This window comes from Kurthia sp. 11kri321, assembly GCF_001534765.1.
GTDB classification, from domain to species: Bacteria; Bacillota; Bacilli; order Bacillales_A; family Planococcaceae; genus Kurthia; species Kurthia gibsonii.
The window spans coordinates 2,770,001-2,825,000 of sequence record NZ_CP013217.1 but is presented as its reverse complement, the minus strand read 5'-3'; the positions used below and the strand labels follow the sequence as shown (position 1 = coordinate 2,825,000).

50 protein-coding genes, 2 tRNA genes, 2 rRNA genes and 1 pseudogene (2 of these 55 cut by a window edge) are annotated in these 55,000 nt (G+C 37.1%); 46 read left to right on the top strand and 9 right to left on the bottom strand.

The genetic code is table 11. From position 1 onward, the window contains the following. The 8 genes from ASO14_RS14130 to rsmI form a co-directional block, all read left to right on the top strand. Nucleotides 1–233, top strand: the 3' portion of a protein-coding gene (locus ASO14_RS14130) for a cyclic di-AMP receptor DarA (RefSeq protein ID WP_068456806.1). It extends 97 nt beyond the left edge of the window; only the last 233 of its 330 coding nucleotides appear in the window; the start codon falls outside the window, past its left edge; it ends in the stop codon at nucleotides 231–233. A 17-nt stretch (nucleotides 234–250) separates the two neighbouring features. Then, entirely contained in the window at nucleotides 251–688 is a 438-nt protein-coding gene (locus ASO14_RS14125) for a YaaR family protein (RefSeq protein ID WP_068456804.1), read from the top strand. 55 nt (nucleotides 689–743) lie between these two features. Next, a complete protein-coding gene (locus tag ASO14_RS14120) occupies nucleotides 744–1,748 on the top strand; it encodes a DNA polymerase III subunit delta' C-terminal domain-containing protein (RefSeq protein ID WP_068456801.1) in 1,005 nt (334 codons plus the stop codon). Further along, nucleotides 1,741–2,559, top strand: a complete 819-nt coding sequence (locus ASO14_RS14115) for a PSP1 domain-containing protein (RefSeq protein WP_068456798.1) — start codon at nucleotides 1,741–1,743, stop codon at nucleotides 2,557–2,559. The genes ASO14_RS14120 and ASO14_RS14115 overlap by 8 nt, the downstream gene beginning before the upstream one ends. Nucleotides 2,560–2,580: 21 nt before the next feature. Continuing rightward, nucleotides 2,581–2,958: a DNA replication initiation control protein YabA gene (yabA, locus tag ASO14_RS14110; RefSeq protein WP_068456793.1), complete on the top strand. Its 378-nt coding sequence runs from the start codon at nucleotides 2,581–2,583 to the stop codon at nucleotides 2,956–2,958. Between the two features lie 61 nt (nucleotides 2,959–3,019). Continuing rightward, nucleotides 3,020–3,769, top strand: a complete 750-nt coding sequence (locus ASO14_RS14105; protein ID WP_068456790.1) for a tRNA1(Val) (adenine(37)-N6)-methyltransferase — start codon at nucleotides 3,020–3,022, stop codon at nucleotides 3,767–3,769. Beyond that, nucleotides 3,753–4,040, top strand: a complete 288-nt coding sequence (locus tag ASO14_RS14100) for a GIY-YIG nuclease family protein (protein ID WP_068456787.1) — start codon at nucleotides 3,753–3,755, stop codon at nucleotides 4,038–4,040. Before ASO14_RS14105 ends, ASO14_RS14100 begins: the two co-directional genes overlap by 17 nt. Further along, entirely contained in the window at nucleotides 4,021–4,893 is an 873-nt protein-coding gene (gene rsmI / locus ASO14_RS14095; protein ID WP_068457602.1) for a 16S rRNA (cytidine(1402)-2'-O)-methyltransferase, read from the top strand. The genes ASO14_RS14100 and rsmI overlap by 20 nt, the downstream gene beginning before the upstream one ends. Before the next feature lie 122 nt (nucleotides 4,894–5,015). On the opposite strand, the gene ASO14_RS14090 is transcribed toward rsmI, so the two are convergent. Next, the gene (locus ASO14_RS14090; RefSeq protein ID WP_068456783.1) at nucleotides 5,016–5,294 is read right to left on the bottom strand and encodes a transition state genes transcriptional regulator AbrB; all 279 of its coding nucleotides are present in this window, start codon (nucleotides 5,292–5,294) and stop codon (nucleotides 5,016–5,018) included. A gap of 446 nt (nucleotides 5,295–5,740) precedes the next feature. Here ASO14_RS14090 and metG point away from each other — a divergent pair, with 446 nt between their 5' ends. The 10 genes from metG to spoVG all read left to right on the top strand — a co-directional run bounded on the left by metG (nucleotide 5,741) and on the right by spoVG (nucleotide 14,387). Then, nucleotides 5,741–7,717: a methionine--tRNA ligase gene (gene metG / locus ASO14_RS14085; RefSeq protein ID WP_068456781.1), complete on the top strand. Its 1,977-nt coding sequence runs from the start codon at nucleotides 5,741–5,743 to the stop codon at nucleotides 7,715–7,717. Nucleotides 7,718–8,000: 283 nt separating this feature from the next. Further along, nucleotides 8,001–8,774: a TatD family hydrolase gene (locus ASO14_RS14080; RefSeq protein WP_068456777.1), complete on the top strand. Its 774-nt coding sequence runs from the start codon at nucleotides 8,001–8,003 to the stop codon at nucleotides 8,772–8,774. 130 nt (nucleotides 8,775–8,904) lie between these two features. Then, nucleotides 8,905–9,627 carry a 3D domain-containing protein gene (locus tag ASO14_RS15330; RefSeq protein WP_068456774.1) on the top strand — a complete coding sequence of 241 codons (723 nt, stop codon included), beginning with the start codon at nucleotides 8,905–8,907 and terminating at the stop codon, nucleotides 9,625–9,627. Between the two features lie 133 nt (nucleotides 9,628–9,760). After that, on the top strand, nucleotides 9,761–10,324 hold the full coding sequence (rnmV, locus tag ASO14_RS14070) for a ribonuclease M5 (protein ID WP_068456771.1): 564 nt from the start codon (nucleotides 9,761–9,763) through the stop codon (nucleotides 10,322–10,324). Beyond that, nucleotides 10,317–11,198, top strand: a complete 882-nt coding sequence (rsmA, locus tag ASO14_RS14065) for a 16S rRNA (adenine(1518)-N(6)/adenine(1519)-N(6))-dimethyltransferase RsmA (protein ID WP_068456768.1) — start codon at nucleotides 10,317–10,319, stop codon at nucleotides 11,196–11,198. Before rnmV ends, rsmA begins: the two co-directional genes overlap by 8 nt. 126 nt (nucleotides 11,199–11,324) lie before the next feature. Next, complete coding sequence (gene veg / locus ASO14_RS14060; protein ID WP_068456765.1) at nucleotides 11,325–11,585, top strand: biofilm formation stimulator Veg; 261 nt, start codon at nucleotides 11,325–11,327, stop codon at nucleotides 11,583–11,585. Between the two features lie 166 nt (nucleotides 11,586–11,751). Beyond that, entirely contained in the window at nucleotides 11,752–12,618 is an 867-nt protein-coding gene (gene ispE / locus ASO14_RS14055; RefSeq protein WP_068456762.1) for a 4-(cytidine 5'-diphospho)-2-C-methyl-D-erythritol kinase, read from the top strand. 56 nt (nucleotides 12,619–12,674) lie between these two features. Next, nucleotides 12,675–13,502 (top strand): pur operon repressor, encoded by an 828-nt coding sequence (purR, locus tag ASO14_RS14050; protein WP_068456758.1) that lies wholly within the window; start codon nucleotides 12,675–12,677, stop codon nucleotides 13,500–13,502. 1 nt (nucleotide 13,503) lies between these two features. Beyond that, on the top strand, nucleotides 13,504–13,875 hold the full coding sequence (locus ASO14_RS14045) for a RidA family protein (RefSeq protein ID WP_068456755.1): 372 nt from the start codon (nucleotides 13,504–13,506) through the stop codon (nucleotides 13,873–13,875). Nucleotides 13,876–14,090: 215 nt separating this feature from the next. Next, the gene (spoVG, locus tag ASO14_RS14040; protein ID WP_068456752.1) at nucleotides 14,091–14,387 is read left to right on the top strand and encodes a septation regulator SpoVG; all 297 of its coding nucleotides are present in this window, start codon (nucleotides 14,091–14,093) and stop codon (nucleotides 14,385–14,387) included. A gap of 103 nt (nucleotides 14,388–14,490) precedes the next feature. Here spoVG and nadA read toward each other — a convergent pair whose 3' ends face one another. Genes nadA through nadB form a run of 3 tightly spaced genes read right to left on the bottom strand, consistent with a single transcriptional unit; the run spans nucleotide 14,491 to nucleotide 17,958 of the window. Next, complete coding sequence (nadA, locus tag ASO14_RS14035; RefSeq protein ID WP_156422386.1) at nucleotides 14,491–15,585, bottom strand: quinolinate synthase NadA; 1,095 nt, start codon at nucleotides 15,583–15,585, stop codon at nucleotides 14,491–14,493. 2 nt (nucleotides 15,586–15,587) lie between these two features. Then, a complete protein-coding gene (gene nadC / locus ASO14_RS14030) occupies nucleotides 15,588–16,433 on the bottom strand; it encodes a carboxylating nicotinate-nucleotide diphosphorylase (RefSeq protein ID WP_068456745.1) in 846 nt (281 codons plus the stop codon). Next, a complete protein-coding gene (nadB, locus tag ASO14_RS14025; protein ID WP_068456741.1) occupies nucleotides 16,387–17,958 on the bottom strand; it encodes an L-aspartate oxidase in 1,572 nt (523 codons plus the stop codon). Before nadB ends, nadC begins: the two co-directional genes overlap by 47 nt. A 91-nt stretch (nucleotides 17,959–18,049) precedes the next feature. On the opposite strand from nadB, the gene ASO14_RS14020 reads away from it, so the two are divergent. The 11 genes from ASO14_RS14020 (at nucleotide 18,050) to ASO14_RS13970 (ending at nucleotide 31,556) form a co-directional block, all read left to right on the top strand. Continuing rightward, on the top strand, nucleotides 18,050–19,177 hold the full coding sequence (locus ASO14_RS14020; protein ID WP_068456739.1) for an IscS subfamily cysteine desulfurase: 1,128 nt from the start codon (nucleotides 18,050–18,052) through the stop codon (nucleotides 19,175–19,177). A 184-nt stretch (nucleotides 19,178–19,361) separates the two neighbouring features. Continuing rightward, complete coding sequence (gene glmU / locus ASO14_RS14015) at nucleotides 19,362–20,735, top strand: bifunctional UDP-N-acetylglucosamine diphosphorylase/glucosamine-1-phosphate N-acetyltransferase GlmU (protein ID WP_068456736.1); 1,374 nt, start codon at nucleotides 19,362–19,364, stop codon at nucleotides 20,733–20,735. 23 nt (nucleotides 20,736–20,758) lie between these two features. Beyond that, nucleotides 20,759–21,718: a ribose-phosphate diphosphokinase gene (locus tag ASO14_RS14010; RefSeq protein ID WP_068456734.1), complete on the top strand. Its 960-nt coding sequence runs from the start codon at nucleotides 20,759–20,761 to the stop codon at nucleotides 21,716–21,718. A gap of 181 nt (nucleotides 21,719–21,899) precedes the next feature. Continuing rightward, nucleotides 21,900–22,538, top strand: a complete 639-nt coding sequence (locus ASO14_RS14005) for a 50S ribosomal protein L25/general stress protein Ctc (protein ID WP_068456731.1) — start codon at nucleotides 21,900–21,902, stop codon at nucleotides 22,536–22,538. A gap of 153 nt (nucleotides 22,539–22,691) precedes the next feature. Then, nucleotides 22,692–23,255, top strand: a complete 564-nt coding sequence (gene pth, locus ASO14_RS14000) for an aminoacyl-tRNA hydrolase (protein ID WP_068456728.1) — start codon at nucleotides 22,692–22,694, stop codon at nucleotides 23,253–23,255. 73 nt (nucleotides 23,256–23,328) lie between these two features. Beyond that, nucleotides 23,329–26,850: a transcription-repair coupling factor gene (gene mfd / locus ASO14_RS13995; RefSeq protein WP_068456725.1), complete on the top strand. Its 3,522-nt coding sequence runs from the start codon at nucleotides 23,329–23,331 to the stop codon at nucleotides 26,848–26,850. Nucleotides 26,851–26,935: 85 nt separating this feature from the next. Further along, nucleotides 26,936–28,525, top strand: a complete 1,590-nt coding sequence (locus ASO14_RS13990) for a putative polysaccharide biosynthesis protein (protein WP_068456722.1) — start codon at nucleotides 26,936–26,938, stop codon at nucleotides 28,523–28,525. An 11-nt stretch (nucleotides 28,526–28,536) separates the two neighbouring features. After that, nucleotides 28,537–29,997, top strand: coding sequence for a bifunctional methyltransferase/pyrophosphohydrolase YabN (gene mazG / locus ASO14_RS13985; RefSeq protein ID WP_068456719.1), 1,461 nt, complete (start codon nucleotides 28,537–28,539; stop codon nucleotides 29,995–29,997). Beyond that, complete coding sequence (locus ASO14_RS13980) at nucleotides 29,994–30,284, top strand: RNA-binding S4 domain-containing protein (RefSeq protein WP_068456716.1); 291 nt, start codon at nucleotides 29,994–29,996, stop codon at nucleotides 30,282–30,284. The genes mazG and ASO14_RS13980 overlap by 4 nt, the downstream gene beginning before the upstream one ends. A 118-nt stretch (nucleotides 30,285–30,402) precedes the next feature. After that, nucleotides 30,403–30,819, top strand: a complete 417-nt coding sequence (locus tag ASO14_RS13975) for an FtsB family cell division protein (protein WP_068456713.1) — start codon at nucleotides 30,403–30,405, stop codon at nucleotides 30,817–30,819. 293 nt (nucleotides 30,820–31,112) lie between these two features. Continuing rightward, entirely contained in the window at nucleotides 31,113–31,556 is a 444-nt protein-coding gene (locus ASO14_RS13970; RefSeq protein ID WP_068456711.1) for a S1 domain-containing RNA-binding protein, read from the top strand. 230 nt (nucleotides 31,557–31,786) lie between these two features. Here the strand turns inward: ASO14_RS13970 and ASO14_RS13965 are convergent. Beyond that, nucleotides 31,787–31,858 (bottom strand) — tRNA-Glu (locus ASO14_RS13965). A 5-nt stretch (nucleotides 31,859–31,863) separates the two neighbouring features. Then, a tRNA-Met gene (locus ASO14_RS13960) sits at nucleotides 31,864–31,937 on the bottom strand. 283 nt (nucleotides 31,938–32,220) lie between these two features. On the opposite strand from ASO14_RS13960, the gene tilS reads away from it, so the two are divergent. The 4 genes from tilS (at nucleotide 32,221) to hslO (ending at nucleotide 37,305) form a co-directional block, all read left to right on the top strand. Further along, the gene (gene tilS / locus ASO14_RS13955) at nucleotides 32,221–33,627 is read left to right on the top strand and encodes a tRNA lysidine(34) synthetase TilS (protein ID WP_068456708.1); all 1,407 of its coding nucleotides are present in this window, start codon (nucleotides 32,221–32,223) and stop codon (nucleotides 33,625–33,627) included. Nucleotides 33,628–33,655: 28 nt separating this feature from the next. Further along, on the top strand, nucleotides 33,656–34,198 hold the full coding sequence (gene hpt, locus ASO14_RS13950) for a hypoxanthine phosphoribosyltransferase (RefSeq protein ID WP_068456705.1): 543 nt from the start codon (nucleotides 33,656–33,658) through the stop codon (nucleotides 34,196–34,198). Nucleotides 34,199–34,318: 120 nt separating this feature from the next. After that, entirely contained in the window at nucleotides 34,319–36,307 is a 1,989-nt protein-coding gene (gene ftsH, locus ASO14_RS13945) for an ATP-dependent zinc metalloprotease FtsH (RefSeq protein WP_068456702.1), read from the top strand. Nucleotides 36,308–36,417: 110 nt separating this feature from the next. Then, complete coding sequence (gene hslO / locus ASO14_RS13940; protein ID WP_068456699.1) at nucleotides 36,418–37,305, top strand: Hsp33 family molecular chaperone HslO; 888 nt, start codon at nucleotides 36,418–36,420, stop codon at nucleotides 37,303–37,305. Between the two features lie 55 nt (nucleotides 37,306–37,360). Here hslO and gabR read toward each other — a convergent pair whose 3' ends face one another. Beyond that, entirely contained in the window at nucleotides 37,361–38,755 is a 1,395-nt protein-coding gene (gene gabR / locus ASO14_RS13935) for a MocR-like transcriptional regulator GabR (RefSeq protein ID WP_068456696.1), read from the bottom strand. Nucleotides 38,756–39,071: 316 nt separating this feature from the next. On the opposite strand from gabR, the gene nhaC reads away from it, so the two are divergent. The 4 genes from nhaC to cysK all read left to right on the top strand — a co-directional run bounded on the left by nhaC (nucleotide 39,072) and on the right by cysK (nucleotide 44,555). Further along, nucleotides 39,072–40,538, top strand: coding sequence for a Na+/H+ antiporter NhaC (gene nhaC, locus ASO14_RS13930; protein ID WP_197409926.1), 1,467 nt, complete (start codon nucleotides 39,072–39,074; stop codon nucleotides 40,536–40,538). Between the two features lie 17 nt (nucleotides 40,539–40,555). Beyond that, nucleotides 40,556–41,920: a putrescine aminotransferase gene (locus ASO14_RS13925; protein WP_068456690.1), complete on the top strand. Its 1,365-nt coding sequence runs from the start codon at nucleotides 40,556–40,558 to the stop codon at nucleotides 41,918–41,920. A 28-nt stretch (nucleotides 41,921–41,948) separates the two neighbouring features. After that, complete coding sequence (locus tag ASO14_RS13920; RefSeq protein WP_068456687.1) at nucleotides 41,949–43,442, top strand: aldehyde dehydrogenase family protein; 1,494 nt, start codon at nucleotides 41,949–41,951, stop codon at nucleotides 43,440–43,442. A gap of 174 nt (nucleotides 43,443–43,616) precedes the next feature. Further along, nucleotides 43,617–44,555 carry a cysteine synthase A gene (gene cysK / locus ASO14_RS13915; protein ID WP_068456684.1) on the top strand — a complete coding sequence of 313 codons (939 nt, stop codon included), beginning with the start codon at nucleotides 43,617–43,619 and terminating at the stop codon, nucleotides 44,553–44,555. A 160-nt stretch (nucleotides 44,556–44,715) separates the two neighbouring features. Here cysK and ASO14_RS13910 read toward each other — a convergent pair whose 3' ends face one another. Beyond that, nucleotides 44,716–45,216 (bottom strand): amino acid oxidase, encoded by a 501-nt coding sequence (locus ASO14_RS13910; protein ID WP_231726962.1) that lies wholly within the window; start codon nucleotides 45,214–45,216, stop codon nucleotides 44,716–44,718. A gap of 105 nt (nucleotides 45,217–45,321) precedes the next feature. Then, a pseudogene (locus ASO14_RS15220) lies at nucleotides 45,322–46,277 on the bottom strand (IS1595 family transposase); the annotation flags it as partial. A 236-nt stretch (nucleotides 46,278–46,513) separates the two neighbouring features. Between ASO14_RS15220 and ASO14_RS13900 the strand changes: the two are divergent. The 9 genes from ASO14_RS13900 to ASO14_RS13860 form a co-directional block, all read left to right on the top strand. Then, on the top strand, nucleotides 46,514–47,872 hold the full coding sequence (locus ASO14_RS13900; protein WP_068457600.1) for an anthranilate synthase component I family protein: 1,359 nt from the start codon (nucleotides 46,514–46,516) through the stop codon (nucleotides 47,870–47,872). Next, a complete protein-coding gene (gene pabA / locus ASO14_RS13895) occupies nucleotides 47,869–48,438 on the top strand; it encodes an aminodeoxychorismate/anthranilate synthase component II (RefSeq protein WP_068456678.1) in 570 nt (189 codons plus the stop codon). The genes ASO14_RS13900 and pabA overlap by 4 nt, the downstream gene beginning before the upstream one ends. An 11-nt stretch (nucleotides 48,439–48,449) precedes the next feature. Then, nucleotides 48,450–49,289, top strand: coding sequence for an aminodeoxychorismate lyase (pabC, locus tag ASO14_RS13890; protein ID WP_068456675.1), 840 nt, complete (start codon nucleotides 48,450–48,452; stop codon nucleotides 49,287–49,289). Beyond that, nucleotides 49,286–50,113: a dihydropteroate synthase gene (gene folP, locus ASO14_RS13885; protein ID WP_411815015.1), complete on the top strand. Its 828-nt coding sequence runs from the start codon at nucleotides 49,286–49,288 to the stop codon at nucleotides 50,111–50,113. The genes pabC and folP overlap by 4 nt, the downstream gene beginning before the upstream one ends. Before the next feature lie 11 nt (nucleotides 50,114–50,124). Then, a complete protein-coding gene (gene folB / locus ASO14_RS13880; RefSeq protein ID WP_068456671.1) occupies nucleotides 50,125–50,493 on the top strand; it encodes a dihydroneopterin aldolase in 369 nt (122 codons plus the stop codon). Then, nucleotides 50,490–50,981 carry a 2-amino-4-hydroxy-6-hydroxymethyldihydropteridine diphosphokinase gene (folK, locus tag ASO14_RS13875; protein WP_068456669.1) on the top strand — a complete coding sequence of 164 codons (492 nt, stop codon included), beginning with the start codon at nucleotides 50,490–50,492 and terminating at the stop codon, nucleotides 50,979–50,981. The genes folB and folK overlap by 4 nt, the downstream gene beginning before the upstream one ends. A 104-nt stretch (nucleotides 50,982–51,085) precedes the next feature. Continuing rightward, entirely contained in the window at nucleotides 51,086–52,582 is a 1,497-nt protein-coding gene (gene lysS / locus ASO14_RS13870) for a lysine--tRNA ligase (RefSeq protein WP_197409925.1), read from the top strand. Nucleotides 52,583–53,098: 516 nt separating this feature from the next. Next, nucleotides 53,099–54,646 (top strand): 16S ribosomal RNA (locus tag ASO14_RS13865). Between the two features lie 203 nt (nucleotides 54,647–54,849). Continuing rightward, nucleotides 54,850–55,000: ribosomal RNA gene (locus ASO14_RS13860) — 23S ribosomal RNA — on the top strand (it continues 2,779 nt past the right edge of the window). Together the 16S and 23S rRNA genes form the textbook arrangement of a ribosomal RNA operon.

Below are 55,000 nucleotides of genomic sequence, written 5' to 3'. Positions count from 1 at the left end.
CAGGTGGATTTCTTCGTTCTGGAAATACAACATTTTTAATAGGTACAGAAGATTCATTAGTTCCAAAAGTTTTAGATGTCATTCGAGAAAATTGTCGTGCAAGAGATCAAATGGTTGCACCAATTTCTCCAATGGGTGGTAATGCAGATTCATACATTCCTTACCCCGTAGAAGTAGAAGTTGGTGGAGCAACAGTATTCGTTCTACCAATTGAACAGTTCCATCATTTCTAGAGTGGAGGCGTTCGTCTTTGAAGATTAATCAAGATCTTCGAATCGGTAATAACCAAGCAAGAAAACCTTTGCCTATGCAGCAACCTAATACCCGTTTTGGTGATATGGTTGTTTCACAAGGTCAAAAAATGCAAACTGAGCAAATTACAAGGTTATTAGGCGATATTTCAACAGCAGGAGATCGTATAGCAAAGTCGCGTAATTTAAGAGATTTAGCAAAATTTAAAATGCTTGTAAAACGTTTTTTGAAAGAAGCTGTATCCTATGGTATGGAATTAAAACAATCTCATACATGGAATCGCTTCGGAGAAGGAAGACGTTTGAAAATTGTTGATACAATTGATGAAAAATTAGTTGAGTTAACAGAAGATATGTTAGATGAAGAAAAAAGTTCAGTTGATTTATTAGCTAAGATTGGTGAAATTAAAGGTTTATTAATTAACTTATACACGTAGCTCCCGTGTTTTTCGGTAGGACCGGAACACGGGTTTTTTTAAAAGAGGTGAAATGATGCAAGTCGATTTAACAATGTTGGAACAGACTCAACCATATGTTTTAAAACAACTTCAAACAATTTTTGACCATCAAAAAGTAGGGCATGCCTATATTTTTGAAGGAACTAGAGGTTCTTTAGTAGAGGAAATGATGTTCTATTTTACGGAATTGTTACTTTGTGAACATCCAAATGGTCATGTTCCATGTGAAACATGCAGAAGTTGTGTGCGACTGCAATCAGGAAACCATCTGAATTTTCATGAAGTTTTTCCAGAAGGGCAGTTTATTAAAGTAGATGCAATTGAACGTTTACTAGATGAATTAAGTAAAAAAGGTGTCGAAGAAGGCAGAAAAATTTATGTAATTCATGATGCAGAACGTTTGAACGTAAAATCAGCTAATAAACTTTTAAAATATTTAGAAGAGCCGGATGGTACAGTCACAGCAATTTTTTTAACGAATAATATAAATGCGATTATTCCTACAATTCGTTCGCGCTGTCAGCAGATTAAATTCCAGCCAGCCTCTAAAAAACTTCTAGTAAAACAACTACAAGAACACGAAGTTACATATTCAAGTGCATCGACGTTAAGTATGATTACAGCTAATTTAGATGAGGCACTTCGTTTATCAAATGATGATGCGTTTGCACATGCAAGAAAAACAGTGTTAAAATTGGTAGAGGCAGTTTCAAAAAATGTACATGAGTCATTGTTAGTTGTACATGAAGAATGGTTGCCTGCCTTTAAAGAAAAAGAGCAGATGGAATTGGCATTAGACCTACTATTATTTGCAATTCGTGATATAGTAGCAATAAAGGCAAACCCAGAGGCAGAGCTAACTTACCCAGATCAAAAACAGTTGTGGAGTACGCTAGCTTTACGTTCATCGTATCAGCATTTATCTGTACAGTTGGAAGCCGTCCTACGTGCACGTCAACAGCTACAGAGTAATATGAATCGAACGTTGCTGATGGAGCAGTTAATGCTGAACCTTCAGGAGGGGAAATCCTTTGTATAAAGTTGTCGGTGTCCGCTTTAAGAAAGCGGGTAAAATATATTATTTTGACCCTGGTGCTTATCAAATCGAAAAAAATGATTATGTAATTGTAGAAACAGCAAGAGGCGTTGAGTATGGTAAGATTGTTGTGCCAATTCGCGAGGTAGGGGAAGATGATGTCGTACTTCCTTTAAAACAAGTGGTTCGACCAGCTGATGAACAAGATCGTTTTCAAGTAGAGGAGAACACAAGGGATTCAAGAAAAGCATTTGATTTAGCCACTGAAAAAATTGTGGAGCATCAATTAGATATGAAGCTTGTTGACGTTGAATATACGTTTGACCGCAATAAAATTATCTTTTATTTTACAGCGGAAGGTCGTGTTGATTTCCGTGAACTTGTAAAAGATTTAGCAGCTGTTTTCCGTACACGAATTGAATTAAGACAAATTGGTGTGCGTGATGAAGCAAAAATGTTGGGTGGTATCGGTCCATGTGGTCGTATGTTATGTTGTTCAACATTCTTAGGCGATTTTGAGCCTGTTTCAATTAAGATGGCAAAAGATCAAAATTTATCATTAAATCCAACAAAAATTTCAGGCTTATGTGGTCGTTTGATGTGTTGTTTAAAATATGAAAACGATGAATACGAAGAAGTTCGTGAAAAAATGCCTGATATCGGTTATACAGTAAATACACCCGATGGAAAAGGGAAAGTAGTTGGCTTAAATATTCTTGAGAGAATGTTACAAATTGAATTATTTGAGCATAAACGTGTTTTAGATTACACATTGGACGAAATTTTACAAAGTATGGGTAAGAGCGTTCAATAGATCAATAATGAGGTGGCTTGAGTGAAGGACCGTAATTTTTTAGATACTGTTATGGAGTTCGAACAGCAGCTTGAGTTGATGCAAAAGCAATTTGAGGTCTTGAAAAATTCAGTAGCATCGATGATGGAGGAGCATCAAGCGCTCCAAATGGATAATCATCACCTACGTACAAGATTAGAAAAGGTTCTAGCGAGTAACGAATCCATTGAGATTCAAGAGAAGCCAGATCGTACAAAGAAAGAACTTTTTGATATTGGAGAGGGTTATGATAACTTAGCTCGTCTGTATCAAGAGGGTTATCATGTTTGTTCGTTAAATTTTGGAAGCTCAAGAAAAGGCGAAGAATGTTTATTCTGTCTTACGTTTTTTGATAAAAAAGGTGAGAAGCAAAACGGCTAAAAGACTGATTCCACATGTATGTGTGGCTCAGTCTTTTGCTATGTTGGAGGGATATTAAAGTATGGAAGAATGGTTAAAAGATGATGAGAGGTTAGATTATTTATTAGCAGAGGAATTGCGTATTATTCAGAGTCCGTCTGTTTTTTCATTCTCTTTAGATGCAGTTTTACTATCACAATTTGTGAATGTTCCACATCATAAAGGAAGTATAATTGATTTATGTGCTGGAAATGGAGCGATTCCTTTATTTTTAAGTAAACGAACAAAAGCGCATATCACAGCAGTAGAATTACAAGAAAAACTAGTAGATATGGCGACGCGTAGTGTTCAATATAACAAACTAGAAAATCAAATTAAAATCATGCAAGGTGATGTTAAAACAATCAGTAGTGTATTAGGAATCGAAAAACACGATATTGTGACATGCAATCCACCATATTTTTTAGCGCATGAAGCAAGTGATAAAAATTTAAAAGAGCATGTCGCAATCGCACGTCATGAAATTCATTTGAAATTAGATGAGATGATTTATACAACAGGCAAGTTATTAAAGCAAGGTGGTAAGGCAGCATTTGTACATCGGCCAGGACGTTTATTAGATATTGTGACAGCTATGCGTGCAAATCGAATTGAGCCAAAACGCATTCAGTTCGTCTATCCAAAACAAGGGAAAGAAGCCAATACACTTTTAATAGAAGGAATCAAAGATGGAAAACCAGATTTAAAAATTCTACCTCCTCTTTATGTATATGATGAGAACGGTGAATATACAAAAGAAGTACATGAGATGCTATATGGAAAAGAGTCTTAACCATTGTATGTATGTACTTCGTTGTGCAGATGGTACGTATTATACAGGTTATACAAATCGTTTAGAGCAGAGAATTAAAACACACAATGCAGGAAAAGGGGCGAAGTATACGCGATGTCGCTTGCCTGTGGAATGTATGTATTATGAAGTTTTTGAAACAAAGTCAGAAGCGATGTCTGCTGAGTATTATTTTAAAAAGAAAAGCAGATTAGAAAAAATAAAATATATGCGAGAAAGAGGTGTCGAATTTGATTCAGACACAGATGAGTAGCCAATACGAAAAAGGTCCATGTCTTTATTTAGTAGCTACACCGATTGGAAATTTAGAAGATATCACAATGCGCGCAATTCGTATTTTAAAAGAAGCAGATTACATTGCAGCAGAAGATACACGTAATACGAAAAAGTTATGTAATTACTTTGAAATCGACACACCACTTATTAGTTATCACGACCATAATCAAGAAGTTGGTGGTGAAAAGTTATTACAATTACTACGTGATGGAAAGACGATTGCACTTGTAAGTGATGCTGGTTTACCTGCAATTTCAGATCCAGGAGCAGATATTGCAATGAAAGCAATTCAAGAAGATTTTGCAGTTGTGCCACTTCCAGGTGCAAATGCAGCAATTACAGCGCTTATTGCTTCGGGATTACCAACACAACCTTTTTATTTTCATGGATTTTTAAGTCGTTATAAAAAAGAACGTCGTGAGGGGCTAGAGACTTTACGTAATAAGCAAGAGACTATTTTGTTTTATGAAGCACCACATCGTTTAAAAGAGATGTTAAAAGATGTTCAACTTGTTTTAGGGAATCGTCAAATTGTATTAGCTCGTGAACTGACAAAGAAATTTGAAGAATTTATTCGTGGAACAGTAGAAGAAGCACTTGAATGGGCAAATACGAATGAAGTACGCGGCGAGTTTGTAGTTATAATAGAAGGAACTCAAGAAGAAATTGTAGAAGAAGCTGCAACTTGGGAAGCTTTATCGATTAAAGAGCATGTACAACAATTAATAGATGAACAAGCAATGAGCTCAAAAGAGGCGATTAAAGAAGTATCAAAATTACGCAAGTTATCAAAGCGTGAAGTGTACCAAGAGTATCATATAGAAGCATAAAGAAGAAAAGCCCTATGAAACGGCGAAATTTCATAAGGGCTTTTCTATATATTATAGATCACATATTAAAACAAGGTTAGGTTTATGGTTTAATAAATCGTTACTCTACACTACTGAAATGATTATTTTGAAATTTTAGATTGAATTTCTTTTACTAAAATTTGTGCGCCTTCTGGGCTAAGAATTAAGTTACCGCCAGCAAGACGGAAGTTATCATCTGATACTTCACCTGTTACCATGCAAGTCATGTTAGGCATATATTTTTTTAAGATGATTTTATCATCATCAACATAAATTTCTAAAGCGTCCTTCTCTGCAATACCTAATGTGCGGCGAAGTTCGATCGGAATAACCACGCGGCCTAGTTCATCAACTTTACGTACAATACCTGTAGATTTCATTAATAATCTACCTCCTAATTTAAATTTTATATATTATATATTTCGTCAAAATTCGACATTAATTCTTCATCTGTGACTTATCATACCAACTAATTACATATACGTCAATTATTTTACCTGATTATTTTAATATTTTTTTGAAAAAAAATCCATTTTACAAGTGAAATAAGCATATGTTTTTGATTTAAATAGCCAAAACGTGTTGAAAAATACAGTTTTCACGTCTGAAATAGTGTTTTAAAGTTAAAGTATTTTTTTTCGACAAAATAAGACAAAAAGACAAATTTCGCTTTTACTAAGATTTACAAAAATGTTGAACTACAGATAAATACCCTGAATTCAAGGGAATTAAGCTGGATTCTTTTTCTGTTAGAAAATAAGTCTTGTAGAGTTCACTTGAAAGGAGTAGGGTACTCCTATAAAATAAGGTTTAAACAAATTAGACAATGGAGGAAGTTTTCGTGAATAATGAAAAGAAAACGTTCTATATAACTACACCTATTTATTACCCGAGTGGTCGTTTCCATATCGGTACAGCTTATACAACAGTAGCAGCAGATACAATGGCTCGCTATAAAAGATTAAGAGGCTTCGATGTTCGTTTCCAAACAGGAATGGATGAGCATGGTCAAAAGATTCAAGAAAAAGCACAAGAAGCAAATAAATCACCTAAAGATTATGTAGACGAGATTGCGGCGTCTGCAAAAGAACTTTGGAAGATGATGGACATCTCGTATGATGACTTCATTCAAACAACAGAAAAACGTCATACTGAAGCGGTTGAGAAAATTTTCCAAAAGTTTTTAGATAATGGCGATATTTATAAAGGTGAATATGAAGGATGGTACTGTACGCCTTGTGAATCATTCTTTACAGAAATGCAATTAGTAGATGGCAACTGTCCAGATTGTGGTCGCCCAGTAAATAAAGTAAAAGAAGAATCATACTTCTTTAATATGAAGAAGTATGCGGATCGATTATTACAATACTATGAAGCAAATCCAGAATTCATTGAGCCAGAATCACGCAAAAATGAAATGGTAAATAACTTCATCAAACCAGGACTAGAAGATTTATCTGTATCACGTGCTTCATTCGACTGGGGTATTCGTGTTCCTGGAGACCCACGTCACGTTATTTACGTATGGGTAGATGCACTAACAAACTATATTACAACTTTAGGATATCCAACAGATGAGAATGGTGACTTCAGTAAATACTGGCCAGCAGACGTACATGTAGTAGGTAAGGATATCGTGCGATTCCACACAATTTATTGGCCAATCTTCTTAATGGCACTAGATTTACCATTACCGAAAAAAGTATTTGCGCATGGTTTCATTATGATGAAAGACGGCAAAATGTCTAAATCAAAAGGAAATGTTGTGTATCCTGAAATGTTAATTGAACGTTATGGACTTGATGCAACACGTTATTTCTTATTGCGTGAGTTACCATTCGGTTCAGATGGCGTATTCTCTCCAGAATCATTCGTAGAGCGTACAAACTTTGATTTAGCCAATGACTTAGGAAACTTATTAAACCGTACAATTTCGATGATGAATAAATACTTCGATGGTGTGATTCCAACAGAAAATTTACAAGCCACTGAATTTGATGCTGCATTACAAGCACAAGCAGATGAAACGATTGCGAAGTACGAAAAAAATATGGATCAAATGCAATTTAGCGTCGTGTTATCGGATGTTTGGGCACTTGTATCACGTACAAATAAATATATTGATGAAACATCACCTTGGGTTCTTGCAAAAGATGAGGCTTTAAAACCACAGCTTGCAATGGTTATGTATAATTTAGCAGAGAATTTACGTCGTGTGGCAGTATTATTACAACCATTCATGACAAAATCACCTGTGGAAATTATTCGTCAATTAGGCTTATCAACAGATGTACTGGCTTGGGAGACATTAACACAAACGCATGTTATTCCAGCAGGTACAAAAGTGATTGAAAAAGGTGAACCAATCTTCCCTCGTCTTGAACAAGAGGTAGAAGTAGAATATATTCGTGAACAAATGAGAGGTTCTGTTAAAACATTAGAAGTAACAGAAGAAGCAGATGTCTATGATGAAGAAGCACCTGAAATCTCAATTGATGATTTTATGAAAGTAGATTTACGTGTAGCAACAGTAACTGCAGCAGAAAAAATGCCAAAAGCAGACAAGTTAATGAAGTTACAAGTAGATTTAGGTTATGAACAACGTCAAGTTGTATCGGGGATTGCAAAATTCTATACAGCTGAAGAATTAGTTGGACGAAAAGTGATTGTTGTTGCAAACTTAAAACCTGTGAAACTTCGTGGTGAATTATCACAAGGAATGATTTTAGCAGGAAGTAAAGATGACGTACTTGTTTTAGCTAGTGTAGATGAAAAATTAGCAAATGGTGCAAAAGTAAAATAAGAAAATACAAAAACTGGAGATGATTTTATAACATTTCCAGTTTTTTTATGAAAAAACATTCTTTTTTATTTGGTAATTATAGAAAAAGTTAGAATTTCATGATAGTTAAATTTACTACTTAAACACTATTTAAAGAGGACTAATTCCAATTTAATATGCAATTAGTATTATATTAATAAATTTTAAATTGGAAAAATTAATTTATGTAATAAATTTGTAATATACAGGTTATATATGAAATATTAAAACGGATAAAATAAGTACAGTGAAGGAGGAAGCCATGATGTTAATGGATACACATGTGCACCTAAACGCAGAACAATATGACGAAGACATAACAGAAGTAATTCAACGAGCTTTGGATGCGAATGTTCAAAAAATGATTGTAGTCGGATTTGATCGTCCGACTATTACGCGCGCCATGGAGTTAGTTGAAGAATACGAATTTTTATACGCAGCAATTGGTTGGCATCCAGTCGATGCAATTGATTGCACAGACGAAGATTTGCAGTGGATTGAAACACTTGCCACGCATCCAAAAGTGGTTGCCATTGGTGAAACTGGACTGGATTATCATTGGGATAAATCACCGAAGGATGTTCAAAAAGAGATCTTCCGAAAACAAATTGCTCTAGCAAAAAGAGTAAAACTACCGATTGTCATCCATAACCGTGATGCAACAGAAGATTGTATTTCAATCTTGGATGAAGAAAATGCGAAAGAAGTCGGTGGTGTTATGCATAGTTTTAGTGGAAGCGTGGAAACAGCCGAATTTTGTATTAATAAACTTAATTTTATTATCAGTTTAGGCGGTCCTGTTACATTTAAAAATGCGAAAACACCGAAAAAAGTTGCTGAAGAAATTCCGCTGAAATACATCATGTTAGAAACAGATGCACCATATCTTACACCACATCCATATCGTGGTAAGAGAAATGAGCCTTCTTACATCCCTCTCATTGCAGAACAAATCGCAGCATTGAAAGGCATTACAGTGGAAGAAGTAGCGAAAATTACAACAGAGAATGCACATCGTCTTTTTTATAAAATTAAGTAGAAAGCCCTAATTTCCTTATGAACTCAAATGATTGATTCTACAGGATTTGTTAAAAATAGGTATTTTTTCTACTATTGACAGTCCAAAAAAGAGTCTTTATAATCCAACGAGTGAATAAGGAGGTATTTTCATGTCAAATCATTCCATGAAAAAACTGTTCCCGGAATCATTAAAAAATTCGAAAGTGAAAATTGGTTTTACAACTCTTTCACTGATGATTGCGTTTGTAGTAGCTGCAGTATTTGGCTCTACAACTAACGAACAGGCAAGTAACACAGAAGCGAAATCAACGACTTCAAATACATCAGTAGATGCAAATCGTTTTGCAGGTGAAAAAATTGCAACAGTCGCATCTAAGAAATACAGAACAACAGCAGCATTAAATATGCGTAAAGGTGCAAGTACAAAATATAAGCGCATTGCGGTATTACCAAAAGGTGCTACAGTCACATATGTAAGTAAAAAAGGTGGCTGGTATAAAGTTTCGTACAAAGGTAAAAAAGGTTATGTATCATCAAAATATTTAAGCCGTACGAAAAAAGCATCAGGTTCAAATTATAGTTCAGGTCGTACAATGTATGTAGAAGCAACAGCCTATACAGCATATTGCTACGGATGTTCAGGTATTACAGCGACAGGTATCAACTTACGTAAAAATCCGAATAGGAAAGTAATCGCAGTTGATCCTCGTGTCATTCCTTTAGGTTCTAAAGTATATGTACAAGGTTATGGTGTAGCAATTGCAGGAGATACAGGTGGCGCAATTCGCGGTAACCGTATTGATGTATTCTTAAAATCAAAAACAGCGATGCGTAACTGGGGTCGCCGTACAGTGAAAATTACTGTATTATAAATAATAAAGAGGGAAGCATAGATATAATATGCCCCCTCTTTTTTTTCGAGAAAAACGCATATTTTCACTATAGTTCAACTTCGTGTATAATAGGAATATTGCAAACTGAGATGAAAAGAGGATTTGAACGTACGTGAAAATCAAAGAAGTCATTGTAGTAGAAGGAAAAGACGATACAACAGCGATTCGAAAAGCAGTAGAGGCTGATACGATTGAAACAAATGGTTCAGCTATTTCAAAAGAATGTTTAGAAAGGATTCAACATGCGCATGAAGTAAGAGGCGTGATTGTTTTAACGGATCCAGACTATCCAGGTCGTCGTATTCGCGCTTTAATCGAACAACAGATTCCAAATGTTAAACACGCTTTTTTACCTAAAAAACAAACGATTGCGAAGAATGGCAAAGGGTTGGGGATTGAACATGCTAGTCCTGAAGACATTAGAACAGCTTTGCAAAACGTTTATACAGTTGCAGATGATAAGTTTGTTTCGACAATTACATTAGAGGATTTAATCGCAGCTCAATTATTATCACATCCAGCTGCCAAAAAGCGTCGTGAACGTTTAGGTGAACTTTTAAATATTGGTCCAACGAATGGAAAACAACTAGTAAAAAGACTAGAAATGTTCCAAATCACAGAAGAACAGTTTGGTGCAGCAATTGCACAAATGAATCAGGAGGAAAAACATGCATAAAGATATTGCGACACCCGTTCGCACACAGGAGATTTTAAAAAAGTATGGCTTTTCATTTAAAAAGAGTTTAGGGCAGAACTTTTTAATCGATCCAAATATTTTAAGAAACATTGTAGGACATGCAGATTTAACGAAGGATAGCGCAGCCATTGAGGTGGGTCCTGGGATCGGTGCTTTAACAGAACACTTAGCACGCCAAGCAGGTAAAGTGGTATCATTTGAGATTGACCAGCGTCTATTACCTGTATTAGAAGATACACTTTCTCCATACGATAATGTCGAAATCATTCATTCAGACATTTTAAAAGCAAATGTAAAAGAAGTGATTGATACACAATTAGCAGGTTATGAGGATATTATGGTTGTAGCGAACTTACCATACTATGTAACAACACCAATTCTTATGAAATTATTAATGGAAGGTCTACCGTTACGCGGAATGGTTGTCATGATGCAAAAAGAAGTAGCAGACCGTATTTCTGCAAAACCAGGTACAAAAGCGTATGGTTCACTTTCAATCGCTGTACAGTATTATATGCAAGCTGAGATTGCGATGATTGTACCGAAAACGGTATTTATGCCACAACCGAATGTTGACTCGGCTGTATTGCGTCTGATTCGTCATGATGCACCACCTGTACAAGTAAAGGATGAGGACTTCTTCTTTACAGTTACGAAAGCTGCATTTGCACAACGTCGTAAAACGCTATTGAATAATTTACAATCGCAATTGCCAAATGGAAAAGCACGCAAAGAAGAAATTTTAGTTGCGCTTGAAGAAGCAGGTATTGAGCCGACAAGACGCGGTGAAACCTTATCAATAGAAGAATTTGGGAAGTTGTCAGACCATTTGTTACCAATTTTTCATTCTTAGAAAAAAATATAGAAAATCATATAAAAAAGAATTGACATAAGAATTGCTGCTTGATAAAATATTTATTTATGTATTGACAAACGTAGGTATTTTTGCTATGCTTGTATCTAGTGAGGTGTAAGCGAAATGCCAAAAACATTAGCCGACATTAAAAAGTCGTTAGATTGTCATTTGGGTAAACGTCTGCAATTAAGAGCAAACGGTGGACGCAAGAAGACCATTGAGCGCGTTGGAACATTACGTGAGACTTATCGCGCAGTATTTGTAGTGGACTTAGATCAAGATGAAAATGCGTTTGAACGCGTTTCATACAGCTATACAGATATTTTGACAGAGGCAGTAGAAATTACATTCGATGAAGAACCTAAAACTGCAGTAATTGATTAGTATTTATAATTTTTATGATTTTTTGAACACTTATCTTATAACTAGATAAGTGTTTTTGTTATGACAAATTTCTAACTCTCCTACTTATGTGGTAGTTATGATAAAATATAAAACAGTAATCAATTGAGCGAAATTCGCAACAAGGAAAGAAGTGGAGGATCTTTATATGCTTTATGTAAAAGCACCCGCTAAGATTAACTTAACATTAGATGTTTTAAATAAGCGTCCTGATGGCTATCATGAGGTAGAAATGATTATGACAACGGTAGATTTAGCCGATCGCATTGGACTAGAATTACGTGAAGATGATGCGATTCATATTTATTCTTCAAATAACTTTGTACCAAATGACCATCGCAATCTAGCTTATCAAGCAGCAGCTATTTTAAAAGAGCGTTTTAAGATTCAAGAAGGCGTAAATATTACAATTGATAAACAAGTACCGATTGCGGCTGGTTTAGCTGGTGGTAGTAGTGACGCAGCAGCTACATTAAAAGGTTTAAATGATTTATGGAATTTACAGCTTACATTAGATGAAATTGCAGAAATCGGTTCAGAAATTGGCTCAGATGTTCCATATTGTGTATATGGGGGGACAGCTATTGCAAGAGGTCGTGGTGAAAAGATTGAGCATATTGAGGCACCACCGAATTGTTGGGTTGTATTAGCGAAGCCATCAATTGGCGTTTCAACAGGTTCAGTATATGGTGGTTTACAATTAGATTCGATTGAGCATCCAGATACACAGAGAATGAGGGATGCGATTGCAAAGGGTAGTTATGAGGAAATGTGCGCGAGTGTGGGGAATGTTTTAGAGAGCGTTACATTAAAGCTTCATCCAGAAGTATCGAGCATTAAGGAACAAATGAAGCGTTTTGGTGCAGATGCGGTATTGATGAGTGGAAGTGGCCCGACAGTATTCGGACTTGTATCAAATGAAACGCGTACAACACGCATTGTAAATGGTTTAAGAGGTTTTTGTGACGAAGTATATGCGATACGAATGTTAGGCGAACGCGAGTTGCTTGATTAAAGACGTATGTTTATGGTAAATTTTGTATAGAATATTCGTGTTCAGGAGTGAATCACATGAAATGGAAGCGTAGTGAGCGTCTTGTAGATATGACGCATTATTTAATGGAGCATCCACAACAATTAATTCCACTTACTTTCTTTGCGGAATCATATCAATCAGCTAAATCTTCAATTAGTGAAGACTTATCGATTGTGAAAGAAACGTTTGAAGAAAGAGGAATTGGTTTATTGGTAACTGTTCCAGGAGCAGCTGGTGGCGTAAAGTATATTCCAAAAGTGCCGGATACTGCAGTGAAGAAGATTATTGAAGAATTAAAACAAGAATTAGGGCATTCGGATCGTTTATTACCGGGTGGCTATCTGTTTATGACAGATTTATTGGGCAATCCAGATTTGATGAATCGTGTAGGAAAAGTATTTGCATCTGCATTTTGTGACCAAAAAATCGATGTTATTATGACAGTAGCAACAAAAGGTATTTCGATTGCTCATGCAATTGCACGACACTTGAACGTACCTGTTGTTGTCGTACGACGCGATAATAAGGTAACAGAAGGTTCTACCGTAAGTATTAACTATGTGTCAGGGTCTTCTCGTCGTATTCAAACGATGGTATTATCAAAACGTAGTATGCAAAGCGGTCAACGCGTACTTATTACAGACGACTTCATGAAAGTTGGCGGTACGATGAATGGTATGAAGAATCTTTTAGAAGAATTCGACTGTACATTAGCAGGGTGTGCTGTGTTAGTTGAAGCAGAGCATCCAGATGAGCGTCTAGTCGACGATTACTATTCACTTGTGAAGCTAAAAGAAGTGAACGAAAAAGACCGTACAATTGTTTTAACAGAGGGAAATTACTTTACGAAGGGTGGAAATTAGGGTGAAAGAAGTTTCGACAGCAAAGGCTCCAGCAGCGATTGGACCATATGTACAAGGTATGATTGTAAACAATATGTTTTACAGTTCAGGTCAAATTCCATTGACTGCAGAAGGTGTTATGGTTGAAGGTGACATTGTCGCACAAACACAACAAGTTTTTGAAAATTTAAAAGCTGTACTTGCAGAAGCGGGTACATCATTAGATCGTGTTGTAAAAACAACTGTTTTTATGGCAGACATGAATGATTTTGCAGAAATGAACGTGATTTATGCAAACTATTTTGGAGAGCATAAGCCAGCACGTAGCGCAGTAGAAGTAGCACGCCTACCAAAAGATGCGCGCATTGAAATTGAAGTAATCGCATTAGTATAATCTTATAAAATAAAGCACTTCTTAGTATTCTTTTATACTAAGAGGTGTTTTTTGATTTAAAAAAACAAATAAATGAACTTTTCGACATATATTTCTTTTATACATAAAATAAATTCTAAAAATTTAAAAAAAATAAGAAGGAATTGGGTAATTTTTGAAGAATAAAGAAAGTGGATAGGATTAGTTATGCAACTAAGATGAGAGGTGGTGAAAAAATGGAAGTTACAGACGTGAGATTGCGCCGTGTTCAAACAGACGGTCGTATGAGAGCAATCGCTTCCATCACACTGGACAACGAATTCGTCGTACATGATATTCGTGTAATCGATGGGAATACAGGGTTATTCGTAGCAATGCCAAGTAAACGTACGCCAGATGGTGAGTTCCGAGATATTGCACATCCAATTAACTCTGGTACAAGAACAAAGATTCAAGAATCAGTGTTAAAAGCTTACGAGGAATCAAGCGAGGAAGAAGCTGTTGTACTAAATGAAGTCGAAGTTGAAGTATAAGACGTAAGCGCGGAGCCACCTAATTCACCATAGGCAGGCTCTTTTTTTATGGGGAAAATAATAAAGAGATTTCGGTATGTCAAACGACCGAAATCCCTTTAATTTATGTGTTTTGTAACATGCGTTCTAGCGACTGTAAGGCATATTTCGTTGTTTCATCATCTACTGTAATTTGATGCATCGTCTCACCTGCCACGACTTGATCTAATTGCCAAAGTAGATGCGGTAAGTCAATTCGGTTCATTGTTAAACAAGGACACATGTTTTCGTTCAATGAGATGATGTGACGTTCTGGATATTGTTTGATGATTCGTTTGACTAAATTCATCTCTGTTCCAATTGCGAAACTTATATGGGGATCAGCCTGTGCAATTGTATCAATAATGTATTTTGTCGAACCGGCATCATCGGAAGCTTGTACGACTTCATGGCTGCATTCTGGATGAACAATTACTTTCATATCAGGATAATTTTCGCGTACTTGTTCAATATGTTGAACAGTAAAACCTTCATGTACAGAGCAATGCCCTTTCCATAAGATGACACGTATATCTTGTTTGTCGCCTTCAAAAACTAAGGCACGTTTAATCGGGTCCCAAATTGCCATTTGTTCTAATGGAATACCCAAGTCGAACGCAGTATTTCGACCAAGATGTTGATCTGGTAAAAAGAATAGACGTTGTTTTTGTGTAAATGCCCATTCGACCATTTTTTTAGCATTTGAAGAAGTCACACAAGCTCCACCGTGACGACCTGTAAATTCTTTAATGGCGGCAGTTGAGTTCACATATGTTAATGGGATAATCGTATCATCAAAAATCTCCTGTAAAACATCCCAAGCCTGTTCGGTTTGATGAATGTTTGCCATATCAGCCATTGAACATCCCGCACGTAAATCCGGTAAGTAAACACGCTGATGTGCTGACGTCAACATGTCAGCTGTTTCTGCCATAAAATGTACGCCGCAAAAGACAATATGCTCCGCTTCGGTATTTGCTGCACATATTTGAGCTAGTTGTAAAGAATCTCCTGTCACATCAGCAAACTGAATTACTTCGTCTTTTTGATAATGATGCCCTGGAATTAAAAGCTTTGTACCAAGTTCTTTTTTAATTTTATGAATACGACTCTCAATTTCTACAGTTGATAAAGTTAAATATGTTTCCGGTATTTTTGAGATTTGTGTTAGTAAATTCACGTTTAAACTCCTTTCAATTGAACGAGTGCGCTCATATCTAATGAATGAATTGAATGTGTTAATGCTCCGAGTGAGATGTAATGTATTTCAGTAGCTGCATATTCAGGTAAGGTATCAAGCGTAATACCACCAGAAGCTTCCGTTATGATGTGAGGTGGAATAAGTGGTAACCACGACTCAATTTCTGCTGGCGTACGATTATCAAGTAGTAGAAGGTCAACACCTGCTTCAATCGCTTCAATTAATTGTTCCTTTGTTTCGACTTCGACTTCAATTTTGGTTGTGTGACCTAATTTTTGTTTTACATGGTTCACAGCTTTTGAAATACTTCCGGCAAATTCAATATGGTTATCTTTTAACATGACACAGTCATACAGTCCACTGCGATGGTTAAAGCCGCCTCCTACACGTACAGCATATTTTTCAAACATACGTAAGCCAGGTGTTGTTTTACGTGTGTCACAAATACGTGTACGCGAATTTGTAGTTGCGGCTACTGCTAGAGCTGTTTTGGTGGAAATCGCTGACATACGCTGAATTAGATTCAAAATGACGCGCTCTCCACTGAGAAGTGTGCGAATAGGTCCTTCAATACGTGCAATTAAATCGCCTTTTTGAATTACTGTACCATCTTGAATCAATTCATGAACTTGAATTGATTCATCGGTTAGTAATTGAAAACCGATTTGAATAATTTTTTCGCCACAAAAGATCCCATCCTCCTTTGCGTAAAGTGAAAATTCACCTCTTTGTTTCTCATCGAATAGTAATTCAGAAGATAGATCTGTATCACCGATGTCTTCATTGAAAAATTCCGTAAGTTGTTGTTTGAGTTTGAGTAAATTCATACCATGTCCCCCTATAAATTGGCTGGTCTTTTTGTTGAATAAATAATGTTTGTGTTAAAGAATTATCACTTTGTGGATAGTCACTTCGAATATGCCCCCCACGTGATTCTTTTCTTGCAAGGGCAGCTTGTACAATTAATTGAGCGGTTACGTGCATAAAATAGTGTTCTATATCTAGTTGCGTCAAGTGGCGAACATCTTGTAGAAGTGGTTGTTGTAACTGCGTGCTTAATTGATTTAAATCATGTTCATTTCGAATGATACCTACTGCATGCATCATATGTTGTTGCAATACACTCGGTGTCATGAGTGATGGAAGTTGTTCCTTCTGTGTTGTAATTACATTTTCTGTGTAGTCAATCTCGCATGATGTATGTAAGTGCTTCGCTAAACGTTTTCCAAAAGCTAACCCTTCTAATAGAGAATTACTAGCTAATCGATTGGCACCATGAATGCCATTACAAGCAACTTCCCCAATTGCATACAATCCGGGCAACGATGTTTCACTGTTTACATTAGTCATAATTCCACCCATTAAAAAATGACTTCCTACAGTAATCGGAATACGTTGAGTTTCTAAAGAAATGCTCAAATCACTACATTTTTTAGCGATGCTCGGAAATTGAGTTGTGAAATTTTCAACGCATGAAATATCTAAAAAAACGGTATGCCCTTGTTTTATTTGATCGTAAACTGCTTTTGCTGTAATGTGTCGCGGTGCTAAATCACGTTGTGAATAATCTTCCATAAAATAATGTTGCTGTTCATTAACGAAACGTGCACCAGCACCTCTCACAGCTTCTGATACAAGACCATGCGTCTTTCCTTCCTGGAAAAGTAGCGTAGGATGAAATTGAATAAATTCTAAATCAGCTACAGTTGCACCAGCCAAGTAAGCCAAAGCAATCCCATCGCCAAAGCTATTTTCGCAATTTGAAGTTTGCGGGTACAGTGATCCAATGCCTCCTGTTGCTAGAATGACAGCTTCACCTGTGTAACGACATAATGCACCCTCCACATTCTTTGTATAAACACCGATTACACGTTGTTCTGGATTCTTAATTAATTGAATTGCACATTCTTGTTCATGCACGATGACGTTTGATGGGAGTGTTTTGTATAAAAATTCAATTGTATTTTTGCCTGTCGCATCACCGCCACTATGGATAATTCTGTGATGTGAATGGGCGCCTTCTAAACCAAGTGAAACCTCACCATCGCTTGTCCGGTCTACAGGTAAACCAGCTTGAATTAATTCTTTCGTAGCGATGTGACCTTCTCTTACGAGGAGTTGTACCATCTCATGGTTCGTATGATTAACACCTGCTTCATGTGTATCTTGTTCATGTGAGGAGAAGGAGTCTTCATGATGCCAAACCGTTGCAATGCCACCTTGTGCATAATAAGAACTGCTTTCATAAATTTCTCTTTTTGTAATGAGGTGAATTGTTTTATGAGAGGGTAATAGGCGGGCGCATTGAAGTGCGGCAATCCCGCTACCGATAATCAAAATATGATTTTTCATTTTACTTAACCTTCTTTACAGTTGTCTTGTCACATATATTTACATAAAATATGAAATAAAACAAGTTTTGTTTATAGAAAGAGGTTTTCGTATGGTGTACCTAGATTATGCTGCTACAGCGCCTATGAGCGATGAAGCCATTCGTATGTACGGGGAAGTTGCAACTACTTATTATGGAAATGCGTCTAGTTTACATGAAGCGGGTTGGTATGCGGCACAAATTTTACAACTAACTAGAGAGCAAATTGCTTCAATTTTATCAGTTTCTTCAGATGGTATTTATTTTACAGGTAGTGGTACGGAAGGGAACTTAATCGCAATCCTATCCATTATATTAGGGCAAAAAAAGCGGCAAATTATTACAACTATGGCAGAACACACTTCTGTTCATGCTGCGATGAATACATTGACAAGATGGGGCTATGAAGTCATCAAATTACCTTTAATGCCATGTGGACAAATTAATTTAGAAGAGTTAGAAATGCTGATTACAGAAGATACTGCACTTATTAGTGTGCAACATATCAATGCAGAAATTGGTGTCATTCAGCCAATTGAAGAAATATGTGAAATCGCGAAAAAATATCAAATCCCTGTGCATACAGATTGCGTGCAATCCTTTGGAAAGGTACCTTTACATGAACTTGCGAAAATGGTTGATAGTTTGACCGTTTCGGCGCATAAAATCGGTGGCCCGAAAGGAATGGGGGCAATTTATATTCATCCTAAAAGAATCATTGAACCTTTATTTCCTGGTGTAACACATGAGAAGGGGATGCGTGGTGGTACAGTAGATATTCCATCTGTAGCTGCTTTTTCAGCGGCGATGAATCAGTTATTTACAGAGCAAGATCTTGTAAAGTTAACGCAATTACGACAGTACATGTTAGCAGAACTTCGTACACTACCGATTGAAGTAGTTGAATCGTCAAAAGAGCAATATTCTGGAATTATTGGCATGATGGCGAAAGGGATGGAAGGTCAATTGATGATGTTGGAATTAAGTGAGAGAGGCTTTTATATTTCAACGGGAAGTGCGTGTGATGTAGAGCAAGATGAAGGTACAAAAACAGTTCTTGCAATGGGTTATACACCATCACAAGCGCGTCAGTTTTTCCGTGTATCATTACATCCTAAAAATACATTGGAAGAAATAGAAGAATTCGTAGAAGAAATGGGTAATATTATAAAAAAACATGAATTTTCTATGAACAAGTAAATGTGACTTTTCGAGCAGAATAAAGAGGAACTGTCTAAACAATAGCTTTTATGCGAATAAAAAAGGCAAAGATTTCTAATCATAAGTTGTATGACCTCTTTTTGTCAAGTCATGTACCCTTGAAAAATGCTTACATTTACTATATAGTCATAATAGAAAATCAGCTAAATGGAGGACTTGCGAAATGACAAAAATTTATGCGGTAGTTTTGGCTGCTGGTCAAGGAACGCGTATGAAGTCCAAATTATATAAAGTTCTTCATCCGGTTTGTGGGAAGCCAATGGTTGAGCACGTTGTCGATCATATTCGTGATTTAGACGTAACAAAGATTGTATCAATTGTTGGTCACGGCGCTGAGAAAGTAAAAGAGCAGTTAGGTGACAAAAGTGAGTATGTGTTACAAGAAGAACAACTTGGAACAGCTCATGCAGTTCAGCAAGCTGAAACTTTACTAGGCGACCTAGAAGGCACAACCATCGTTATTTGTGGAGATACACCATTAATCCGCCCTGAAACGATGAAGGCATTACTAGAGCACCACCAGCAACAAGCTGCAAAAGCAACTATCTTAACAGCTGTCGCTGAAAATCCTACAGGTTATGGTCGTATTCTTCGTAATGAAGAAGGACATGTTGAACAGATTGTAGAGCAAAAAGATGCAACAGTTGAACAACAAAAAGTAACCGAAATTAATACAGGCACATATTGTTTCGATAATAAAGCACTATTTGAAACATTAAAACTTGTTAAAAACGATAATGCACAGGGTGAATACTATTTACCAGATGTCATTGAAATTTTAAAACAACAAGGTGAAATCGTATCTGCATATATTTCAGACGATTTCTCTGAAAATTTAGGAGTCAATGATCGTGTAGCACTTTCTCAAGCAGAAGAAATTATGCGTGCGCGTATTAACGAAACACATATGAGAAATGGTGTAACAATCATTAATCCAGCAAATACGTATATCGGTGCAGATGTTACAATTGGTAGCGATACAATTGTTTACCCAGGTACTTTACTTGAAGGTCAAACGGTGATTGGTGAGGATTGCTATATTGGCCCGAACAGCCATATTGTAGATAGCCAAATCGGTCATCGCACAAAAATTGATGCATCTGTTGTGGAAGAAAGTATGATTGGTGAAGATGTCACAGTCGGACCTTATGCACACATTCGTCCAGCTTCAAATGTTTTAAATCGCGCAAAAGTAGGCAACTTTGTTGAGTTGAAGAAAACAACTTTAGGTGAAGGAAGCAAAGCTTCACATTTAACTTACTTAGGTGACGCTGAAATCGGTGCAGACGTTAATATTGGCTGCGGGACGATTACAGTAAATTATGACGGTGTTAATAAATTTAAAACGACAATCGGTGATCGTTCATTCATCGGCTGTAACGCAAATTTAGTAGCGCCTGTAACAATTCATTCAGACACATATGTAGCGGCTGGAACAACAGTTACAAAAGAAGTTCCGCCATTCGCACTTGCCATTGGACGTTCTCGTCAAGAGAACAAAGAGAATTACGTTAACAAATTAAATTCTAATAAATAATTAATATTTAACAGGAGGCCATCATGCCGTATCAATATGCTAACTCAAAATTAAAAATCTTTTCTCTGAATTCTAACGAACCACTTGCAGCTTCGATTGCAAAAGAAATGGGAGTAGAACTTGGTAAAAGTTCTGTAAAACACTTCAGTGATGGAGAAATTCAAATCAGTATTGAGGAAAGTATTCGTGGTTGTGACGTATTCATCGTGCAGTCAACTTCAGCTCCAGTAAACGAAAACTTAATGGAGTTATTAATTATGATCGATGCTGTTAAACGTGCTTCAGCTCGTACAGTAAACGTAGTAATGCCATACTATGGTTATGCTCGTCAAGATCGTAAAGCACGCTCACGTGAACCAATTACGGCTAAATTAGTGGCTAACCTACTAGAAACAGCAGGTGCAACACGCGTTGTACTTCTTGATTTACATGCTCCACAAATTCAAGGTTTCTTCGATATCTTAATTGACCACCTTGTTGGTGTTCCATTAATCTCTGATTACTTCAGCCAAAAAGGTTGGAACCCAGAAGATATCGTAGTAGTATCACCAGACCACGGTGGTGTAACACGTGCACGTAAAATGGCTGAACGCTTAAAAGCGCCAATCGCGATTATCGATAAGCGTCGTCCAAAACCAAACGTTGCAGAAGTTATGAACATCGTTGGTAACGTAGAAGGTAAAATTTGTATCTTAATCGATGATATCATCGATACAGCTGGTACAATTACAATCGGTGCGGATGCATTATTAAAATCAGGTGCAAAAGAAGTATATGCTTCTTGTACACACCCTGTATTATCAGGTCCAGCAATCGAGCGTATCGATAACTCTGTAATTAAAGAGTTAGTAATTACAGATTCAATCCAATTACCAGAAGAAAAGAAAATCGCGAAAATTACACAACTATCAGTTGCAAAATTGTTAGCAGATGCAATCGTTCGCATTTATGAAAACAAATCAGTATCAAAATTATTCGATTAATCATTCGAATGAGAGCAGGTGGGGTTCATCCTCATCTGTTCTTTTTTTATGCAACAAATTATCATGTGAAGCGTCCTAGTATTGTAAGAATGCCAAACGCATTCATTTGCTCCATGTTTATAGCACTTAAAACAGGGTATGTGTATTAGGTGTAACTATGAGACGGAAGGGGAAATGAAACATGCCAGAAACTTTACAAGTAAAGAAAAGACAAGCACATAAGAATTCAGTTTTAAGAGAATTAAGACAGGATGGTTTTGTGCCAGCAGTTGTGTACGGCTATCAAGTAAATACCACTCCAATCGCAGTAAACGAACGAGATCTTGAGAAGAAATTACGTGAAGAAGGCAGAAATGCAGTCTTATCTTTAGAATTAGATGGGAAACACGTAAATGCTGTATTATCAGAAGTTCAAAAAGATCCATTAAAAGACACATTGATTCATTTAGACTTTTTAGCAGTTAATATGAATCGTAAAATTGAGATGGAAGTGCCAATTCTGATTGTTGGTGAATCAGTGGGTGTAAAAGAGGGCGGCTCATTACAACAGCCAAATCGCGAAATTACTTTATTCGTTGAACCTTCAAATATTCCAGAATCAATTGAAGTAGACATTACAGAGCTTGGTATTGGTGATTCACTTGCTGTAGTAGATATTCGTGAACAAGTAGACTTTGATGTCCTACATGAAGACGATTTTGTACTTGCTACAGTTTTACCGCCAGTATCTGACAAAGACTTAGAACCTTCATTAGAAGAAGGAGAAGTAGAAGCAGATAATGGTAAGGAAGCTGAAGATCCATCACCACTAGAAAATTAAATAGATATGAATTAAATAAAAACAAAACGCAACGATTTTAGTAGAGTCGTTGCGTTTTGTTTCTGTTTAAACGTTCGAAGTATTCGTATTTTGTTTAAAAAGATGGGGTATGTTAAAATAACAAGGATTAGTACAGAAAAGGATGTAGTAGATATGAAATTAATCATTGGATTAGGGAATCCAGGTAAGCCATATGAACATACACATCATAACGTAGGTTTTGACACAATTGATGTATTGGCAGACCGCATGGGAATTACATTAAATCAAACGAAATTTAATGGTGTCTATGGTACGGTACATCGTCCAGAGGGTAAAGTCATTTTATTAAAACCATTAACATATATGAATCTATCAGGAGAATGTGTACGACCACTGATGGATTATTTTGATATTGATATAGAAGATATTGTCGTAATATATGATGACCTTGATTTAGAAAAAGGTAAATTACGTTTACGTCAAAAAGGTAGTGCAGGTGGACATAATGGGATTAAGTCGTTAATTCAACATTTAGGAACACAGGAATTTAATCGCATCCGCATTGGCATTAATCGCCCACCACAAGGTATGAAGGTGTCAGATTATGTACTAGCACGTTTTTCAAAAGAAGATCAGCCATTAATGCAAGAGTCCTTTGAAAAAGCAGCCGATGCAAGCATGTATTGGTTAGAGAAGCCATTCGTAGAAGTCATGAATAAATTCAATCAAAAGTAAACAGAATAGATGCGTGTAGCTTTGGTAAACAACTTACCAAAGCCTTTTTCTATATGAAGAATAGGAGGAAAACATGGAAATCTTACGTCGGTTATTGATGAAAGACATGGAAGTAGCAGCATTAATTGAAGATATAAGAAGAGAACAACCTGCACAACTTGTAACAGGATTATCCGGAAGCGCAAGATCGGCTTTCATCGCTACAATGTATGCAGAAACAAAAAAATCAATCTACATGATTGCACCGAATATGTTGCAAGCACAGTCTTTGTATGAGGATTTATCAAAATTAATTGGTAGTGATGAAGTACATTACTACCCAGCAGATGAGTTTATCGCGGCAGATATGGCTTTAGCAAGTCCCGAATTACGTGCACAGCGTATCGCAACGCTGGATCATATGATTCATGATGTACAAGGAATCTATATTATCCCTGCTGCTGGTATGCGTAAAGTAATGACGCCAAAAGAACAGTGGTCATCACTTCGTTATACATTAAAACTCGGCGATGATTTAGATACACAGGAACTATTGAAGCAATTAGTCATGATGGGCTATACGCGAAATGGTATGGTGACAACTCCCGGCGAGTTCGCTGTTCGAGGTGGAATTATCGATATTTATCCACCATATGATGACCATCCTGTTCGAATTGAGCTGTTTGATACTGAGATTGATTCGATTCGTACGTTCTCAGCAGATGATCAGCGTTCAATTGCGAAATTACAAGAGATGGTGATCTTACCAGCGATGGAGTTTGTATTATCTACAGATGAACGACACGCCCTTGCAGAACGTTTAGAAGCTGGTTTAAGTGAAAGTTTAAAAAAGGTAAAGACAGATGCAGTAAAAACAGCACTTTATGAAAATGTACAAGCAGATATTGCGCTATTACAACAAGGTGAATTACCTGAGTATGTAAATCGCTATGGCTCTTTATTATATGAAAACCTAACTTTTTTAGGTGATTATTTCAAACGAGATGGCATTGTAATTTTTGATGAATTAACACGTATTCAAGAAACAATGGAAGCGTGGGATTCAGAGGAAAAAGAATGGCTGCTTGAGATGATTGAACTCGGTAAGATGTTGCACAGTGTGAAACCATCTTTCAGCTTTAAAGAATTACTTGCGAATATCGAGCAACAAAAAATCTTCTTTGCATTATTTGCGCGTGGATTTAAAGGAATGACGTTTACAACAACACGTAATTTTTCATGTAAACCGATGCAACATTTCCACGGACAGATTGCTCTGTTGAATAGTGAAATTGAACGTTGGGTGTCAAGTGACTTTACAACGCTCTTTTTAACAGAGAATGAAGAACGAATTGATATATTGCAAAATCTATTGGCAGACCACGGTGTAGAAGTACAGCTCGGTGAACCGAATGGACCGGGTGTCTTCATTATGTCTGGTGCTTTAACTAATGGTTTTGAGATGCCAATTCCTAAATTAGCAATCGTGACAGAAGATGAGCTATTTAAGCAACAAAAGAAACGTAAAGCACGTCCTAAAACGATGACCAATGCCGAACGAATTAAAAGCTATACAGAGATTAAACCAGGGGATTATATTGTCCATGTACATCATGGTATTGGTAAATATATTGGCATTGAAACACTCGAAATTAATGGGAACTATAAAGATTATTTGCATATTCGTTATCGTGCAGACGATAAGTTATATGTGCCAGTCGACCAAATTGACTTAGTTCAAAAATATGTAGGTTCAGAAGACAAAGAGCCAAAGCTTCACAAATTAGGCGGAGCAGAGTGGAAAAAGACGAAAACCAAAGTATCGAAAGCAGTTCAAGATATTGCGGATGATTTAATTAAGCTATACGCTGAACGCGAAGCAGCAAAAGGTTTTGCCTTCTCTCCTGATGGCGATGAGATGCATCAATTTGAAGCTGCCTTCCCATATGAGGAAACAGAAGACCAACTACGCACAATTCAAGAAGTGAAAATGGATATGGAGCGTGAACGTCCAATGGATCGCCTTGTTTGTGGAGATGTAGGTTATGGAAAGACAGAAGTAGCCATTCGTGCAGCGCATAAAGCAATTTTAGATGGTAAACAAGTCGCTTTCTTAGTGCCAACAACGATTTTAGCACAGCAACATTATGAAACAATGCTCGACCGATTCCAAGACCTTCCGGTTAATATCGGTTTACTTAGCCGCTTCCGTACACGTAAACAACAAACGGAAACATTAAAAGCCTTGAAAGATGGACAAGTAGACATTTTAATCGGGACACATCGTATTTTATCAAAAGATGTGATTTATAAAGATTTAGGGTTATTAATTGTTGATGAAGAGCAGCGTTTTGGTGTCACACATAAAGAGAAAATTAAGACATTGAAAACAAATATTGACGTGCTAACGTTAACCGCAACACCGATTCCACGTACGCTTCATATGTCGATGGTCGGTGTACGCGATTTATCCGTTATTGAAACACCTCCTGCAAACCGTTTCCCAGTACAAACGTATGTCATGGAACATAATGGCGCACTTGTACGAGAAGCGATTGAGCGTGAGATGTCGCGTGGTGGACAAGTCTTCTACTTACACAATCGTGTAGAGGATATGGCAAAACAAGTCGATCAAATTCAATCACTCGTACCTGAAGCGCGTGTTGCGTATGCGCATGGGAAGATGACGGAGAATGAATTAGAATCAATCATTTTAGGCTTCTTAGAGGGCGAATTTGATGTGTTGGTTACAACAACGATTATTGAGACAGGAATTGATATTCCAAACGTTAATACGCTGATTGTGAACAATGCAGACCGTATGGGATTATCACAACTTTACCAATTACGTGGACGTGTAGGACGTTCTAATCGTGTTGCTTATGCATACTTCATGTATCAACGTGATAAAGTACTGACAGAAGTTGCGGAACAACGTTTACAAGCGGTAAAAGAATTTACGGAACTTGGTTCTGGTTTTAAAATTGCGATGCGCGATTTATCCATTCGCGGCGCAGGGAATTTACTCGGTGCGCAACAACATGGCTTTATTGATTCAGTTGGTTTCGACTTGTATTCACAAATGCTTGAAGATGCCGTAACTGAAAAACAAACAGGTGAGAAAAAGACCGAAGAAAAAGGAATCGAGATTCTTCTTCCGTATGATGCATATTTACCGGATACGTATATTCCAGACGGTTATCAAAAAATTCAAATGTATAAGCGTATTAAAGCGATTGAAACAGAAGAAGCTTATCACGAAATTTCAGAAGAATTAGTAGACCGTTTTGGTGACTTGCCAATCGAAGTGGATCGCTTAATGCGTATTGCACGTATGAAAGCATGGGGATTAGAAGTTGGCTTAGAGTCCATCAAACTAAAAAATAAAATGTACCGTATTACGCTATCAATGGATGGTACACAACGAATTGATGGTAGTAAGATGGTTTCTGATTCGATGGTTTTAGGGCGAGCAGTTGGCTTTACATTGGAAGATGGAAAACTTGTTTTAACAATTGATGAACGAAAGATGTCAAAAGATCAAGATGTCTTTGATTTGGTTGAAGCGGTTGTTCAATTATTGCCAGCTTCACTAAAAGAAGAAAATCCTGCATAATTTTTGTGAAAGGAGGAACTAAAGAAGTAGTTTCTCCTTTTTACATAAGTATTCAAAAAAATGTAGTAATGGAAAGAGGATGCGAATGACAAAAGTAAAAGGCTATGCAAAAGGAGTTGCCCTTTTAACGATGGCAGCACTTTTTGTAAAAGTATTAAGTATGGTCTATCGTGTCCCCTTTCAAAACTTAGTGGGGGACCAAGGATTCTTTATTTATCAACAAGTCTATCCATTTGTGGCTGTTTTCATGACATGGACATCGAGTGGTCTAGCGATTGCTGTTTCGAAGATGATTGCAGATGAACTTGGTCAACCATTGAAAAGACAACAAGCGATATCGCAATTGTTATATCGCGCGCTATGGGTATTTTCAATTCTTTTATTTATTGGCATGTATAGTGCTTCTGATTTTTTTGCGCGTGCAATGGGTGATGAACAGCTCGGCTTTTTATTGAAAATCGGTTCACTTGTTATTTTTACAGTACCGACATTATCTATGTATAAAGGAAAGTTACAAGCACATGGCAATCTACAAACTGTTGCTGTGATGCAAGTGATTGAACAAGTTGTACGTGTAACTGTTATTTTAGGCGGTACAGCATATGTTATGGCTACTTCACAGTCATTATATACAGCTGGAGCAGTCGCTGTTTTAGGGACAGTTAGTGGCGAATGGATTGGTGTTCTACTTCTAATGTTATATATGAGAAAAAAGCGCCAGTCGATTTATTTACTTAACAAAGAAAATACAGTTGTTCGAAAGCGTGAATTTTTGAAAAAGATGCTCGTTGTGAGTGTCAGTGCGAGTATGAGTAGTCTGCTGTTGATTTTCTTTCAAATTGTCGATGCGTTTACTGTATTTGATACGCTCGTTCAGTATATTGAACAACCCATTGATGCGATGAAAGAGAAAGGGATTTATGACCGAGGTCAGCCACTTGTTCAAGTTGGATTAGTCATTGCTACATCATTCTCTATGGCCATTGTACCGATGATTGCAAGCGCGATGAAAAAAAGAAAAGGCGAGCAAATGCGCCAACTCATTCGTGTTACTTTTCAAGCAACACTTCTTTTTGGTGTAGCAGCAACAGTTGGTTTAATGCTCGTTATGCCTTATTTGAATAAAGCTTTATTTGAAACAGCAGATTTATCAGATGTACTGTCGGTCTATGTTATTCAAATTATTATGCTTTCAATGATTATGGCAATTACAGCGATTTTACAAGGTTTAGGGTATCGTAAAGGTCCTACGTACATTTTAGCCATCAGCTTGTTGATCAAAATACTAATTACAAAACCATTTGTACACTATTTTGGAATAGTAGGTGCAGCATGGTCGAGTAATCTAGCTCTAATCGTAGGTGCATGTAGTTTAGTGTATTATTTAAAAAAGAAACAAGATATTCAGTTAGCCAGTCGTCTGTTTTATCAAATCACAGGTTACGCAACAGTTTGTATGGTATTTGTTGTAGGCGGTATTCGCATATTTGATGAGATTTTAGCAATTGATAGTCGTTTATATGCAGCAATTATGATGCTTTTCTTAGTCATCATTGGTGGGAGTATCTTTATTTTATGTATTACACGTTATCGAATTTTTACAGTAAAAGAATGGTTGTTATTACCGCTTGGCAGTAAGATGGCGGCATTACAATTATTTTTAAATCGAAAATAGGTGGGTTAAAAATGAAAGAAATTACAGTTGTAGGTTTAGGTGCAGGTGACTTTGAACAGTTACCGATGGGTGTTTACCGAACATTAAAAAATGCAAAAGAAGTATATATGCGTACATTAGATCATCCTGTTGTCGCGGAATTACAAAAAGAAGGTGTATCATTTATCAGTTTTGATGAAGTGTATGAAAAACATGATGAATTTTTACCCGTATATCAAGAAATCGCTTCTACATTAATTGAAAAAGCTGAAAAGGAACCTGTTCTTTATGCAGTTCCAGGTCATCCACTTGTTGCAGAGATGACGATTCAACTATTAATTGAAGCGGAGAAAAAAGGTGAGATTCAGTTATCGATTGAAGGTGGGCAGAGCTTTTTAGATGCGATGTTTACAACGCTTAAAATTGATCCGATTGACGGCTTCCAAATGGTAGATGGTGCAACGTTTTCCGTTCATCACGTGCATATGCAAAATCATTTATTAATTGCACAAGTGTATGACCAAATTAGCGCCTCACACGTAAAATTAACATTGATGGAGAAGTATCCAGATGATTATGAAGTAACAATCGTAACAGCAGCAGGTTCAAAAGAGGAAGTCATTAAAACGGTACCGTTATATGAATTAGATCACGTTGCGGAAATTAATAATTTAACAACTGTCTATGTTCCACCTGTTCAAGATGCAAAAGAGGCATTAAAGGAGTTTTCAACATTACGTGAAATCATTGCCACACTTCGTAGTCCAGAAGGTTGCGAATGGGACCGTGCGCAAACACATGAAAGTTTAACACGTTATTTACTTGAAGAAGCACATGAAGCAATCCAGGCAGTAAATGAACAAGATGATGACCATATGATTGAGGAATTTGGCGATTTGTTAATGCTTGTTTTAATGAATGCACAAATTGGAGAAGATGAAGGCTATTTCAACTTAGAAGATATTATTCAAGCGATTAACGAAAAAATGATTCGTCGTCATCCGCATGTTTTCGGTGATGTACACGTTGAAAGCGTTGCGGAAATTAATGCGAATTGGGAAAAAATTAAAAAAGAAGAACACCAGAACCATGAAGATGAACCTGTACTAAAAGGTGAGTATCGTGCAGCTTCATCGTTACAAACTTCATATAATTATCAAAAAAAAGCAGCAAAATTAGGGTTTGAATGGGGTACAACTGAAGCATTCTGGGGTAAAGTGGAAGAAGAGTTGGCTGAATTAAAAGAAGCAATTGAAAAAGGAACAAAAGAAGAGCAAATCGAAGAATTCGGCGATGTACTAACGACTCTTGTGAATGTAGCACGCCACTATAAGATTTCTGCTGAAGAAGCGATGGTATTAGCAAATGCAAAATTTGCAAAACGTTTCGGTTATGTAGAGCAACAAGTAAAAGGTAGTTGGGAAGACTACTCTGTAGAAGCATTATTACAATTTTGGAGAGAAGCCAAAGAAAAAGAAGGAGAATCATTATGAGATTAGATAAATTTTTGAAACTCTCACGTTTAATCAAACGTCGTACATTAGCAAAAGAGGTAGCTGATCAAGGGCGTATTGAAATCAACGGGAAAGTGGTAAAAGCAGCGAGTAAAGTAAAAGTGGGCGATGAATTAGCGATTCGCTTCGGTCAAAAAATTGTAACAGTACGAGTAGAGTTATTAAAAGATGTTGTGCGTAAAGAAGAAGCAAGTACAATGTACACAATTTTAAAAGAAGAAAGACTGGAAAAAATCGAGCCACAATTCATTGACGATGAAGAATAGGTAGAAAAAAGAACTATTTTTTGTTAATTTATTGCAAAAATGTGGTTTGACAATACAATATTTGTCGATTTTCCTTTATAATGAACAAATAGATTGGTCAAAAAAAGGAGGAGAGATTGTGTCTGAAAGAAAGCGTAATACAGTAAGTCGTATTCATACAGAATTTGCAAAACAAGAAGAGCTTCGTGAAAAAAGACTACATAATAAAAAAGTTTCGCTGTATCGAAATCTCGCTATTATGGGTACAGTTTTCTTCTTAATTATGGGTACATTAGTATTTACAATTATAAATCAGCATCAAGTATTGAAAAAAGAACAACAAGAACAAGTAGCATTAAAAAAAGAAAAGTTAGAACAAAAGCAATATAAGAAAGAATTAAATGCGCAACTCGTAAAATTAGATGATGATGATTACATCGCTAAGATTGTACGAAAAGACTTATTTTTATCTAAAAAAGGTGAGAAAATATTCCATTTACCAGAAGACTCAGAAGACGACGAAGGAATAGATCTTACGGAAAATGAAAAGAAGTAGTGTTGTTGACACGTGTTTTTTCATCGTTATAATAAGAGTAAGTCATAAGCAAGTTTAAAGTCATTGGAACTTTAAATATGTTCATCTGACGCGTCTTATTGTAAAATAAGAATAAGCAATACAGATGAATGAGCGATTGCGTATCATTCCCGTCGGACTACGGCTGAATTACTTGCAGTGGATATTCATATAGTGTATATGGGTAGAACAATGAAGTATTGAAGAAAAGTACCAAACAATATGGTTATTGACTAGAGATAGTCGCTTAAATTCTAAGGAGGAGCATTTTTTTTATGGCAATTGAAGTAGGCAGCAAAGTGCAAGGTAAAGTAACAGGTATTACAAATTTTGGAGCATTCGTTGAATTACCAGATAACTCAACAGGTCTTGTGCATATTAGTGAAGTTGCTGATAACTATGTAAAAGATATTAACGATCATTTAAAAGTTGGAGAAATGGTTGAAGTTAAGGTAATGAATGTGGAAGCTGATGGTAAAATTGGACTTTCAATTCGTAAAGCAAAACCTCAAGCAGAACGTCCAGAGCGTCCAGAACGCCCGCAACGTCCTCGTCATAACAATAATCGTGGTGGCGGAAATCGTGGCGAGAGTCGTCAACCGCAAGAGAACTTCGAACAAAAAATGGCACGTTTCTTAAAAGACAGTGAAGACCGTCTAACAACATTAAAGCGTGCAACTGAATCAAAACGCGGTGGCCGTGGAGCAAAAAGAGGTTAATTTGCAAACTCTTTGGTCATAGAAAAAGTGTTTGAATAGATCTTAAAAGGTGAGAGAATTCTTGATCAAGAATTCTCTCACCTTTTTATAGTTATCGAAAATAGCCATTTTTAAAAAGATTGTTTATAATAATTGTAATAAATTCCTTATATAGCATGATTCAATTAGTTTATTATTATCGTAAAAAAACAAAAAAAGAAACTTTCCTAATTGGAAAGCTTCTTTTAATATGACCCCTACGGGATTCGAACCCGTGTTACCGCCGTGAAAGGGCGGTGTCTTAACCGCTTGACCAAGGGGCCGATTATGGCGACCGAGGGGATCGAACCCCCGACCTTTCGGGTATGAACCGAACGCTCTAGCCAGCTGAGCTAGGTCGCCGTTAGTTGCTGTCTTTTTGACAACATAGATTATATTACAAGAGGATTGCGATACCGTCAACCCATTTTTGAAAAAAAAATAATACTTTGCAAAAGTATTTGTTTTTCCACGATATTTATAGCATTTTTTAGAAAAAATTGGGGTATTAAATAAGGAATGAAAAATAATACCATCTTATTTGGTATTGATTTATAAAATATTTGATAAGGAGGGGGATTTCAACACTTTATTCTATTACTTCTACCTCTGTAAAATGCTATGATAAAGCTAAGAGGTGAAAGAGATGGTCAAATTTGAGCAGGAAGTGAATGAATATATTCAAACTCATGCGTTGATTCAATCTGGAGATCGCATTTTAGTTGCATGTTCAGGTGGAATTGATTCGATTGTCCTTTTACACTTTCTACACACTTATCAAAAACATTATGCAATTGATTTAGCAGCTGTACATGTAAACCATATGTTACGCGGTGAAGCGTCGTATGAAGATCGACAGTTTGTAGAAGATTTTTGTAAGGAAAGAGAAATCCCTGTTTTCTCTACAGATATTCCAATTTCTGAAATTTTGAAAAGAGAGAATGGTAATTTACAAGACACTTGTAGAAGAGAACGGTATCACTATTTTGAACAAGTGATGAAGCAACATCATTATAATAAATTAGCTGTGGCACACCATGCTGATGACCAAATGGAGACGGTATTAATGGCTCTTATAAAAGGAGCTCATATCCAAGGGGTTCTAGGTATGTCTGCTGAGAAATCTTGGTGCTCATTTAAAATTATTCGCCCTTTTCTAAGTGTAACAAGAGAACAACTCGTCGCGTATTTAAATAGTCAATCTTTAATGTATAGAGAAGATGCAAGTAATGCAAAAGACGATTATTTACGAAATCGTATACGCCATCATGTCGTTCCTTTTATGAAGAAAGAGAATCCACAAGTTGCAGCAGCTTTTCAGTATTTTACCGAAAAAGAGCAAGCAGAAGATGTTTATTTAAACGAGCAAGCAGAAAGTGTTTTAAAACAGTGTGAAATACAAAAAAGTGATGATGAGATTTATCTGCGTATTCTTCCGTTTCAAAAGCAGTCACTTGCTTTACAAAGAAGAGCCATTCTACTACTATTAAAATATCTTTACAAAGATACAATCGTTGCGCAAAGTCATGCACTTTGGACAGCTATTTTAGAGCTTATTCAAAAAACAGATGGACATAACGAAATTTCACTGCCTTTAGGAGGAAGAGCGATTCGCACATATGATGTTTTGGTTTTAACAAAACGTCCACAAGTACAGCAAGTCGTCCAACCACTTCAGCTGCAATTAGGTGAATGGGTCACCTTAATAAATGGTTGTAAAATAGGAGTGTTCCAAAAAAGTTCAGCGCCACAAGTAAGTAAATACGTTAAAAGTTACATACTGTCTACACAACAACTTCCTTTAACCATTCGAACAAAAGAAGTTGGTGATCGTATGTACTTACCAGGTGTGAATGGTTCTAAAAAGGTATCACGCATTTTAATTGATGCGAAAATACCGCAGTCAAAAAGAAGTACATGGCCTATTCTTGTGGATGCAAAGAATCAAATTTTAGCGATTCTAGATTTACGAGTGAGTCGTCTTTTACAAGACGATATGCGTTCAATAGATGATGGTGTAGTATTAATGATAGATACCGCTCCAAAGCAGTAATCTATTTATATTTAAGGAGGATACAAATATGCTTCAAAAGGACATCGAAGAAGTATTAATTTCTGAAGAACAATTACAAGAAAAAATGAAAGAACTTGGTGCACAGTTAACAGCTGATTATCAAGACAAATTCCCATTATTAGTGGGTGTTTTAAAAGGTGCTATGCCTTTTATGGCAGATTTAATGAAGCGTATTGATGCATACATCGAAATTGATTTCATGGATGTAACAAGCTATGGTAACGCAACGGTATCTTCAGGTGAAGTAAAAATCGTAAAAGATTTGAATACAAGTGTTGAAGGTCGCGATATTATCATCATTGAAGATATCATCGATTCAGGTTTAACACTAAGCTATCTAGTAGATTTATTTAAATATCGTAAAGCAAAATCAATTAAAATCGTAACATTATTAGATAAGCCATCAGGACGTAAAGTGAAGCTAGAAGCAGACTATGTAGGCTTCGACGTACCAGATGCGTTCGTTGTTGGTTATGGTTTAGACTACGCAGAAAAATATCGTAACTTACCATATATTGGCGTGCTGAAAAAATCAGTTTATTCATTTTAAAATAATGTGACAAATTTCACTTGAAATTTGTTTAAAACAAAGCTTTTAAATTGTACGCGCAAATAGTCATATGATAAGATTTATTATAGTTTTTCTGTTTACCTTGTGAGGAGGCTGGGGATGAATCGAGTATTTCGATACGCCATATTGTATTTATTGATTTTCCTCGTGATTGTAGGGATTTTTGGCACATTCAATGGCAAAAATAAACCGACAAAAGAATTGAATTATCACGAGTTTGTAACAGCGTTAGAAGATGGACAAATTACAGAGGCGGATATTCAACCTGAAAGGTTAGTATTCGTTGTAAAAGGTAAGTTAGAAGGTTATAAACAAGATGAATCGTTTATTACGAATGTACCACAAGATGATCAGGAATTATTAAACTTAATTCGTAAAGCAGCGCAAGATAATAAGAACAATATTAATTTCTTACCTGCACAAGAATCAAATGGTTGGTTATCGTTATTAACAGGGATTATCCCATTCATCATTATTTTCATTCTCTTCTTCTTCTTATTAAATCAATCTCAGGGCGGTGGAAACCGTGTAATGAGTTTTGGTAAGAGTAAAGCAAAATTGTATGATGACCAAAAGAAACGTGTACGCTTCACAGATGTAGCTGGTGCTGATGAAGAAAAGCAAGAGCTTGTAGAAGTAGTAGACTTCTTGAAGGATCATACGAAATTTGAAGAGATTGGTGCACGCATTCCGAAGGGGATTCTATTAGTAGGTCCTCCAGGAACAGGTAAAACATTATTAGCACGTGCGGTAGCTGGTGAAGCAGGCGTACCATTCTTCTCGATTTCAGGTTCTGATTTCGTAGAGATGTTTGTCGGTGTCGGTGCGTCACGTGTACGTGATTTATTTGAAAATGCGAAGAAAAATGCGCCATGTATCATTTTCATCGATGAAATTGATGCAGTAGGTCGTCAACGTGGAGCTGGTGTTGGTGGTGGTCACGATGAACGTGAACAAACATTAAACCAATTACTTGTTGAGATGGATGGTTTCGGAGCAAATGAAGGTATTATTATCATTGCTGCCACAAACCGCCCAGATATTTTAGACCCTGCATTGTTACGTCCAGGTCGTTTTGACCGTCAAATTACAGTAGGTCGTCCAGATGTTAAAGGTCGTGAAGCTGTATTAAAAGTTCATGCACGTAAAAAACCATTAGATGAATCAGTAGATTTAAAAGCAATCGCACAACGTACACCAGGATTCTCTGGTGCCGATTTAGAAAACTTATTAAATGAAGCTGCACTTGTTGCTGCTCGTTCAAATAAGAAGAAAATCGATATGGGTGATATTGATGAAGCAACAGACCGTGTAATCGCGGGTGTTGCGAAAACAAGCCGCGTAATCTCTGAGAAAGAACGTAACATCGTTGCTTATCATGAAGCAGGTCACGTTGTTGTTGGTTTAACACTTGATGAAGCTGAAAAGGTTCATAAAGTAACCATCGTACCACGTGGACAAGCAGGTGGTTATGCAGTAATGCTTCCAAAAGAAGATCGTTACTTCATGACAAAACCAGAGCTTCTTGATAAAGTAGCGGGCTTACTTGGTGGACGTGTAGCAGAAGATGTCGTATTTGGTGAAGTATCAACAGGTGCGCATAATGACTTCCAACGTGTTACAAGTATTGTTCGTTCAATGGTTACAGAATACGGTATGAGTGATAAGTTAGGTCAATTACAATTCGGCGCAAATCAAGGTGGTAATGTATTCTTAGGACGCGATATGTCTTCAGAACAAAATTACTCTGATAAAATCGCATATGAAATTGATCAAGAGATGCAATCAATGGTTGCAGAACAATATCAACGTACAAAAGATATTCTGACTGAACGTCGTGAATTATTAAATCTAATCGCACAAACGCTATTAGAAGTTGAAACACTAGATGCAGAACAAATCGAACACTTAGAGAAGTATGGTAAGTTACCAGAACGCTCATATGAAAAGAAAAAAGTAGACGATGATCCAGAAGCACTTGTGTTAGATGAAACATTTGGAGGAGACCCTGATCCATCGACAGCGGATCTTCCAAAACCAGATTCATTAAGTAAAAATAAAGACGGTATTCAAGAAGAACGTGAATAAAAAATTTTGACCGACTCTCCGAGTCGGTCAACTTTTTTTTATAGGAGTACCTGTGTTATGATGTCGAAAGATGTTTTAATTATGCTTATAAAGAAAAGAGGATATAATACATGTCAGATTATTTAGTAAGAGCAATTGGTTTTAACGGAAGTGTGCGTGCATTTGCTGTAAGCTCAACAGAAACAGTAGGTGAAGCACAACGTCGACACGATACATGGCCAACAGCTTCAGCAGCACTTGGACGTACAATGACTGCTGGTGTCATGATGGGTGCTATGCAAAAAGGTGACGACCAATTAACAATTAAAGTTCAAGGTGACGGTCCTATTGGTGCGATTATCGTTGACGCAAACGCAAAAGGTGAAGTACGTGGTTATGCAATGAACCCGCACGTGGATTTTGAATTAAATCAATTCGGTAAATTAGATGTACGCCGTGCTGTAGGTACACAAGGTTCGTTATCTGTTGTAAAAGATGCTGGATTACGTGATTACTTTACAGGACAAGTTGAATTAGTATCAGGTGAATTAGGTGAAGATTTCGCATATTACTTCACAAAATCGGAACAAACACCGTCAGCAGTTGGTTTAGGTGTACTTGTTAATCCAGATTATACAATTAAAGCAGCAGGGGGCTTCATTGTCCAAGTTATGCCAGGTGTAGATGATGAAACCATTACACAAATCGAAGAAGCACTATCAAAAATTGAACCTGTTTCAAAAATGATTGAAAAAGGCTTCACACCAGAAGAAATTTTAGAAGCAGTGTTAGGTAAAGAACATGTCGAAATTTTAGATCGCCAAGATGTTACATTCTCATGTAACTGTTCAAAAGATCGTTTTTCAAATGCTTTAATTGGACTAGGTGAAGAAGAATTACAGGCGATGATTGATGAAGATCATGGTGCAGAAGCTGAATGTCATTTCTGTATGGAAAAATACAGTTATTCAGAAGACGAATTACGCGATATTATCGAAGAAGTACGCGCTCAAAAATAATACAAAAAAGCTTTCCGCTCAAGTTTGGAGTGGAAAGCTTTTTTATTTATGTCATTTAACGATTTAAAATATTTTTTAATTTTTTCACTGCATAGGGGATTTCATGCAATTGTAAGCTAGCAAACCCTAGAATAAAATAACGCCCATCATCCTCATCCTCTACAGGTGTAAGGTAAAAGCGTTCTAAACTAAAAATTTCAAGACTTTCATTTTTGGCACATTCTAAAATCTCTGCATAAGATCTTTCTGTATTGTAATGAATAATAAAATGTAGTCCAGCTGGCACATCGATAATATTTAAGTCCTCGTCAAAAGCCTCTTCTAGTGTATGAATTAAACATTTGCGTACTTCTTCAAAGTGTTCAGTCATGGTTGATAAGTGTTTTTGGTAATAACCATCTTTCATAAAAAAATGTAAAGTATATAAGTTTAATGTGTTACAAGATGGAATTAAATGATTGAATTTTTCTTTATACTTTTTTAAAAGGTTAGGTGGCAGTACCATATAACTAATACGAATACCAGGAAACAATGTTTTGGAGAATGTACCCATGTAGATAGTACGTTGACTACGATCCAAACTTTGTAGCGAGGGAATATGCGCTGTTTCATATTTATATTCACTATCATAATCATCTTCAATAATATAACGCTCTTGCGGAACGTTGACCCAGTTTAATAATTCAAATCTTCTAGAGATCGGCATAATCATCCCCATAGGAAATTGATGTGCAGGTGTGACACATACGAGTTGGACATCTTGATTTTGAAGTCGTTCTACATCAAACCCCTTTTCATCAAGAGGTACCGTTAATACATCCCATCCATAATCTTCAATTAACGCTTTATAACGTGCGTAACCTGGATTTTCTAATGCGATGGTATGCGGTGCATCATCAAATAATTCGAGTAGTTGGCTCATTAAAGCCTGACTAGAAGAATGAAGCACTACTTGCTCTGGCTCACAACGTACACCTCGTTTAAAGTTCAAATGTTGTGCTAAAGTCTGACGCACAATGTAAGGTCCTTGCTGGTGAGATAAGTGAGATAGCTCATTATTGAATTGCTGAATCGCTTTTTGCTCACACTTTAACCATTCGTTATAAGGAAACAGGCTCATATTCGAAGCCATATGTGAAAATGAAGTCTGGTAAGGGCGTTCAATCGGCTGCTCTTTTAATTCAGCTGGTAGCCCACTCCATTCTTGATCATCTAAATCATACCTTGTAATGTCCTCTACAAAATATCCTTTTCTTTCTAAACTATAAACATACCCTTCTACAATAAGTTGATCGAGTGCGACAATGACGGAGTTAATACTCACGTTGAATTGCTCGGAAATTTTTCTTTTAGATAATAATTTCTCATGAGGTTGATAATTCCCAGCTAAAATTTGTTCTTTGATGCGTTCATATACAAGTTGATATTTATATTTTTTATCTTTTAGCATCGTATGTCACAACTCCTTTTTGAAAAGTGGTTCTTATTTTTTTTTGAAAGTGGTTCTTTTCTTTTTTTCTATAAATTGGCATACTTTTAATAAGTTAGAAAATTAAGAATGTTTGTAGCGTAAAATTGAATAAGCGAGAATAATTTATATGTGTAAAAATATGTATATTTTAATAGCGCTGAAAACTCTCAGAATAAGTGTAACATATTCTTACTTTTCTGAAAACGTATGGAGTGTACCTGAAAAATGGATATCCATAAGTAAATCAATCATTCTTGATCAATTAAAGAACATGAAGGAGGGACTTCGCTTGAGAATGCGAGAAAAAAGAGTGCCAACAGTGGGTATTGCTCTAATACCCATCGTTTCAATGGTTGTATTGTTATTTGTGGGTGTATTTATGTATGGATCGGACCCACATGTACCAATCATGCTAAGTGCGGTAGTTGCTAGTTTAGTAGCATTGTACTTAGGCTTTTCTTGGAAGGAACTAGAGCAAGGAGTCATGAAAGGAATCACCCTTTCCTTACAAGCCCTACTCATTTTAATTATCTTGGGAACATTAATCTCGACATGGTTAGCTGCAGGTATTGTCCCGACAATGATTTACTATGGTGTGGAATTTTTATCACAAGGCCTATTTCTCCCAATCGCAATCGTTATTTGTAGTTTAGTAGCAGTAGCTTCAGGTAATGCTTGGACAGCTGCAGGCACAATTGGTATTGCTGTAATGGGAATTGGTACTGTATTTGGTTATAATCCGGCAATGGTAGCGGGGGCAGTTATCTCAGGGTGTTATTTTGGTGATAAACTTTCACCGCTATCAGAAACAACGAATATGTCACCAGGTATTACAGGTGTAGAGTTATTCGACCATATTCGTAATATGATGTTTACGACGATGCCAGCTTGGATTATCTCCATTATTCTATTCTTTATTTTAGGATTATCTCAAAATACGAAAAATGGAAGCGCTGACACAATCGTAACATTACAAAATGACTTAAAAGAGTTATTTGTCATCTCACCATGGTTACTGATTGTACCTGTTATTGTTCTCGTATTAATTGCTTTTCGTATGCCGGCTATCCCTGGGCTACTAATTGGTTCTATTCTTGGCTTTGTAACAGCGATAATCGTACAAGGCGCTTCAATTAAAAAAGTTTTAGGGACAATGGTTTCAGGTTACGAAGGAAAATCAAATAACGAGGTAATTAATAACCTTTTAAACAATGGTGGCATCGAAACGATGATGTACACAGTAAGTCTCGTTATGTTAGCGATGAGCTTAGGCGGTATTTTAGAAACAACAGGTATTTTAGAAGTACTCGTAAATAGCTTACTGAATTTAGCTAAATCAACAGGTAGTCTAATTGCTACAACAGTTGTTACATGTATTTCTGCAAATGTCGTAGCTTGTGACCAATATTTATCGATTCTACTACCAGGACGTATGTATTTAACGGCGTATAAAAAGAGAGGACTTCATCCAAAAGCTTTATCGAGGACACTCGAAGATGCTGGAACGATGTCATCACCACTTGTTCCGTGGAACACATGTGGAGCTTTTATGGCAGCCACGCTTGGAGTAGCGACGATTGAATATGCGCCTTACGCATTCTTATGTATTATCAGTCCAATTATTGCGATTCTTTTCGGAATCTTTAATATCAAAATTGCTAAATTAGATCCACAAGAGCAGCTTGAGTTTGCTGAAGCAACTTTAGCAGCTGAAAAATTGGAAAATTCATATGTTTTAAATAATAAAGTCGACTTCGACTAACAAAGGAGAACAATTATATGTCAAACAATAATCAAGTATTACAATATATCAACCAAGTATTAAGTTTAGTAGAAAAGAAGGAATTAACTTCTGAAGACGCGAAATGGATTACAGAGGAAACAGTTAATGGTTTCCGCGAAAATATTAATCCTGGATTTTTAGAATATCGTAAAACGGTAACAGTTGATAATCAATTTGCTGCTGTTGAGTGGTCAGATGAAGGTTCACACTTCAAAGATGTAAACGGTAAAGAATATTTAGACTGCCTAGGTGGTTTCGGTATTTATAATGTAGGTCACCGTAATCCGAAAGTGGTAAAAGCAGTTATGGATCAATTACAGCACCAAGCACTACACTCACAAGATTTACTTGATCCACTACGCGGTATGCTAGGTAAAGTTTTAGCAGAAATCACACCAGGAGATTTAAAATATTCATTCTTTACAAACAGTGGTACAGAATCAGTAGAATGTGCGTTGAAAATTGCAAAAATGTACAACACTGAACGCTCAACTTTTATCGCAGCCACAAAAGCATTCCACGGTAAAAGCTTAGGTTCTTTATCAAGTACAGCAAAAGGTGTGTTCCGTAAACCATTCCAACCATTAATTCCTGGATTCCGTCATGTACCATACGGCGATCTTGATTATATGCGTAAAACATTCGAAGCATGTCAGTCAACAGGTGATGATGTAGCAGCAGTAATTTTAGAACCAATTCAAGGCGAAGGCGGAATCATTATTCCAACTCGTGAGTACTTACAAGGTGTACGCGATTTATGTGACGAGTTCGGCGCATTATTAATTTTTGATGAAGTACAAACAGGTATGGGACGTACAGGTGCGATGTTCGCTTCAGAATTATTCGGTGTAACACCAGATTTACTTGCTCTTGCAAAAGCATTCGGCGGTGGAATTATGCCAGCAGGTGCTGTAGTGGGTAGCGAAAAAGTATTCTCTGTATTATTCGACAACCCATTCATGCATACAACAACATTCGGTGGTAACCCACTTGCATGTGCAGCAGCTCTTGCAACAATTAGTGTCCTTTTAGAAGATAACTTACCAGCGCGCGCAGCAGAAGTTGGCGAATATATGTTAAAAGGTCTTCGTGAAGCAGCAACAGAACATGGCGATAAAGTATTAGAAGTACGTGGTATTGGTTTAATGATTGGTATTGAATTCCACACAGATGAAATTGGATATGAAGTATCAAAAGGAATGTTCGATGAAGGCATTCTTGTAGCAGGAACATTAATCAACTCGAAAACAATTCGTATTGAGCCACCACTAACAATTTCTTACGAAGAAGCAGATCAAGTAATCAACACATTCAAAAAAGTACTATCTGAAAAATTTGATACAGCTGTATTAGCTAAATAAAACGAACATCAGAAGGGACGGAGCATACATGGAAGCAACGCAAGCGGTAAAAACATTAAAAAACTATATTAATGGTGAATGGCAAAAGCCTTCATCAAATCATGTAGAGGATGTCATTAACCCAGCAACAGGTGAAGTAATCGGTAAAATTCCTTTTTCAACAAAAGAAGATACAGAGCGCGCGATTCAAGCAGCACGTCAAGCATTTGAAAGTGGTATTTGGTCTGAAAAGACAACGCATGAACGTGCAGCAGTTCTGTTGAAAATTGCGGATTTAATTGAAGCAGAAGCTGATGAACTTGCGAAAGCAGAAACAATTGATAACGGTAAAATTCTAGCAGAATCAGAATTCGATGTTGCAGATGCAGCAGCTTGTTTCCGCTATTATGCTGGTATTATGCTTCATCCAGATGGTGAAACGTATCATGTACCAGATAATGTGCAAGCAATGGTTGTAAAAGAACCAGTGGGCGTTACGGGACTAATTGTTCCGTGGAACTTCCCGATTCTTATGTCGGTTTGGAAGATTGCGCCTGCATTAGCAGCAGGAAATGCGATTGTTTATAAACCATCTGAAGTTACACCGATGAATGCACAACGCCTTGTTGAAATCATTGAAGAAGCAGGCGTTCCAAAAGGTGTGATGAACATGGTCATTGGTGACGGGCAAACAGTAGGGCAAACCATTTCTGAAAGTCATGATGTAGATATGGTTTCATTTACGGGAAGTACAGCAGTTGGTCGTGAAATTATGAAGGCTGCTTCTGGTAACTTGAAAAAGATTTCACTTGAATTAGGTGGAAAGTCGCCAAATATTATTTTCGCAGATGCAGACTTAGAAACAGCTGTGGATTATGGTCTATTCGGCATTTTCTTCGGCTCAGGCCAAGTATGTTCTTCAGGTAGTCGTATTCTTGTAGAAGAGAGCATTTATGATGCTTATGTAGAACGTTTTGCAGAACGTGCAAAATTAATTAAAGTGGGACCAGGACTAAATCCAGAGTCAAACATGGGTGCGATTGTTAGCCAAAAACAATTGGATCGTATTCTCTCTTATATTGAAATCGGTAAAGAAGAAGGCGCACGTCTAGTTTCAGGTGGTCATCGTGTGACAGCAGATGGTTTAGACAAGGGATTCTTTATTGAACCAACTGTTTTCGCTGACTGTACCCCAGATATGCGTATCGTTCGTGAAGAAATTTTTGGTCCTGTTGTAACAATTCAAAAATTTAAAACAGAAGAAGAAGCTATCCAATTAGCAAACGATACTGATTATGGTTTAGCTGGTGGTGTATTCTCTGGTGACGGCGCCAAAGCGTTACGTGTTATTAAAAAAGTGCGTGCAGGTATCACATGGGTGAATGATTATCACCCAACATATGTGGAAGCGCCATGGGGTGGATATAAACAATCGGGTATTGGTCGTAGTTTAGGTAAATACAGTTTGGAAGAATTCCAAGAAGTAAAACAGATTAATATTCGTTTAAATGTAGAGCCAAATGGTTGGTTCCCAACGAATTAAATAAAAGAAAGGGAGTCGCTTCATAATAAGGAGTGGCTCTTTTTTTACGAAAATTTAGAAAAATACATTTTTTGTCACATTTTAGGGTATCTTTTGATTGACATTCATAAAATGCGCGCGTATTATTAAATTAATAAAACATACAAATTTACTAGGGATTAGGAGTGGGATTGCATGACAAATCAAATTGTACAATCAGTAACAGATTTAGTAGGTAATACACCAATCGTTAAATTAAATAACTTAACAGGACCAAATGACGCAAACGTATATGTGAAATTAGAATATATGAACCCAGGAAGTTCTGTAAAAGATCGTCTAGCTTTAGGTATGGTAGAACAAGCTGAAAAAGACGGTATTTTAAAAGAAGGTAGCACATTAATTGAGCCAACTTCAGGTAATACAGGAATCGGTTTAGCGATGATTGCTGCTGCAAAAGGTTATAAATCAGTCATCGTAATGCCAGATACAATGTCAATGGAACGTCGTAACTTATTACGTGCATATGGTGCAGAATTAATCTTAACACCAGGTGCAGAAGGTATGAAAGGCGCTATTGCAAAGGCAGAAGAACTTGCAAAAGAAAATGGCTGGTTCTTACCGCAACAATTCGAAAACCCTGTAAATGCTGTTGTTCACCGCGAAACAACAGGTCCAGAAATCGTTGATGCATTCGAACAAGCTGGTTTAACATTGGATGCGTTCATCGCAGGTGTTGGTACAGGCGGTACAATTACAGGTGCAGGTGAAGTATTAAAAGCAAAATTCCCTGAACTAGAAGTAATCGCTGTAGAACCAAAAGATTCGCCTGTATTAGAAGGTGGAAAACCAGGTCCACATAAAATCCAAGGTATTGGTGCTGGTTTCGTACCAAAAGTATTAAACACAGAAGTATATGGCTCTGTTTTCCCAGTAGAAAATGAAGCAGCATTTGATACAGCACGTAAAGTAGCAAAAGAAGAAGGTATTCTAGGTGGTATTTCTTCTGGAGCAGCAGTATATGCAGCACTTGAAACAGCAAAACGTCTTGGAAAAGGCAAAAACGTACTAGCAGTTCTTGCTTCAAACGGAGAACGTTACCTATCAACACCACTTTATCACTTTGATGACTAATCAATAGATGATTGAATAAGAGGAATTGTGCTTTGGCGCAGTTCCTTTTTTGTGTTTGGCTCTGTTTAACTTGATTGTTGTTTTTCTTCAAATTAAAAGCGTATTCGGGAAATTTCGAATACGCTGGTTTGCGAGTGGCAAATACATAAAAATCTACCCTTTATAACGTTTCAACCTTTTGAAAAATCTCTTTGTAAAGGATATCCAACTCTTTTTCATCTTTCAAATAGAAATACCAAGCATCTTCTCTATTTGCATCAATATCAGATAAATAAATTGTCGTATGCGAACCATTATTTAATGATTCCCAATGAGCCGTTTTAAAGGTAGTCCCTTCTCTTGTAAATGGAAAATGACGTTTTGTTGAATCGAAAAAAATAATAGGCATTTTAGAATTATCATAAACTTTAATAAATCTATCATCTGATGCTTCTTCAAACATCACTGGTGTTATCATAACCGCATCAAAATTTGTTGAAATACGCAATGTATCTTCACTAAATTCATCTAATAGAATTTGTTCGAATTGAATTTTTTCGTTATTCATTTCAGGAATATCACCAACCACAGCAATTTTTAAAGGTACTCCATCATATTTAACCTCATCATTTGAACACGCAACTAATAATAACAAACTTATTATTAATAAAATTTTTCTCAAATTTATCCCCCCTTCTTTTTTCGTAATCCTGTTCTTTTATTAGCTAAGGCTACTTGTTTTTCATTCATTATACATTATCGTTCTACAAATATTCCCAAAACATTTTTATGCTATCATTTTTCTTAATGGTATCGTTGCGTTTGTTTCGTTTATTGGGTATAAGCAACTTTCCACCGCAAATGCACGAATACTACGTTCATTAGAATCAAACGAAAGTGTATCCAAGAAATTAAACCATTCCAAATACTGTTGCAAATATTTTGTAGCAACTCCTTTAAAACGTATTATCCATTGTTTTAAGCGTTGATGAAAATTATTTACATTTTGTATATGAAAAATCCCCTTAGTTCATTCTGCACCTGTTTTAAAACGATAGTGTGTAAATCCTTTATCATTTGCATACGTTTTAAACGCTCGCCAAGCATCGGTGCATAGTACGGTTGAAGAATTCAATTTATCACCAATTGCTTTATCTAATTGTTTTTTCGTTATACGACCACGACCAAGTAACCCAACAAAAGTATTTTTTGTTCGGTCACGAGCCACTAATACACATACTTGTTCGTGACTAATCCCTTTAAATTGAGATTTACCACCCCGTTTGCGAGGTTTTCTTCCTGCGATTTTACGCTTTCCTTTTTCAGAGTATAAGAAGTAAGTTTCGTCCATTTCAACAATTTCTTCGAATGAATTGATTTTAATTTGTGATAAGGCAGGAAGGATTTTATGTCGCCAAAAAATAACGTAGTATGTGAAATTCCCTTCATCTTTTTAGCGGATTCATGAAGGCTTAATCCACTTAACATACATTCGATAAATTCTAACCAACGATTTGATTTTCTTGTTCGATAAATAGGCGTAGCAGTTGATTCTGTAAATGTTTTTTGACAGTTTTTACAACGATATCGTTGACGCTTTACCGTTTTTAACCCATTTTTCACTTCAAATGTCCCAAAACGAACAACATTTGAAGCAGTACTATGAACACAACACAGCCCATTCTTTGCTTTCGTTTCACTTACTTCTTGAAAAACAGGTCGAGTACCGTGAAGGGGCATTAATAATCTCAACTACCTTCATAACTTCGCCCCTCCGAACAGATATTCTTAACAGTGTTTTAGAATGAATGTTCGTAATAGTCAAATATCAACAACTTAATTAAACAGAGCCTTGTGTTTAAAATATAGTCACTTTTGCGAAAACTTCCAACATTTCATATACTAGGGACAACAGAGAAAATACATACAGTGGGGGAATTACTTTGACGAATCAGCTTTTTCAAACAGATGCGTTTCCGATGACGAAGGACGCATTTTTTTATCGCTATAAACGACAGACACAGCAAGAAGTACATCATATTTTATTAGAGAGTGGACGAGGGGGAAAGCAGTCGATTGCTGCTTGGAATCCACTAGCAATTATTTCATCACAAGATAATGGTATTCGTATTGATTGGCGAGATGGTTCAGTAGAAGAGCGCGTGGGGGAATCACTTCATTTAATAGAAGAACTAACAAAAGAATATGCAGTAACATCGAATAGTGAATTTTTTACAGGTGGTGTAATGGGGACAGTTTCATATGACTACACGCGTAAAATTGAAAAATTAGCTGAAACAGCAGAAGCAGATGTACGATTACCAGATCAGTATATGTATTTAGTGGATGCTTGGGCAGTATATGATGAAGCAAATCAAAATGTGACATTGATGAAGACTTCAACAAGTAAAGTAGATTTAGAAAAGTGGCAAGAAGAATGGGAAGTAGAAGGTTCTGAACGAATCTTTTCTGCAGATACATTAAGTGTGCAACATCAGATGGAGCCGCGAGATGTATCGATGACAGGGGAACAGTTCGAACAAGCTGTACGAAAGATTCAAGAATATATTGCACAAGGTGATGTATTCCAAGTGAACTTATCTGTGCGTCAGTCGAAAGAATTCACAACAGATGCGATTGTTTTATATGAGGCGCTTCGTACATTTAATCCTTCACCATACATGGCATTCATTCAATCACCAGATTTTGCGATTGTATCAGGCTCACCAGAATTACTTGTGAAAAAAGAAGGAACAGCTCTCTCAACACGTCCGATTGCAGGAACGCGTCCACGTGGTGCAAATGATGCGGAAGATTTAGCACTTGCAAATGAACTAATAGAACATCCAAAAGAACGTGCAGAACATGTTATGTTAGTTGACTTAGAACGCAATGATTTAGGAAAAGTATCAGCTTACGGTACTGTTCATGTCGATGAATTTATGGTTATCGAGAAGTATTCACATGTGCAGCATATCGTATCTAATGTTCGAAGTGAATTAGATCCTTCTAAATCGAATGCCGATGTAGTACGTGCGATGTTCCCAGGCGGTACAATTACAGGTGCCCCGAAAATTCGTACGATGGAAATTATTGAAGAACTGGAGCCTGTTCGACGCGGTATTTATACAGGATCAATCGGTTGGATGGGCTATAATGGCGATTTAGACTTCAATATTGTGATTCGAACAGCTTTCATTCAAGATGAGCGTGTGCATATTCAAGCAGGAGCAGGGATTGTTATTGATTCGATTCCAGAGAAAGAATATGAGGAATCGCTGAATAAAGCAAAATCAATGTGGCAAGCAGTTCAGATGGTGGAGGAGTTGACGAAATGATTTTAATGATTGATAACTATGATTCATTTATCTACAATATCGTGCAGTACTTTGGTGAGTTAGGTGAAGAATTGTTTGTAAAACGAAATGATGAAGTAAGCATTGCTGAAATTGAAGAATGGAATCCGAAAATGATTGTTATCTCTCCAGGACCATGTTCACCGAATGAAGCAGGTATGAGTTTAGAAATCATCCAGCATTTTGCAGGGAAGATTCCGATTTTAGGCGTATGTTTAGGTCATCAATCGATTGCGCAAGTATTCGGTGGAGATGTCATTCGTGCAGAACGTCTTATGCATGGCAAAACGTCACCTGTCTATCATGAGAACAAAGGGATGAACCAGAATATGCCGAACCCATATATCGCTACACGTTATCATTCTTTAATTGTTGACCCAAAAACATTACCTGACTGTTTAGAAGTTACATCTTGGACAGAGGAAGGCGAGATTATGGGGTTACGTCATAAAGAATATGCTGTAGAAGGTGTCCAGTTCCATCCTGAATCGATTATGACTGAAAAAGGGCTTATGTTATTAGAAAACTTCATTAAAACATATTGTTAGGAGGAAAGTGTATGTGGTGCTTTAAAGATGGTGAATTTGTAAGAGCAGAAGATTTACATATTTCACCTTTTGATCATGGTTATTTATACGGGCTTGGTTTTTTTGAGACGTTTCGTACATATGATGGGGAACCATTCCTATTCGCAGAGCATATGCAGCGTATAAGAGAAGCGCTTGCTACGTATCGCATTCAATTACCTTATACAGATGTGGAATTAAAAGAAGTCATTCGAGAGTTAACAGCTAAATCGAACGGTGAAGACGGTTATTTTCGTTTGAATGTCTCTGCTGGAGATGAAGGACTCGGATTACAAGCGAGAACATATGAAAATCCAACAGTTATCATTTTTCGTAAGGAACTACCACCTGTTTGCCGAGAAAAGTCAGCTGTTTGGCTTGATACGATCAGAAGTCAACCAGAACAAACGACACGATTCAAATCACACCACTACGCCAATAATATTTTAGCGCGCCAAGAAGTACCTTCACTAAAAGATTTAGAAGGTTTTTATGTGACAGAACAGGGCAATGTAGCGGAAGGGATTACATCAAATATCTTTTGGGTAACCAATGGTCGAATCTATACACCTTCTTTGGAAACGGGTATTTTAAACGGGATTACAAGACAATTTGTAATGGAAATAGCGCGTAGCTTGGAAATTCCTTTAATTGAAGGTCTCTATCAAAAAGAAGAGGTAGAACAAGCAGATGAATGTTTTGTAACAACTTCTATTCAAGAAATTGTAGCGATACGAAAGTTGGGTGCGAAGGAATTTAAAGGTTGTGATGGTGAAGTGTATCAACAATTATACGAAGCTTATCAAAAGAGAATTGAGGGATTACGTCTATGATGTTAGAACATTATAAAGAAAAGCCAATCGGAAACCATACATTACATTTTGGAAAAGAAACATATGTGATGGGTATTTTAAATGTGACACCAGATTCATTTTCAGATGGTGGGCAATTTAATTCGGTAGAACGTGCAGTTGTTCATGCAAAAGAGATGGTAGCAGATGGCGCTAAGATTATCGACATTGGCGGTGAATCAACACGACCAGGTTATACACCTGTATCAATTGAAGAGGAGATTCAACGTGTTGTGCCTGTTATTCGTGCCATTCGTAAAGAATTAGATGTTTTGATTTCGATTGATACATTCAAATCAGAAGTAGCAGAGGCGGCTTTAGAAGCAGGAGCACATATTGTGAATGATATCTGGGGAGCGAAGCATGATCCGAATATTGCGAAGGTAGCAGCTAAGTGGGATGCGCCGATTATTCTGATGCATAACCGACAACAAGAATATGTAGGGGACGCTTTTTTCCAAGCAGTACGTGAAGATTTAGAAGAAAGTATTCGAATTGCTTTGGAAGCAGGAGTGCCACATGAAAACATTTGGCTCGACCCGGGTATTGGTTTTGGAAAAACACATGAGCAAAATATTGAGATGATGCGTTATTTAGCTGAACTTGTTGATTATGGTTATCCTGTACTACTTGCGACTTCAAGAAAACGCATGATTGGTCATATTTTAGATTTACCTGTTGAGGAACGAATGGAAGGAACGGGTGCAAGCTGTTGTTACGGTGTAGATAAGGGCTGTCATATGGTACGTGTACATGATGTGAAGCCGATTGCCCGTATGATGAAAACAATGGACGCTTTACGATAGGAGAGAGAGAATTGGATTATATTCATTTAAGAGATGTAGAGTTTTATGGCTATCATGGTGTATTAGAAGCGGAAACAACATTAGGACAACGTTTCCGAGTGACATTAAAATTAGCTGTGGATTTAAAAGAAGCAGGTCAAACAGATGATTTAAACAAAACAGTGAGTTATGCAGAAGTATATGAGTTAACAAAAGAGATTGTAGAAGGCAAACCATACAAACTAATTGAGGCTGTAGCTGAGAAAATTGCACAAACAATTTTAAGTACATTTACGAATCAAGTAAAAGGCGTGCAAGTCGAAGTGATTAAACCAGACCCACCAATTCCAGGGCATTATCGTGAAGTGGCTGTTGAAATTACACGAGGTGAGGGAATATGACGCGCGCTTATATCTCATTAGGTTCGAATATGGGGGATAAAGTAGCGTCTCTAAAGCAAGCAGTTGAACTTTTACAAGCACATGAACACATCCAAGTTATTCGAGTTTCTTCTATATATGATACGGATCCTGTTGGATATGAAGATCAGGATGTATTTATGAATATTGTAGCGGAAGTAGAGACTGAGCTAACAGGAGAAGAATTACTAACTGTGTGCCAATCAATTGAACAAGAATTGAAGCGCGTAAGAGTAGTGCGTTGGGGCCCACGTACGATGGATTTAGATATTATATTATATGGTGATGAAGTAATCGATACACCCATACTGACTGTACCGCACCCACGAATGCATGAGCGAGCTTTCGTATTAGTTCCATTGGTTGAACTGAACGCAGAAGTTATACATCCTGTACAACGAAAAAGTGCAGAAGAACTCCTTTCTGAGAATGGACATGATGGTGTACGATTGTTTGAAAAATGGACATAGGCACTTTCAATCAAAAGAAAATGAGAGGAAAGGCATGAATTGTATGCTAAAATTGTGTACAATAAATACATTATGGACTGCTATGAGCGGAACAATTATAAGGAGTGAAAGATGTGTCAGAAGAATTAAATGACCAAGTTTTGGTGAGACGCCAAAAGATGGATTCAATCAGAGAAGCTGGCTTAGATCCATTCGGTCAACGCTTTGAAAGAACGCACTTAACAAATGAATTACATGAACAATTTGAAGCTGTTTCAAAAGAAGAGTTAGAAGAAAGAGAAGCAGTAGAGGTAGTTGTAGCTGGTCGTATTATGACGAAGCGTAGTAAAGGTAAAGTAGGCTTCGCAAACATTCAAGATTTAGGTGGCCAAATTCAAATTTATGTACGTAAAGATGCGATTGGTGAAGAAGCTTATGAAATCTTTAAACGTGCAGACTTAGGTGACATTGTTGGGATTAAAGGAACGCTCTTTAAAACAAACGTGGGTGAATTAACAATCAAAGCATTAGAGTTCACTTTCTTAACAAAGTCATTACGCCCAATGCCTGAAAAATTCCATGGTTTACAAGACGTTGAACAACGTTACCGTCAACGTTACTTAGATTTAATGACAAATGATGAAAGCAAAAAAGCATTCATTACACGTAGCCAAATCATTCGTTCAATCCGTAACTTCTTAGATAACAAAGGTTATTTAGAAGTAGAAACACCAATGCTAAACTCTGTAGCAGGTGGAGCAGCAGCACGCCCATTCGTTACACACCATAATGCATTAGATGCACAAATGTATATGCGTATTGCGATTGAGCTTTACTTAAAACGTTTAATCGTAGGTGGATTAGAGAAAGTATATGAAATCGGTCGCGTATTCCGTAATGAAGGTGTATCAACTCGTCATAACCCTGAATTTACATTATTAGAGTTATATGAAGCATATGCAGATTACGAAGATATCATGAATTTAACTGAAGACTTATTCGTTCACGTAGCACAAGAAGTTCTTGGTACAACACAAGTTCAGTACGGTGAAGATGTAATTGATTTATCTAAAGGCTGGAAACGTATGCACATGGTAGATGCTGTTAAAGAAGCAACAGGTGTAGACTTCTGGAAAGAAATGACGAAAGAAGAAGCACAAGCTCTAGCAAAAGAACACCATGTAGAAATCAAAGATACAATGGAAGTAGGACATATCATTAATGAATTCTTCGAACAAAAAATTGAAGAATCATTAGTTCAACCTACATTTGTATACGGTCACCCAGTTGAAATCTCACCATTAGCGAAGAAAAATCCAGAAGATCCTCGTTTCACAGATCGTTTTGAGTTATTCATCGTACGTCGTGAGCATGCAAATGCGTTCACAGAGTTAAATGATCCAATCGATCAACGCGAGCGTTTTGAATCTCAAATGGTTGAGAAGGAACAAGGAAATGATGAAGCACATGAGATGGACGAAGACTTCTTAGAAGCTTTAGAGTATGGTATGGCTCCAACAGGTGGTTTAGGTATTGGTATTGACCGTCTAATTATGTTATTAACAAACTCTCAATCAATTCGTGATGTATTATTATTCCCATTAATGCGTCAACGCGATTAATTATTTCTATATAATATTAAAAGGTATCGATCTTGAATCGATACCTTTTTTATATCCCGTACATTTACTACTTGTAATTTAAAAAGAGAAGATATACAATATAAAACATGTTGTTACGAAGAAGTAATTACATCAAATAATGTAAATAATCTTTTTTAAAAAAGGTGCTTGCAATATTTAAAGTATAGTGATATACTAATTAAGTCGTTAAGAGCTGACGTGAAAAACAAATAAAACTTTTCTAAAAAAGTTCTTGACTATCAAAAAACAACTTGATATAATAACTAAGTCGCTAACGAGTGACTGAGAAAATATCTTGAAAAAAGAATTTTAAAAAGTTCTTGACAAGATAAAATATCATGTTATAATAATAAAGTCGCTAAGGCAACTTAGTGAATGAACCTTGAAAACTAAACAAGCAAGAAGATAATCACAAACAAGTCTTATCACATTAAGTGAATAAGCAATTGTTATCAAAAGATAACGCTAGCAAAGCAAATGAGCTTTCAAACTACTTTTATGGAGAGTTTGATCCTGGCTCAGGACGAACGCTGGCGGCGTGCCTAATACATGCAAGTCGAGCGAATGACGAGAAGCTTGCTTCTCTGATTTAGCGGCGGACGGGTGAGTAACACGTGGGCAACCTGCCCTACAGATCGGGATAACTCAGGGAAACCTGGGCTAATACCGGATAATCCTTCGAATCACATGTTTTGAAGTTGAAAGGCGCTTCGGCGTCACTGTAGGATGGGCCCGCGGTGCATTAGCTAGTTGGTGGGGTAACGGCCTACCAAGGCAACGATGCATAGCCGACCTGAGAGGGTGATCGGCCACATTGGGACTGAGACACGGTCCAAACTCCTACGGGAGGCAGCAGTAGGGAATCTTCCACAATGGACGAAAGTCTGATGGAGCAACGCCGCGTGAGTGATGAAGGTTTTCGGATCGTAAAACTCTGTTGTAAGGGAAGAACAAGTACGTTAGGAAATGAACGTACCTTGACGGTACCTTATTAGAAAGCCACGGCTAACTACGTGCCAGCAGCCGCGGTAATACGTAGGTGGCAAGCGTTGTCCGGATTTATTGGGCGTAAAGCGCGCGCAGGTGGTTTCTTAAGTCTGATGTGAAAGCCCACGGCTCAACCGTGGAGGGTCATTGGAAACTGGGGAACTTGAGTGCAGAAGAGGATAGTGGAATTCCAAGTGTAGCGGTGAAATGCGTAGAGATTTGGAGGAACACCAGTGGCGAAGGCGACTGTCTGGTCTGTAACTGACACTGAGGCGCGAAAGCGTGGGGAGCAAACAGGATTAGATACCCTGGTAGTCCACGCCGTAAACGATGAGTGCTAAGTGTTAGGGGGTTTCCGCCCCTTAGTGCTGCAGCTAACGCATTAAGCACTCCGCCTGGGGAGTACGACCGCAAGGTTGAAACTCAAAGGAATTGACGGGGGCCCGCACAAGCGGTGGAGCATGTGGTTTAATTCGAAGCAACGCGAAGAACCTTACCAGGTCTTGACATCCCAATGACCGTCCTAGAGATAGGATTTTCCCTTCGGGGACATTGGTGACAGGTGGTGCATGGTTGTCGTCAGCTCGTGTCGTGAGATGTTGGGTTAAGTCCCGCAACGAGCGCAACCCTTATTCTTAGTTGCCATCATTTAGTTGGGCACTCTAAGGAGACTGCCGGTGACAAACCGGAGGAAGGTGGGGATGACGTCAAATCATCATGCCCCTTATGACCTGGGCTACACACGTGCTACAATGGACGATACAAAGAGTCGCAAACTCGCGAGAGTAAGCTAATCTCATAAAATCGTTCTCAGTTCGGATTGTAGGCTGCAACTCGCCTGCATGAAGCCGGAATCGCTAGTAATCGCGGATCAGCATGCCGCGGTGAATACGTTCCCGGGCCTTGTACACACCGCCCGTCACACCACGAGAGTTTGTAACACCCGAAGTCGGTGGGGTAACCGTAAGGAGCCAGCCGCCTAAGGTGGGATAGATGATTGGGGTGAAGTCGTAACAAGGTAGCCGTATCGGAAGGTGCGGCTGGATCACCTCCTTTCTAAGGAATATAACGGAAAAGACCTTTGGGTCTTCTACAGATTATCTTACTTGCTGTTTAGTTTTGAAGGCTCATGCAAATGATCTTCAACAATTGTTCTTTGAAAACTGGATAAAACGACATTGAAAGTAACACAAACACAAATTTCTTTTATAGATTTTGAATTATTAAGTTTTAATTTTTTAGGCTTAATAACTTATATAGGTTAAGTTATTAAGGGCGCATGGCGGATGCCTTGGCACTAGAAGCCGATGAAGGACGGCACTAACACCGATATGCTTCGGGGAGCTGTAAGTAAGCTTTGATCCGGAGATTTCCGAATGGGGGAACCCACTGTTTTTAATCGAACAGTAT

What these genes read in the sequence shown, in the direction of transcription:
- ASO14_RS14090 (WP_068456783.1), bottom strand. Translation starts at nt 5,294, where the DNA reads ATGAAATCTACAGGTATTGTACGTAAAGTTGATGAACTAGGCCGCGTG.
- spoVG (WP_068456752.1), top strand. Translation starts at nt 14,091, where the DNA reads ATGGAAGTTACAGACGTGAGATTGCGCCGTGTTCAAACAGACGGTCGT.
- ASO14_RS15330 (WP_068456774.1), top strand. Translation starts at nt 8,905, where the DNA reads ATGTCAAATCATTCCATGAAAAAACTGTTCCCGGAATCATTAAAAAAT.
- ASO14_RS13970 (WP_068456711.1), top strand. Translation starts at nt 31,113, where the DNA reads ATGGCAATTGAAGTAGGCAGCAAAGTGCAAGGTAAAGTAACAGGTATT.
- ASO14_RS13900 (WP_068457600.1), top strand. Translation starts at nt 46,514, where the DNA reads ATGACGAAGGACGCATTTTTTTATCGCTATAAACGACAGACACAGCAA.
- tilS (WP_068456708.1), top strand. Translation starts at nt 32,221, where the DNA reads ATGGTCAAATTTGAGCAGGAAGTGAATGAATATATTCAAACTCATGCG.
- nadB (WP_068456741.1), bottom strand. Translation starts at nt 17,958, where the DNA reads ATGAAAAATCATATTTTGATTATCGGTAGCGGGATTGCCGCACTTCAA.
- ftsH (WP_068456702.1), top strand. Translation starts at nt 34,319, where the DNA reads ATGAATCGAGTATTTCGATACGCCATATTGTATTTATTGATTTTCCTC.
- ASO14_RS14010 (WP_068456734.1), top strand. Translation starts at nt 20,759, where the DNA reads ATGCCGTATCAATATGCTAACTCAAAATTAAAAATCTTTTCTCTGAAT.
- ASO14_RS14105 (WP_068456790.1), top strand. Translation starts at nt 3,020, where the DNA reads ATGGAAGAATGGTTAAAAGATGATGAGAGGTTAGATTATTTATTAGCA.
- veg (WP_068456765.1), top strand. Translation starts at nt 11,325, where the DNA reads ATGCCAAAAACATTAGCCGACATTAAAAAGTCGTTAGATTGTCATTTG.
- ASO14_RS14020 (WP_068456739.1), top strand. Translation starts at nt 18,050, where the DNA reads ATGGTGTACCTAGATTATGCTGCTACAGCGCCTATGAGCGATGAAGCC.
- ASO14_RS14100 (WP_068456787.1), top strand. Translation starts at nt 3,753, where the DNA reads ATGGAAAAGAGTCTTAACCATTGTATGTATGTACTTCGTTGTGCAGAT.
- ASO14_RS13925 (WP_068456690.1), top strand. Translation starts at nt 40,556, where the DNA reads ATGTCAAACAATAATCAAGTATTACAATATATCAACCAAGTATTAAGT.
- nhaC (WP_197409926.1), top strand. Translation starts at nt 39,072, where the DNA reads ATGCGAGAAAAAAGAGTGCCAACAGTGGGTATTGCTCTAATACCCATC.
- ASO14_RS13920 (WP_068456687.1), top strand. Translation starts at nt 41,949, where the DNA reads ATGGAAGCAACGCAAGCGGTAAAAACATTAAAAAACTATATTAATGGT.
- pabA (WP_068456678.1), top strand. Translation starts at nt 47,869, where the DNA reads ATGATTTTAATGATTGATAACTATGATTCATTTATCTACAATATCGTG.
- pth (WP_068456728.1), top strand. Translation starts at nt 22,692, where the DNA reads ATGAAATTAATCATTGGATTAGGGAATCCAGGTAAGCCATATGAACAT.
- ASO14_RS14080 (WP_068456777.1), top strand. Translation starts at nt 8,001, where the DNA reads ATGTTAATGGATACACATGTGCACCTAAACGCAGAACAATATGACGAA.
- folK (WP_068456669.1), top strand. Translation starts at nt 50,490, where the DNA reads ATGACGCGCGCTTATATCTCATTAGGTTCGAATATGGGGGATAAAGTA.
- mfd (WP_068456725.1), top strand. Translation starts at nt 23,329, where the DNA reads ATGGAAATCTTACGTCGGTTATTGATGAAAGACATGGAAGTAGCAGCA.
- mazG (WP_068456719.1), top strand. Translation starts at nt 28,537, where the DNA reads ATGAAAGAAATTACAGTTGTAGGTTTAGGTGCAGGTGACTTTGAACAG.
- gabR (WP_068456696.1), bottom strand. Translation starts at nt 38,755, where the DNA reads ATGCTAAAAGATAAAAAATATAAATATCAACTTGTATATGAACGCATC.
- rsmA (WP_068456768.1), top strand. Translation starts at nt 10,317, where the DNA reads ATGCATAAAGATATTGCGACACCCGTTCGCACACAGGAGATTTTAAAA.
- ispE (WP_068456762.1), top strand. Translation starts at nt 11,752, where the DNA reads ATGCTTTATGTAAAAGCACCCGCTAAGATTAACTTAACATTAGATGTT.
- pabC (WP_068456675.1), top strand. Translation starts at nt 48,450, where the DNA reads ATGTGGTGCTTTAAAGATGGTGAATTTGTAAGAGCAGAAGATTTACAT.
- folP (WP_411815015.1), top strand. Translation starts at nt 49,286, where the DNA reads ATGATGTTAGAACATTATAAAGAAAAGCCAATCGGAAACCATACATTA.
- glmU (WP_068456736.1), top strand. Translation starts at nt 19,362, where the DNA reads ATGACAAAAATTTATGCGGTAGTTTTGGCTGCTGGTCAAGGAACGCGT.
- ASO14_RS13990 (WP_068456722.1), top strand. Translation starts at nt 26,936, where the DNA reads ATGACAAAAGTAAAAGGCTATGCAAAAGGAGTTGCCCTTTTAACGATG.
- hpt (WP_068456705.1), top strand. Translation starts at nt 33,656, where the DNA reads ATGCTTCAAAAGGACATCGAAGAAGTATTAATTTCTGAAGAACAATTA.
- purR (WP_068456758.1), top strand. Translation starts at nt 12,675, where the DNA reads ATGAAATGGAAGCGTAGTGAGCGTCTTGTAGATATGACGCATTATTTA.
- nadC (WP_068456745.1), bottom strand. Translation starts at nt 16,433, where the DNA reads ATGAATTTACTCAAACTCAAACAACAACTTACGGAATTTTTCAATGAA.
- ASO14_RS14005 (WP_068456731.1), top strand. Translation starts at nt 21,900, where the DNA reads ATGCCAGAAACTTTACAAGTAAAGAAAAGACAAGCACATAAGAATTCA.
- ASO14_RS14120 (WP_068456801.1), top strand. Translation starts at nt 744, where the DNA reads ATGCAAGTCGATTTAACAATGTTGGAACAGACTCAACCATATGTTTTA.
- cysK (WP_068456684.1), top strand. Translation starts at nt 43,617, where the DNA reads ATGACAAATCAAATTGTACAATCAGTAACAGATTTAGTAGGTAATACA.
- hslO (WP_068456699.1), top strand. Translation starts at nt 36,418, where the DNA reads ATGTCAGATTATTTAGTAAGAGCAATTGGTTTTAACGGAAGTGTGCGT.
- metG (WP_068456781.1), top strand. Translation starts at nt 5,741, where the DNA reads ATGGAGGAAGTTTTCGTGAATAATGAAAAGAAAACGTTCTATATAACT.
- ASO14_RS13980 (WP_068456716.1), top strand. Translation starts at nt 29,994, where the DNA reads ATGAGATTAGATAAATTTTTGAAACTCTCACGTTTAATCAAACGTCGT.